Here is a 57,671-nt window from a genome sequence, read left to right on the forward strand (position 1 = left end):
GAGTGCGGCAAGCACGACCATGACCACTGCCAGGCGTGCGCCGCCGCGTGTCGCCGCTGCGAGAGCGCGTGCCGCGCCCTGGCGGCGTAGTCAGCGCCTAGATCAGCTGGATTTCCATGGCCCGCAGCACGGCGCGGGTGCGGTCGCGCACGCCCATCTTCGACAGGATGTTCGACACGTACCCCTTGATCGTGCCCTCGGTGGTCGTGATCAGTGCCGCGATCTCGCGGTTCGAGTAGCCGCCGGCCATCAGGCGCAGCACCTCGCGTTCCCGCTCGGTCAGGGCCACGTGGTCTTCGAGGCGGGGCGCGGCCGGCGCGTCGGGACCGCGTCCACGGCCGGTCGAGACGGGCTGGAGCCAGCGGCCCCCGGCGGCCACCGTGCGGATCGCACCAAGCAGCACCTCCAGCGACACGTCCTTGAGCAGGTACCCGCGCGCGCCGGCCTCCACGCCGTGGATGAGCAGGTCGTCGTCGTCGAAGGTCGTGAGGATCAGGGTGGGCGGCAGGGTGCCCTGGGCGGACAGCGCGCGCAGTACGCCCAGGCCGTCCAGGTGCGGCATGCGGTAGTCCAGCAGCAACACGTCCGGCCGCACCGCCGGCACCAGCGTCAGCGCCTGCACGCCGTCCTCGGCCTCCGCGACCACGTGCATGTCGGGCGACAGGCCCAGCATGGAGCGCAGGCCCTGGCGTACCAGCGTCTGGTCCTCCACCACGCACACCCGGATCGCGCCCGGCACGGCCGCGTCGCCGGCCGTCATGCCAGCCCCCCGGCGGGCAGGGCCACATGCAGCAGGACGCCCTGCCCGGTCGGCGTCTGCACGTCCAGGCTGCCGCCCAGGCCCTCCAGGCGCTCGCGCATGCCGTTCAGGCCGCAGCCGAAGCGCAGGGTGGACACGCCGGGTCCGTCGTCCTGCGCCCGCAGCCGGATCAGCGGTCCGTCGCGCCACACCTCCAGCCACAGCTGGGTGGCCCGCGCGTGCCGCGCCGCGTTCGTGACGATCTCCTGCGCGCAGCGCAGCAGCACCCGCGCCGTGACCGGGCAGTCCAGCCGGACGTCCGGCGGCAGCGTCACGTGCACCGTCAGGGCCGTGCCGCGCGTCAGGGCGCGCAGTTCGAGCGGGAAGTCGCACGACGACGCGTCGCGCATGCCGCGCACGGCCGTGCGCACGTCGTCCAGCAGCTCGTGCGCCACCCCCTGCGCCGTGTGCACGTGTTCGCGCGCCGGGCCGTCCGGCAGCAGGTGGTGCGCCACCTGCAGGTGCATGCCCAGGCCCGTCAGGTGGTGCCCCAGCAGGTCGTGCAGTTCCCGCGAGATCTGCAGCCGCTCGGCGGACCGGCTCGCCTCGGCCAGCAGGGCGCGCGTGGCGTGCAGTTCCTCGACCACCACCGCCAGCCGCCGCCGCGCGCGGATCTCGCGCATGGCGGTGCGGACGGTCATGATCGCCATGACCTGGAAGCACACGTAGCCGGTCGTGAAGGCCCACGCGTCCAGGTTGTGCCAGTGCGTGAGCAGCACCCACAGCAGCAGGCCGCTCTGTCCTGCCACCCACAGCAGGGCCTGCCGGAAGGGCAGCAGCAGGCCCACCTGCGACGCCACCGCGATCAGCAGGCCAGCCTGCACGCTGCTGCCGTTCAGCAGCGCGTTGGCGACCAGCGCCAGCACCGACTGCGCCAGCAGCAGGCCCAGCACCGCCCGCCTCGGCCGGCGGGCGATCACGTGCAGCGTGAGCAGTGTGGTGCCCAGGAACGCCAGGTTCGCCACGCCCCACCACTGCACCTGCCACAGCGCCAGGTGGTCGCGCACCGGTTCGACGAGCAGCGAGTGCAGCGACAGCGCCGCCCACGTGACCACGGTGGTGATCCGCACGCTGCCCCGGATCTCGGCGGCCGCGTCCGGGGCCGGCGGAGACAGCGCGGGCGCGGCGCGCGGCGACTCGGGGACCGGGGACAGGGTGGGGACGGGCAGGACAGTCATGGTCGATTCCTCGGGGAAAGCGAGCAGGCGTCTGGAGCGGGGGCTGTGGCGGCGGTCGGTGCGCCGTCAGTGTACGGGAAGGTCCGGGCGTGTCCGGACACGCCCGGGCCGCTTCACTTGCAGCCGCTGCGCCACCAGCGCACGTCGCCGGTGTCCAGGGCGAAGGTGCTCAGGCGGTCCCCGAAGGCCAGCGCCGCGTGGCCCATCTGGTCGTCGCCGTCCGCGACCGTGTACGACACGCTGCCGTTCACGCCCCTGACGTCGGCCCCGAAGGTCAGCGTGACGCTGCTGCCGCCGTCGCGCTCGTACCACAGGTACATCATCCAGCTGCCCAGCGTCGTGCTCGACCAGCGGATCAGGTCGCGGTTCGGGGTGTACCACCGGTTCTCGTCGTTCACATCCGGCAGCGAGCCCACGTACAGCCCGTCGCGCGAGTTCGAGCCCAGCTGCACGTAGATTTCCGGATCGCCGCGCACCCACGGTTCATGGTCGTCGCGTACGTACAGCGAGCTCAGGCGCTCCCAGCTGTCGCAGGCCTGCGCGCTCAGCCCCGGGCTCGACGGTACTGTGCCTGACGGTACTGGGCTCGGCGGCGCTGCACCGGCGTGGACGTCGATGGGGATCATCACGTGGCCCTGAGCGTCCACGCGCTCGTTCACGCCGACCACGACCACGGCCTCGCTGGGCGCCGTCCGGCCGTCCAGCACGTGGCGTCCACCCTGCGCGTCGTACGCGACGACCGGCGCGAACTCGTCCCCGCCCTGCGGCGCGACCGCCACCAGTGGCACGTGGGTGGCGGCGTCCCACGCCGGGCCGCGTACCGCCACCTGAAGATTCCGGACGCTTCCGGTCACGGTGCCCAGCGGGTGGAGGGTCTCGCCGGGACCGCTGGCGAGCAGGCTCTCCACGGTGCCGCCGCCGAGCGGCGCGCGGGCCAGGGCGGCGTACAGCGTCTCGCGGTCGCCGTCGAAGCGGGCGTCGGTCTGCTGGAGGATGGTGGCGCGCAATTCCGGGCTCTGGAGGTGGCGCGCGAGGTCCTGTGCGAAGGCGTCGAGCGCTGCATTGACCTGCGCGTCGGCGGCGCTGACGGCCGGGGTGCCGGCGGTGGCTGCAGTCTGCGGCGTCTGCCCGCAGGCGCTCAGGGCGAGGGTGACGGCCAGGAGGGCAGCGGGGACGGCGCGGGTGATGACGGTCATGGCGGGCCTCCGTGGGGGGAGCGGTGACGGCGCGGAGCGCGGGTCCGGTCAGGGCCAGCCGGGGTCAGTAGTACGAGGACTTGCCGCCGAAGTACACGGCGGTGTAGAAGGCCTGGGCCGCCACGTAGCAGAAGGGCTTGCGCCAGCCGAGGGTGTCGCACACCTGCTGCATGTGCTGCTTGAACTGGCCGTCCACCCAGTGGCGGTCGGTCTCGTTCATGCGCGAGGAGTAGAAGCGGGCGTTGCGGTACCCGAAGTCGTGCTGGACGCACGGCCACAGGAACTCGTCGCTCCAGCCGGTGTAGCCGGACGGACCGCTGCACCCGTCGTTGCTCCAGTTGAAGCGCGGGAAGGCGCTCCGCAGGGTCGAGTACCGGCTGCGGAAGGTGTCGGTGGACGCGATGATCGTGTAGGTGGTCACCGCGTAGGGGGCGGCCTGCGCGCCGAGCCGGGCACTGTCCGCTGCGGCGGTCAGCGGGCGGGGCTGGAGGCCCTCCTGCAGATCCGCCTGCAGGGTCCGCACGAGCTGGTCGAGGTCGAGCGCCTGCCCGTGGTCGTCCACCGGTGCGGGCACCCGGCCGGCCCGCACGTCGTCGCGCAGGCCCTGCATCTCCGCGATGCGGGCGCGCAGCGCGGCCAGCTGGGCGTCGTCGAGGTTGGTCGTGGCCGCCGGGGCGGACGCTGCGGGCGCGGTGGCCTGCGGCGTGGCCGCCTGCTGGCCGCAGGACGCGAGGGCGAGGGTGCCGAGCAGCAGGACGAGTCGGGGTGCGGTCATGGTGGAGCCTCCTGGGTCTCCTTCCAGTTGGAAGGGCGTGGGGCGGGATCGCCCGCCGGGGGGCGGGAATCGTCCGTGCTGGCGCGCGGTCTGTCGTGTTCTGTCTGACCGCAGCGTAGGGGGTGGGCGGCCGTTCGCCCACTGCCGGAAGTCAGTCCCGAGGATGAAGGCAGCTTCATTCGTGGCTCATGCGTGGATGGACCTGGATGGGCCGGCCCGGTCGGGCCTGCGAGGGCACCGCGCCGCGTCCGCCCGCTGCCGGGCCGTACACTCCGGGGCAGGTGAACGGGCGCCGGGGCTGGACGCTCGTTCCGTTATCGCCTATACTCCACCGAGGTTGTTATGCTGCTAGCAGAAATCATCAGCGTGGGCACGGAACTGCTGTTCGGCGAGATCGTCGACAGCAATGCCGCGTTCCTCGCGCGCGAACTGGGCGCCCGTGGCGTCACGCTGCACCGCAAGACGGTGCTCGGTGACAACCTGGAGCGTCTGACGGCCGCCATCCACACGGCGCTGGAGCGCGCGGATCTGGTCATCCTGGGCGGTGGCCTGGGACCCACCGACGACGACCTGACCCGCGAGGCCATCGCCGCCGCGCTGAACGAGACTCCGCACGAGGACCCGGCGCTGCTCGCGTGGCTGGAGGGCCTGTACACCGCGCGGGGGCGCACCATGCCGCAGATCAACCGCAAGCAGGCGTGGCTGATTCCCTCGGCGCAGGCGCTGCCCAACCCGGTCGGCACCGCGCCCGGGTGGTTCGTGACCACCGGCGGGAAGATGATCGTCGCGCTGCCCGGCCCGCCGCGCGAGATGCAGCGCATGTGGCAGGCCGAGGTGCTGCCGAGACTGCCGCTGCCCAGCCGCGCGCTGGTGCACACGACCGTCCACACCCAGGGCATCGGCGAGAGCAACATCGCCGAACTGCTCGGCGACCTGACCCGCACTGCCAACCCCAGCGTCGCCACCTACGCCCGCAAGACCGGCGTCGACGTGCGCGTGGCGGCCAGCGCCGACACCGACGCGCAGGCCCGCGCGCTGCTCGCGCCCGTGCTGGACGAGGTGCGCGCCCAGCTGAGAACGTGGACGTGGGGCGAGGACACCCAGACCCTCGCCGGGGCCGTCAGCGCCGCGCTGGGCGGGCGCACCCTGGGCGTCATCGAGGCGGGCAGCGCCGGCGCCCTGTGCACCCTGCTGGCCGACGAGCCGGGCTTTCTGGACGCCGCCGTCACGCAGGACCACCGCCGCCTGATCACGCTGGGCCTGACCCCGGTGACGTTGCACGACGCCGGGCTGGTCAGCGCGCAGGCCGCGCTGGACCTCGCCGCCGGCGCCCGCGAGCACCTCGGGGCCGAGGTCGGGCTGGCGGTCGTCGTGCAGGCGAGCGGTGAGGGTGCCGGACACGCGCACGCCGCGCTGTGCACCCCGGACCTCCAGCGCAGTGTCAGCGTGAACTGGCCCGGCGATCCCGCGCAGATCCGCGAACGCGCCGCCGTCGCCGCCCTGGCCCTCGCGTACCGCACCCTGCGCCCCGGCGGGTGGGACGCATGAAGGTCAAGGTGAAGAAGGCAGGGGGCCAGGAGAAGAGGGCCGCGGGCCACCCCGCCCCACCCGTGGACGCCGAGGCACAGGCGGTCCTGGCCCGGCTGGCCGAGCCGCCACTGCGCCCGGCGCCGCGCGATCCGGCCGCCCCGAAGCGCGCCGCGCCCGGGAAGCCCCAGCAGGTGCGGCGCGGCGAGCGCCGGAGCGGTCCGGTTGACGACGGGCACACGCCCGACACCTACCGGCTGTTCTACGCGCTGAAGGTGCCGCGCGACGTCGCCGGGACGCTCGCGCAGGCGCAGCGCCACCTCAAGGGCAACTGGCGGGCCGTGCGGCCGGACCAGCTGCACGTGACGCTGGCGTACCTGCCCGCCGTGCCGCCGCAGCGCGTGCCGGAGTTGCGCGCCCTGGGCCAGGCCCTCGCGCCGCAGTTCGGCACGCTGGACGTCCGGCTGCGCGGCACCGGGTACTTCCCGAACGAGGGCAGCCCGCGCGTGTGGTTCGTCAAGGCCGAGGCCGAGGGCCTGACGGAACTCGCCGAGGCCCTGCGCGCCGGCATCCGCGACCTCGGCCTGCCGGTCGAGGACCTGCCCTTCCGGGCGCACGTCACGCTGGCCCGCAAGAAGGGCCCCGCGCCGCGGGTGCCGCCCCTGATCTTCGGCGCGGCGTGGCACGCGGGCAGCTTCACCCTCCAGCGCAGCCTGCTCCAGAAGACCGGCCCCATCTACGAGCAGGCCGGCGCGTTCCATCTGCGCGACCATCCCGCCACGCCGCCCCCCGCCTCCGAACCCGCCCCCCACGAATCCCCCCGCGCCCCACAGGAGCCGACATGAGCAAGGACAACCCCAAGGACATCTCCTCCCCCAACGACAGCAAGGAGCGCGCCAAGGCCATCGAGACGGCCATGAGCCAGATCGAGAAGGCCTTCGGCAAGGGCAGCATCATGAAGCTCGGCGCCGAGAGCAAACTGGACGTGCAGGTCGTGTCCACCGGCAGCCTGAGTCTGGACCTGGCGCTGGGCGTCGGCGGCATTCCGCGCGGCCGCGTGACCGAGATCTACGGCCCGGAATCCGGCGGCAAGACCACCCTGGCCCTCGCCATCGTCGCGCAGGCCCAGAAAGCCGGCGGCACGTGCGCGTTCATCGACGCCGAGCACGCCCTCGACCCGGTGTACGCCCGCGCGCTGGGCGTGAACACCGACGAACTGCTGGTGTCGCAGCCCGACAACGGCGAGCAGGCGCTGGAGATCATGGAACTGCTGGTCCGCAGCGGCGCCATCGACGTGGTCGTGGTGGACTCGGTGGCCGCCCTGACGCCCCGCGCCGAGATCGAGGGCGAGATGGGCGACTCGCTGCCCGGCCTGCAGGCCCGCCTGATGAGCCAGGCGCTGCGCAAGCTCACTGCGATCCTCTCCAAGACCGGCACCGCCGCGATCTTCATCAACCAGGTGCGCGAGAAGATCGGCGTGATGTACGGCAATCCCGAGACCACCACCGGCGGCCGCGCGCTGAAGTTCTACGCGTCCGTGCGCCTGGATGTCCGCAAGATCGGGCAGCCCGTCAAGCTGGGCAACGACGCGGTCGGCAACACCGTGAAGGTCAAGACCGTGAAGAACAAGGTCGCGCCGCCCTTCAAGGAAGTCGAACTCACCCTGATGTACGGCAAGGGCTTTGACCAGCTCAGCGACCTCGTGACGCTCGCCAGCGACATGGACATCATCAAGAAGTCCGGCAGCTTCTACTCCTACGGAGACGAGCGCATCGGCCAGGGCAAGGAAAAGGCCATCGCATACATCGCCGAGCGCCCCCAGATGGAAGACGAGATCCGCGAGCGCGTCCTGACCGCCATCCGCAGCGGCGGCGCCCCGGAACTGCCCACCGTCCCCGCCGTCGCCGAATAATCCCGCCCCGTCCCGGCGCCCCGCGAGCCCCACGGCCGCGGGGCGTTCATCTTGGCCTCCACGCCGTGCAGGACGGATATCCCGGCCCCGCCACTCCCCTGAAAGGCCCCGTCAATTCGGGGGCAGGAACTGCGGGTCGGCGGCATGGCTGAGACCTCGAAGCCCGTGCTGGACACGAAAAACCCGATGGCGGGCTGGCCGCATTAATGCGCCGGCGGGTCGTCCATGTAAGTCGCCTGAAAGTCTCCCCCCCTACCCTCGGATAAAGACCACGCGACGCGCGTGACCATCCCCTTTCCCCGACCCGGAGACGCCGTGCCCGACCCCCGAACGCCCCTCAATTCCGTCACCGCCGGCTTCACGCTGGTGGAACTGCTGATCGTGCTGGCCGTGCTGGGCATCCTGTTCGCCCTGGGCATCAGCAGCTACCGTTCGACCCTCAACCCGGCGCGTGACGCGGCCAGAACGGTGCACGCTGCATTCTTCACGCTGCGCAGTCAGGCCATGTCCAACACCCAGGCACGGCGGCTGGTGCTCGTCGGCAGTAAGAATCTAGTGCTGCAGAGTGCCCTGCGCTGCAGCGAGACCACCCAGACGAACTGGACGCAGATCGGCACGGTCGATCTGGGCACGTCCAGCCTGCCGCTGACCCTCACGGCCCCCACGCCGGCCACCACCGATCCGACCGTCCCCACGGGCACGAAACTCGTGGCGTGCTTCACCTCCCGCGGTCAGGCCAGCACCGCCGGCTCACTGAGAATCTCGGACACCAAACACGCCTATCTCGTGCAGGTGGCGCTGGGCGGGGGGGTGTACACGAGTGCGCAGTGAGGCCACGCGCGGTATCACCATCGTCGAGGTGCTGATCGCCATGCTGGTGCTCGGCATCGCCATGGGCGCCATCATGGGCGGTCTGCTGTCGAATACCAGCGTGAACAGCCGCGTGGGCCAGAAGGCCGAGGCGATCCGCATCACCGAGGAAAAACTGGAGGGCTACCGGCAACTCGGCAGCTACGCCGCCCTGAACGGCGCGGCGCCGCTCACCCAGACCGTCACGCGCAGCGGCCTGCCCTACACGGTCGTGACGACCTTCTGCCCGACCGACAAGCCCAGCACCATGGCCTGCAGCAACACGGCGATCTACATCCGCGTGGAGGTGACAAATGGCAACACGACCCTCTACAAGGCCGACACGTACTACACCCAGTTTGGGCAGGAGTAAGGTCGGCCAGCTCGCCGGATTCACACTGGTCGAACTGCTGATCGCCATGGCCCTGCTGCTGGCCGTCCTGACCATCGCCTTCAACATCTTCTCGAGCAGCAACCGGCTTGTCGAGAGCGATACCGGCCGCGTCATGGCGCAGCAGAACGCCCAGACGGCGCTGGACCTGATGGCCGCAGACGTGCGCGAGGCCGGGGAGAACCTGGAACTCGACCTGGGCATCTCCGGTCTGGAATTCAACAACGCCACACAGAGCCTCACGGTACGGCGCAGCATTCCGCCGCTGTCCACCGGGGTCAAGCTGGCCCGCCTGCCGCTGTGCTACGTGTCCGGCAGCAGCGTACAGGTCGTGGGGGCCGTGCCCGGCAGCACCACGGCCACCTCGCGCTGCACCTACAGCGACGGCAACAGCGACGGCGAGGACGACAACGTGATGCCGTGGCGCACGTATCTCACGGCGCAGAGCGGCGTTCCCCAGGCCGCGCTGCTGTACCGCCCCGCGTCCGGCGGCACGCCCGCCCTCGTGCAGAGCACCACGGTCCAGAGCGTTCAGGCCCAGACCACCCAGGTGACCTCGGGTGTGACGGTCAAGCGTGTCAACGTCGTCCTCGGCGCGGCGGTGCCCTCTGCCTTCACGCCGGCCAACAACAGCCTGCTGATCCTCGTGGACGAGCGCCGTTACATGCTGGTGGGCAGCGAACTGCGCCTGGCCCTGGGGGGCCAGACCGATGCCCAGGCGCAGCCCATGGCCTTCGGCGTGACCGGCCTCACGCTGAGCGCCACCTTGACCGACCCCACGGAAACCGTGTCCAGCATGAGCCTGACCGGACCCTTCTCGCGCGTCAAGAACATCGTGATCGGCCTGAGCGCCCAGAACGCGGGCCAGGGCAAAAGCACCACCCGCACCTTCCAGTCGACCATCTTCCCGCGCAACATCGAGACGGCGCGCAGCACTCCGGGAGCCCCATGAAACAGTCCAATGGCGGGTTCGCCCTGATCGTCGCCCTGTCCCTGGTGGTGGTGCTGGCGATCGTCCTCGTCACGTACTCGACACTGACGGTCGGGAATGCCCGTACCTCGGCCAGCAGCGGCAACTCCACCGCCGGCTTCTACGCCGCAGAGGCCGCCCTGAACGCCCGCGCCGAACAGATCCGCCAGAAGTACAAGGGGTTCACCGTACCCAGCGGCACCTCGCCCAGCGACACCACGCCCTGCCAGGGCACCAACCTGGGCACCGGCGACTTCGCGTGCCAGAGCGCCACGGTGGGCGGCCGGGCCGTCACCAGCTACGCCAAGATGGGCGCCACCCAGAGCATCACCATTCCCCAGGGCGAGGACTTCGAGTTCCTGAACGCCCAGGAAACCCCCACGACCGTGTACGGCCAGGCGGTCGGCGCCACCGGCAACCCGGAGGCGATTGCCAGCCTGGTCTTCCGCAGCCGTCTGGTGCCCCTGTTCCAGTTCGCCGTGTTCTTCGACAAGGATCTGGAATTCACGAACACCGCCCCGCTCGATCTGAGCGGCCCGGTGCACACCAACGGCAACCTGTTCCTGGATGCGGGCAGCAGTTCCACCCTGAACATCCAGGGCCAGACGACGGCGTCCAACGGCATTTACCGCGGCTGGAAACATGACAATGGCTGCAGCGGCACCGTCAACATTGCGGACGACAGCGGCACCCTACGCTCGATCAACTGCGGCACTGGGCGCACCCAGCTCGCGGCGGCGGATCTGAGGGCCACCTTTGGCAACCAGGTCAAGACCCTGCCGGTGCTGGACGTGCCGACCATAGCCGACATGCAGCCGCGCAGCACCGCCCAGTACTGGCAGAAGGCCGATGTCCGAATCGTGTTGAAGCTCACCGCTGGCACGAGCAGCGTGGGCACGTGGACGCCATACTTCGTGCGCGCCGACGGAACCCAGATCACCGGAATCACCTGCACAGCCCTGACCGCGTCCCAGACTTTCCGCGACAACCGCGAGGCCCAGTACTGGGAGGACAGCACTAAGGGCAACAACGCGAACCGGGCCAAGCGGGTCACACTGGACGTGGACGTCCGCAAGCTCCTGGCGTGCATGCAGGCCAACCGTACCCTGCTGGGCCTGAATCCCAGCGGCATTGCCGAGACCACAGAGGGCGGTCTGGTCGTGTACATGACCTTCGACGACACCACTGGGAGCTCCATGTTGACCAGCGTTCTGGCGGGCGCGACAGCCAGCGGCTCGATCTCGCAGGGCAGCAGCACGCCCAACAACTATGCGGTGCGCCTGGAGAACGGGGCCACGTTGCGTTCGACCACCGGCAGCGATCCGATTCCGGCGGGGCTGACCGTGGTGACAGACGAGGCCATGATCGTACAGGGCGACTTCAATGCGGCTGATACCCGTGCCCAGGGCTGGATTCCTGCGTCGCTGCTCGCCGACTCGGTCAACGTGCTCTCGAACGGCTGGACCAACAGTCAGCCGTGCCAGTACAAGGTTGTGTTCAACAACACCTCCCGGACCTACTGGATGACCCAGACTCCGAAGGCCACGGGCACCCCCGCCACCTGGGTGTGGTATCAGCCGCCCAACTCGGGGGGTCAGTGGATGGATTACGCTCTCCTGAACAGTGCCCAGCGTCCCTACGCCACCTCATCGACGTACACCCTGACGGTCAACATGCCCTCGACCCTGTCCTCGACCCAGAAGTGGTACGCGTACCCGACCAGCAGCTATTCCAGCGGCGTCTACGCTGATTCTGCCGCCGACGACGCGAAGTCCACCCTTCCTCTGTGGTGCCGCAACGTGGTGGCCAGTACCAACGCCACCACAGGCGTCACGGCCGGAAGCATCGTCCACGCGGCTGTCCTGGCCGGCACGGCCACCACGGGCCTGGAGGGCGTGCTGTACCCGAATCCCACCGTTCCCGCCCAGAGCGGCGGCGTGCACAACATGATGCGCTTCAGCGAGGACTGGGGTAGCAACAACACCAATCCCAACGGCGTCATTGATTATGCCTACAGCGGCTCGCTGGTCAGCCTGAGTAAACCCCTGCACGCCATCGGCGACTTCCAGTTGGGTGATTCCCGCTTCTACAACCCGCCGCACCGTGTCTGGCGGTTCGAGACCCTCTTCAAGGACGCCGCCAACCTGCCGCCGCTGACGCCGCGCTTCGTGTACCTCAAGCAGGACAACTTCACCCGGCAGTTCGAGCAGCCCTGAGCCGATCGGCCTACGTCCCCTCCCACTTTCGGCGGATTCCGGAACCGGCGGTGTGCAGCATACTCAGGACAGCAAGGTGTGGGGCAACCACATGGGAGCATCGACAACCCACGCCAAGCGAGACCCCCACCCGAGTGAAGGTGGGGGTTCTGCGTGTTCGGGCGTAGGTCAGCGGCGCCGGGTGAGTTGCCACGCCCCGGGCAGCAGCAGTGCGGCCAGGCCCAGCTTGAGCGCGTCGCCGGGCAGGAAGGGGAGCAGGCCGGCGGTCAGCAGGGCGCGCCCGTGCAGGCCGGTGGTGACGCTCAGCCACGGCAGGCCGACGGCGTAGATGACGGCCGTGCCGAGCAGCATCGCCGCGGCGGTGCCCACGACACGCCGGTCGAGGGCGAGGCGTTCCATCAGCCAGCCGACCAGCGTGGCGGCGAGCAGGAAGCCGATCAGGTAGCCGCCGGTGGGCCCGGCCAGTTTGGCGAGGCCGGCCGCGCCGCCCGCGAAGACCGGCAGGCCGAGCGTGCCGGCCGCGATGTACGTGCCCAGCGTGGCCGCGCCGCGTCGCCAGCCCAGCGCCGCGCCGACGAGCAGCACGCCCAGGGTCTGGAGCGTGACGGGCACGGGCTTCAGGGGAATCTCGACCTGGGCGAGCAGGGCGATCAGCAGCGCGCCGCCGAGGACGAGCGCGACGTCGCGCGTGAGGGTGCGCTGTGGGGCGAGGGTCTGGGCGAGGGTGGGATGCGTGGCGTGGGTCATGGTCGGCTCCTCTGAACGGGGGTGGGGGGAAGGATCACGGCGGTGGAGCGCCGGCGAGGGCGCCGATCAGCTCGACATCCCCGGCGCTGACGGTGCGGGTCCCGGCGGGGGTATCCACGATCAGGCTGCCGCGCGCGTCGAGCGCCGTGGCGGTGCCCTCGACGTCGCCCTGGGGTGTGTGCACGCGCACGGGGCGGCCCAGCGTGACGCTCGCGGCCGTCCACGCGGCGCGCACGTCGGGGCCGGGTGCGGCCAGCCAGTGCGCCAGGGCGTCCAGCACGCGGCCGAGCAGATCGGCGCGGGTCACCTCGGGCCGCCACTCGCCCACGGCGGCGGCGCCGGGCGGGGCGTGGTGCACGTTCACGCCGATGCCGACGATCACACGCCGCGCTTCCTCGCCGCGCAGGTCGGCCTCGACGAGGATGCCCGCGAGCTTGCGGCCGTCCGGCGCGAGCACGTCGTTGGGCCACTTCAGGCCGCCCACGCCGCACGCCGCGTGCACGGCGACCCCGGCGGCCAGCGGCAGCAACCCGAGGTCCGCCAGTGCCAGGGGCACGCCGGACTCGGGGCGCAGCAGCACGCTGAACACAAGGCTGCCGCCGGTGGTGTCCCACACCCGGCCACGTCGCCCGCGTCCGGCGGTCTGCCGCTCGGCCACCACGACCGCGCCGTGCGGAGCGGGGGAGAGCGGGTCGTCGGCCCACGCGCGCATCTCGTCCTGGGTGCTGCCGACCGTGCCCGCGTAGCGCAGCACGCGGCCCAGAGTGCCGGTCACGTGCACCAGCGCGGGGGCGGGCGTGCCGGGCGCCACGGCGTACCCGGCGCGGGTGACGTGCACCGGCACCCCCTGATCCTGAAGCTGGTGCGCCAGGGTGCGGACGGTCACGCGGCCCACGCCCAGCCGCGCGCCCAGCGTGTCGCCGGACTGGGGGTCGGCGGTCAGCAGGGGCAGCAATCGGGCGGGCATCCGTTCAGTGTTCTACGCGACTTGCTGAACGAAGGCAAGGCAGGCCCCGGCGCGCGCGGCGCGGCGACGACGGTGGCGCATGTCAGGGAGGGGTCAGACTGCCTTTGCTAGACTGGGTGCATGGCGATGGTGCGGCACACGAGGCAGCGGGCGGCGGTGATCGAGGTTCTTCAGGCCTCGCGCGAGCATCCCGACGCGGCCGCCATCCATGCGGCGGTGCGCGAGCGGCTGCCCAGCGTGAGCCTCGGCACCGTGTACCGCACGCTGGACGCGCTGGTGCGCGACGGCGTGGTCGTGACCCTGGAGCGCGCCGGGCAGGCCACCCGCTACGACTGGCGGGCCGGCACCGCGCATCACCACGCGGTGTGCCGCTCGTGCGGCGCGATCTTCGATGTGGACGCCCTGACCCTCCCCGGGGTCCCGGCGGCCGGCCTGCCCGGTGGGTTCCGCGTGACCGACGTGCACCTCGAGTTCATGGGCGTGTGCGTGTCGTGCCAGGCGGCGTCAAGCGGCGCGGCCACGGAACCCGCCGGCGCGTAACGTCCCGTCTGGCCGGCGTCACGGCCGGGTGGCATCCACGAAGCGCTCCCGGCCGGTCAGATCCGCGTGCACCGTGACGGCCCACCCGGCGGTGTCCAGGTCGTGCGCCAGCGTGCGGACGTTGCGCGGATCGAGTTCCAGCAGCAGCCGCCCGCCGGGGACCAGCGCGGCCGTCGCCCCTGCGGCCAGCCGCCGGGCGATGTCCAGGCCGTCCGGGCCGCTGTAGAGGGCCAGGGTGGGGTCGTGCTCCACCTCGGGCGAGGCACCCGTGCGGTCGGCGTCCGGCAGGTACGGGGGGTTGGAGACGATCACGTCGAAGACGCCGGGCACGCCGTCCAGCAGGTCGGCATGCAGGATGGTCACGTCCAGACCGTTGCGGCGGGCGTTCTCCCGGGCCAGCGTCAGGGTGCCCTCGCTGACGTCGGTGGCGGTGACCCGCGCGTCCGGCCGGGCCGCCCGGATGCCTAGCGCCAGCGCGCCGGTGCCGGTGCCCACGTCCAGCACGCGCGGCGCAGTCACGCCGGCCAGCGCGCGGAGACTCAGGTGCAGCAGCCACTCGGTCTCCGGGCGGGGCACCAGGGCGCGCGGATCGGCAGCCAACAGCACACCGCCCCACTCCAGCGGGCCCAGCAGGTACTGGAGCGGCTCACGCGCGGCCCGGCGCGCCAGCAGCGCCGAGAGCGTGGCCTCCTCGGCGGGCGTGACGGGCAAGTCGCCGCCCGTGACGAGGGCGGTGGGGCTCACGTTCAGGGCGTGCAGCAGCAGCGCGCGGGCGTCCACCTCCGGGGAGGGCACGCCCGCGCGCGTGAGCTGCTCCGTCGCCGCGCGCAGCCGCTCACGCCGCGTGGGCACTCAGCCGTGCCGGGGCCGGATGATCAGCCGGCGGCTGGCGCCCTCGCCGACCGACTCGCTCATCACGTCCGGGTGCTCCTTCAGGGCGATGTGGATCACGCGACGCTCGGCGGCGGGCATGGGCTGCATCTCGTGCGCCTCGCCGCTCTTAGCGACCTGCACCGCGAGGCGCTCGGCGAGTTTGGTCAGGGTGTCGGCCTGCCGCTTGCGGAAGCCGCCGACGTCCACCCGCACGCGCAATTCGCCGCGCCCGTCCTGCTTGGCGAGCACGGTGTACGCGAGCACCTCGATGGCGCCCAGGGTGCGGCCGTCCCGCCCGGCCAGCCGCGCGGCGCTCTCGCCGGTGATGTCGGCCTCCAGGGCGTCGCCACTGTCGTGCACATTCACGCTCAGCGAGGGGTCGATGCGCGACACCAGGCCGCGCAGGAAGCGTTCCAGAACCACCACCGGCGCTTCGTGGGCCGCCTCCAGCGCGGGCGCCGCGCTCTGCGCCGTCTCCGGGGCGGGTGGGGGCAGTTCGCTCTCGTCGGCGTCACTGATCCCCAGCCCCGCGAGGTAATCGTCGAGGTTCGTCCGGTTGTCCATGCTCCGCAGTCTACAGTGCGCCTCTCACTTCTCTCCCACGCAGGGCGCGTCCAGGGCGCGGCCCCGCGCCGTCACTCCGGGGGCCGCGCCGCGTGCGCCGCGAAGGCCCGCGCGCTGCGTTCCAGCATGGCGTACACGTCCTCGAAGCCGTCTGGGCCGCCGTAGTACGGGTCCGGGACGTCCGCGCCGGGCGCCTCAGCGTCAAAGTCGCGTATCAGCACGACGCGGGCCCGCGCGCCCGGCGGACTCTGATGCCGGGCGTCGGCCGCGTTCTGGGCGTCCATGGCGAGGATCACGTCCTGGGTGTGGAAGTCTGCCGTGCTCAGCTGCCGGGCGCGGCCGTCCAGCGTCAGGCCGTGGCGCCGGGCCACCTCGCGGCTGCGCGGATCGGCGGGGCGGCCCACGTGCCACTCGCCGGTGCCGGCCGAGTCCACCACGGCGCCGACCCCGGCGGCGTCCAGTTCCCGCCGCAGTAGCGCCTCCGCCAGCGGACTGCGGCAGATGTTGCCCAGGCACAGCGCCAGCACGCGCAGCGGCGTCATCGGCGCTCCCGTGTGTGCAGGCCGTACACCAGGGCGCGCACCAGCCATTCCATCGGGCCGGAGCCAGTACGCGCGAGCCACCAGCGGCTGACGGGCAGTTGCAGCAGCGCGACGGCCAGGGCCAGCGCCAGCGCGCTCAGCGCGCCCCAGCGTCCCCACTGGGCGCCGGCATAGGGGTAGAACACGGTCGTCATGACCACGCTCTGCGCGAGGTAATTGCTCATCGCCAGCCGCCCGGACGCCGCGAAGTGCCGCCACCCGCCCAGGCGTCCCGACGCGGCCAGCAGGCCCAGCACGCCCACGTACCCCAGCGCGGACGCCAGCCCGCCGCCCATCCGCACCGGAATGGAGAGCAGGCCCAGGGCGTACTCGGGCCGGGTGTTCAGGTACGCAAGCAGCGCGCCCAGCGGCAGGCCCACGCTCAGGCCGCCCACCGCCAGGCGCCGCAGCAGCGGCCGGTGCTCGTGCGGGCGCGTCAGCACGCCCGAGCGCTGCGCCGCCGCGCCGAGGCAGAACAGCGCCAGCAGCCACGGACCGTTGTACAGCGCGCTGCCGACCAGCATGCCGCCGAACTCCCCGGCCCGCAGGTGCACGTTCGCCGGGTAGGTCGCCAGCAGCTCCGGCAGGTTGCTGAAGCGCCCGCCCGGCTCGCTCAGCGTGCTCAGACCCGCCTGCACGGTGAGGTTCAGCCACCACGCGCCCAGCGCGGCGGCCAGCACCAGCAGCGGCCGGGCCTCCATGCGCGCCGTGAGCAGCATGAACACGCCCACCAGCGCGTACAGGCTGATGATGTCTCCGTGCCACACCAGGATGTAGTGCGCGGCGCCAATCGCCAGCAGCACGGCGTGCCGCAGCAGGAACGTGCCCACGCCCTGGCGCGCGATCAGGCCCGCCGCGCCCCACCCGAACAGCATCGCGAAGATCGAGATGAACCGGCCGTTCGCCAGCACGTCCGTGAGCACCTGCGCCGCGCGGTCGAGGCCGGTCTGCGTCCACTCGTTGAAGCCCGCGAAGTCCTGCATGTTCACGATCAGGATGCCGGCGAGCGCCACGCCGCGCAGCACGTCCGGCAGGGGCGAGCGCTCGCGCACCGGGCCGCGTGGGGCCGGCGTGGGGACCACTCCCCCGCCGTCCGCCGGGTCGGGCAGGTCCGGGAGCGGTGGCGGGGCGGTCATGGCGTCAGGCTAGCGCCCCGCGTCCTCCGGTGGGCGGCGCAGGATCAGCCCGCCGGCCACGCCGCCCAGCACCCCCAGCAGCCCGGCGCTCAGCGCCACCGTGCGGAAGGCGTCGGCGAAGGCCGCCCGGACGGCGTCCTGGGCAGCCTGCGGGGCGCCGGGCGGAAGCCGCACGTCCGTCAGGCGCGGGGCCTGGGCGACCACCCCGGCCCGCCAGGACGCCTGGCCCACCGCCGAGCGCAGCCGGGTGTCCAGCGCCGCGCGGTAAGTGCCGACCAGCAGCAGCCCCAGGGCCGCCACCGCGATCAGGCCCGCCGCCCGCGCGACCGCGTTGTTCACGCCGCTGGCCACTCCGCTCTGCTCGCGGCCCAGGCTGCCCATCACGGTGCTCGACAGGGGCGCGACCGTCAGCGCCATGCCCAGGCCCAGCACCACCGCGCCGGGAAACACGGCCGTCCAGTAGCCGCCGGGCAGCGCGCCCAGCAACGCGAAGCCTGCGCCGGCCAGGGCGGGGCCGGCACTCAGGAACAGCCGGGGGCCGTGGCGGTCGGCCAGCGCGCCGAACGTGCCGGACAGCGTCGCCAGCAGCAGCGAGAGCGGCAGCAGCGCCGCGCCCGCCGCCGTGGCGCTGAACCCCCGCGCGCCGATGAGGTACAGCGGCAGGTACAGCCCCACCGCGCCCAGCGCGCCGTACAGCAGCAGCGTGAGCAGGTTGGTTCCCACGAAGGTCCGGTTGCGCCACAGCGCGGGCGGCAGCATGGGCGCGCGCGTGCGGGCCTCCCACCACCCGAAGACCCCGAAGGCCGCGAGCGCCAGCCCCAGCCCGCCCAGCGTGAGGGCGTCCCAGCCGGCCTCGCCGGCCCGCGTCAAGGCGCCCGCCAGCCCGCCCAGGCCCAGCGTCACCGCGGCGGCTCCCACCCAGTCGGGCCGCGCGCCCGGTGCCCGCGTCTCCGGCACGCGCGGCAGCAGCCACAGCACCGCCGCCGCCAGCGGCAGGTTGATGAAAAACACCCAGCGCCACGACCCCACGTCGACCAGCGCTCCGCCCGCGACCGGCCCCAGCAGCGTCATGACCGAACTCGCCGCGCTCCACAGCCCCACGCCCCGGCCCCGGCGCGCGTCGTCGAACACCGCGCCGATCATGGCCAGGCTGCCGGGCACCAGCAGCGCCGCCCCCACCCCCTGCACCGCGCGCGCCGCGATCAGCGCCCCCACGGACGGCGCGAGCCCGCACGCCAGCGACGCCAGCGCGAACAGCGCCACGCCCCAGCCGTAGACCCGGCGCCGTCCCAGCGCGTCACCCAGCGCGCCGCCCGCCAGGATCAGCGCCGCCAGCATCAGCGCGTAGGCGTTCACCACCCACGTCGCGCCGCCCGCCGTGGCGTTCAGGTCGCGCTGCACCGCGCTCAGCGCCACGTTCACGACCGTGCCGTCCAGGAACGCCATGCTGGACCCCAGCACCGTCACGGCCAGGGTCCAGCGTTCGTCGGGGGTCAGCGGCGTGGCCGGCGGTCGGGGCATGCCCCAGGGTAGAGGCTGGCCGCCCTGGTCAGCCACGGCAGGAGCGCGGCCGGGTGCACGGTCACGCGGGAACGCTCCCGCGGCTGAACGTCAGTCCCGGATGTACACGCGCAGCTGCTTGAGGCCCCTGGTGATGTCGTAGGCCGACCACTTCAGGGTCACGCTGCCGTGATCGACGTCGCCCTGCTCCAGGCCCACTTTCAGCGGCAGCTTGCGGCCGTCCGGGGTGGTCGCGCTCGCGGTCATGGTGTATACGCCCAGCGGCAGGTCGTTGATGTTCTCGCTCTGGTACTGCCACGTCTGGCCGAGCACCAGCCGCCCGCCGCCCTTGGCGCTGGGGTAGTCGGTGCGCAGCGGCGAGGCCTTGAAGGTCATGACGACCGGCTGGCCCGCCGTGCCGTCCACCAGCTTGCCCTGCGGCGTGAAGGTCAGCGTGACGGTGCTCCCGCCGGGCGCCGCCGCGCCCAGGTCGGTGTAGCGGCGGTCGCAGTACGCGCTGGCCGGCAGACCGCAGTAACTCAGGTCGATGCTCGCGCCGTAGAAATCGCTCCAGTCCTTGCCGCCGCCGGGCTTGCTGCCGGTCAGGCGCCAGCGGAAGTTCAGGGTGCCGCCCCCCGTGGAGTCCACCTCGGTCTTGTCCGAGCCGCTCTCCGGGTGCAGCTTCAGCTCGAATGTCGCGCCGGCGTAGTCCTTAGTCAGGGTGGCGTCGGCGCGGTAGCGGCCGTCCGGGACGCGCACGGTGTAGGTGCCGTCGGCCCCCGTCTGCACGTGGAAGTCCGTGCGCTGACCCTGCGCGAAGGTGGTGCCGTAGATGTACACCTCGACGCCGGCCAGCGGGCGGCCCTGCGTGTCCAGCACGATGCCGCTGACATACCCGCGCCGGGCAGCCGGGGCCTTGGCGATGGGCGCGGGCGCCGCGGGTTTGGCCGCCGGCGCGGGCGCGGCCGGTTTCGCGGCGGGCGCAGGTGCGGGGGCCTTGGTGGGCGCGGTGGGCGTCAGGGCGGCGGGGGCCTTGGCGGGCGCCGCGGCCTGACCCGGCTTCACGCTGCACCAGCCCAGCAGCGTGGTGCCGTCCACGTCGGCCCAGATGCCGGCCAGCGCGCCGCCGGCCCCGGTGGCCCTGAACGACACCACGTGCTGGCCCGGCTGGTCGCTGGTGTTCAGCGCGGCGTAGGTGTACCCCAGGCTGCCCAGTACCTTCTTGAAGCTGGCTTCCAGGCCGCCCACGGTCTCCCACGCGACGTATTCGCTCTTGGCGCAGGTGCCGCCGGCCGCCTTGGCGACCGCGGCGACGCTGCTCGGGAACTGGCCCAGGTCCGGCGATCCGGTCACGACCTGCGCGCCGTCGATGAAGGTGGCGTCCACCAGCGCAGACTTCGGGCCGGCGGCCAGAGCGGTGCCGGCGAGCAGCAGGGTCAGCAGGGGAAGGCTGCGGTGCATGGAGATCTCCTTGTGCAGAGGACGTCGTGCAGGGGCTCTGGGGTGGGGGTGCGGGTGGAGGGAACCGGGCGGCCGGCTCACGGCGCTGTGCCCGGCGGCGGGGCCGCGTCCGGCGCCGGGGGGCCCTCGCCGTAGGCCTGGCCGCAGCCCGCGCAGTAGCGCGCGTACGGCGAGGCGATGGGCCGCCGACACGCCGGGCATGCGCTGAGCAGCCGCGCGCCGTCGTTCACGCAGTAGTGCTCGCCCAGCCGGGCGGGAACGGCCCGCCAGCAGCGGGGACACAGGGCGTAGTCAGCGTCGTGGCGCAGGGCAAACCTCCGCGACCACTGTCGGGGACCGTCACTCACGCCGGACTCACGTGAACGGGGTGGCGGCGGGGGAGGTCCGCGGGCCGGCGCCTCAGCGGCCGGTCGGGGTGGCCCACTCCGGCAGGCGTTCGCCCACTTCCGCGTAGCGCTCGCGCAGTTCGGCCAGCAGCGCGCGGGCGGCGCGGGCCTGAGCGCTGGCGTGCAGGGCGTCCAGCGTCCAGCGCAGCACGTCCGGGTCCAGGGGCTGCTCGGCCAGCAGCAGCCGTCCGATGCGGGCGCGCTCGGGGACGTCGTCGGTCACGGCGGCCCGCGCGCGCAGCGCTGCGTACAGGCGGTCGGCCAGCGGCCCCAGGCGCACGGCGCTGTCGGTGTCCTCCAGCAGGGCGCCGCGCCACAGCGCCGTGTCTCCGCCGCGCAGGAACCGCTCCGCGTCGCTGTCCAGCGGGCCCAGGGCATAACCGTGGTCCGTCAGCACGACGAGGTCCGCGCCCAGCGCCTGCCGGGTGCGGTAGATCAGCTGGTGCAGCGCGGCGGCCGCCTGCTCGTCCGGCAGGTGCGGGTACAGCGCCCGCTGCGCGTCCAGCGGGCCCACGCCGGGGCGGCCGTCCAGCCGCGCTTCCAGCAGCAGTGCCAGCAGCGCGCGGCCCAGCGGCGAGCGGAACGCCACGCGCTGCCCGCCCCGCCACACCTGCACCGGCCCCAGCACCCGCAGGTGCGCCGCGGCCTCCGGCTCGGCGGGCGGCGCGGCCGGAGCGCCGTCCGGGTGGCCGCCGCCCAGATGCGGGAAGTACCGCTGCGTGACCTGGACCCAGTTCTGGAGGTGCTGTGCGCGGAAGCGGGCCAGCTTGCGCGCGGCGGCCGCGTCGTCCCCCGCCACGCGGTCGGCTTCCAGGCCCAGGCGGTCCGCCCACAGGCCGAGCTGGAGGTGGTCGAGCTGCGCGGCCGCCGCACGGAAGTGCGTCAGCGCGCCCGCCGTGTCCCCGCCGGCTTCCAGCGCGAAGCCCAGCGCCCACGTGCTCCACGCGGCGTCGTGCGTGGAGGCGGCTGCGGTCAGAGCGTGGGCCTCGCGCGCTAGGTCCAGGGCGCGGTCGGCGTGGCCGTGCTGCGCCTCGGCCCGCGCCGCCATGCCCAGCGCCTGCGCCACGATCAGCGGACTGCCGGCCTGACGGGCATTGTGCACGCCCGCGTGCGCGTATTGCAGGGCCAGCGCGCCCGCGTGGGGCGGCTGCTGCTCCAGGTACAGGTACGCGAGGTTCATCTCGGCCAGCGCCAGGAAGTGCGTGGGGCCTGCGCGCCGCAGCACGCGGCGGCCCTCGTGCAGCAGCGACTCGGCCCGCTCGGACTCGCCGTACTCCAGCAGCAGGCACGCCAGCCGGGTCTGCTGCTGGGCGTGGTCGCGCGCCACGCCCAGCGCGCTGAACACCGACAGCGACTCCTCGGCGTCGGCCAGGGCGCCCGCGTAGGCGCCCAGCGTGTCGCGGATGGTGGCGCGGCTGGACAGCGCGCGCGCCAGGTCAGGCCGCAGCTCGGCGGCGCGGGCCACGTCGATCATGGCGGTGGCGTCGGCCTCGGCGGCGCGCAGCTGCCCGGCGTTGTAGCGCGCGCGGCAGCGGGCCATGCGCAGGGCAGCGCCGTCCAGCGGGTCGAGCGGCCGGGCCAGCGCCGCGTCCAGCAGCGCCAGCGCCTCGGGCGAGCGCCCGGTGAAATCCAGCGCCCGGCCCACGGCGGCGGACACGGCCGGGGGCGCGTCGCCCTGCCACTCCGGGTGGGCGCTCCACAGCTCCAGCACCGCCGGATAGCGGTGCTGTTCGGCGTACAGGGTCACGTGCTGCGCGAACCACGCGGGGCCGCCGGCGTCCTCCAGCTGGCCCACCAGGGTTGCGGCGCGCTCCTCGTCGCCCTGCACGACCAGCGCGCCCGCCAGCAGGAAGGTCGCCTCCACGTGACCCGGCTCGCGGCGCAGCACCTCGCCGGCCAGCTCGCCGGCGCGCACCGGGTCGAGGGGCCGCCACAGCCGCGCGGCGTGCAGGGCCAGGGCGGTGCGCTCGTCGCCGGTCGCGGCGCTGAGTGCCCACGTCACGCACTCGGCGGCGCGGCGCGGCTGCCCGCCCTCCAGCGCGGCGGCGGCGGCGCGGCGCAGCACGTCCAGCGCGCGCGGCGCCGCCAGCGCGGCGTCCGGCACGAAGGGCGCGGCGAGCAGCGGGTCCCGCGCCTCCAGCGCCGTGACCGCGCGCGCCGCCAGCGTCCGCCGCACGTCCGGCGGGGCGTGGGCGGCGGCCACCTCGCGGTACAGCGGATGGGCGATCTCCTCGCCGCGCAGCAGCCCCGCCCGGTGAAGCTCGGCCACGGCCACTGGCCACTGCGGCCCCGGCACACCGGCCACCTGGGCGCCGAGGTCGGCCCACACGCCGGGGGGCGCGTCGGGCGGCCACAGCGTCAGCGCCTCCCACGCGCGGCGCGCCGCCTCCGACAGCGGCGCGGAGTGCAGCAGGTGCAGGATCAGCGCCTCCACGCTGGGCGGCAGGGGGGCGCCGGTGCCGGGCGCGTGCGGCGCGCGCCAGTGCCAGCGCTGGCCGTCGCTGTACAGGTGGCCCTGACGCACCAGGAACCGCAGGTACTCCAGCGTGAACAGAGCGTTGCCGTGCGTGTGGGCGTGGATCCAGCCGGCCGCGGCTGCGGGCAGCGCGGCGCCCAGGTCCCGCTCCAGCAGCGCGCGGGTCTGGTCCGGCGTCAGCGGAGCGGTGCGCAGGGCGCCCAGGCCCTCCGGCGGCGGGGTGCGCGAGGTCATGATCACGCCTGCGCCGTCGGTGCGGACGACGCGGGCGGCCACGGCCAGCCACGCCCGGGCGTTGCCCTCCGGGGCGTCGTGCAGGTCCTCGACGTGCAGCACGAAGGGCGCGAGCACCCCCAGCAGCGCCGCCAGGGCGTCGCCGGCCGCCGCGTCGTCGAGGTCGCCGTGCGCGGCGCGGCGCAGGGCGGTGTCCAGCCACGGAGGCAGGTGCGCGGGGCGGGGCAGCGCGGCCAGCGCCTGGGCGGGGCTGTGGCGGGCGCTGACCTCGGCGCTGCGCAGCGGCAGGGTGCGGCGGGCCTCGCGCACCGCCCACGTCTTGCCGCTGCCGGCCTCGCCCCACACGCCCAGCGCCGCGCCGCCGCGCCCACGGTTCAGGCGGGTCAGCCGGCGGGTCAGTTCGCGCACCAGATCGTTCATGTCGGGATGCGGCCAGGATAGGGCATGGACGCCCCCGGGCGCGCACCGTGGGCCAGCTCACACACCCACAGAGCTATCGGAGTACGATATAGGAAAGCGATAGTCAAATCCCGTTCTCGTCCGCTCTGGAGGCCCCATGGACCCGAACCTGCTCAAGGGTCATCTCGACCTGATCCTGCTCGCCATCGTCGACGGCGACCCCAAATACGGCCTGGAGATCAGCAAGGAGGCCCAGCTCCGCACCGACGGCTACTTCGACCTGAAAGTCGGGAGCCTGTACCCCGCCCTGCACCGCCTGGAACAGGCCGGCTGGCTCAGCGGCGAGTTCCGTCCGGCTCCGCGCGGCGGCGCGCCCGTCAAGTACTACCAGCTCACCGACGCGGGGCGCGGCGCCCTGCGCGACAAGCAGGAGCAGTTCAGCGTGTTCTCGCGCCAGATCGGCCGCCTCACCGCCGGCCGCTGAGCCCCCGCCGGCCCCGCCCGTTTTCGTCCGCCAGCGTCCGCGGCGACCGCCGCCCACCCCCACGAGGAGGATTCCATGAGCGAGCAACGCGACCTCCACACCTACCTCCAGCGCGCCACCCGTGGCCTGCGCGCCGCACAGCGGCTGGAGGTGCGCTCGGAACTGCTCGGGCACATCGAGGCCCGGGTGCAGGAGTTCCGGCTGGCCGGGTCCGGCGACGCCGAGGCGCTGCGCCGCACCCTGACGGAACTCGGCGCGCCCGCTTACGTCCGCAGCGGCATGCAGCGCGTGTACGTGTGGCCGCAGGCGGCGCGCGGCAGCGTGCTGGGCGCGCTGGCGTGCGCGGCGGTGGCCGCCATGCTGCACCTCTCCAGCGTGCTCGCCCAGGTCGAGGGCTACCACCCGACCTTCACGCCGCTGCCCGGTCCGTACACCTACGTCGACACCGGCAGCCTGTGGAGCGAACTCCGCCGGGCCGGCGTGACCGTCCAGGGCGCGCCCACCGCGCCGGTCCTGCGCCTGCCCGGCGTGGACACGCCCGTCGCGGTCCTCCCGCAGGACGACGCCGGCGGCACCTTCGTGAACCGCAGCGTGATCCGCGACTACGCCAGCGGCCGCACCTTCCTCGACCTGAACGCCGTGATCGCCGCCGTCAGCGCCGCCGGCATCCGCGTGAGCGTGGAGGGCTGGCAGAATCCCACCCTGCACCTGGGCAGCGTGAGCGTCACGCTCGGCACCCCGGAGCAGCCGCTCGACGCGTACACCCTGTACCGCGCGGTGCTGCTGCCGCTCACCCGGACGCTCGGCGTGGCGGGCCTGCGGTCCTCGCGCGAGGACGACATGAACGTGTTCAGCCACCACACCCTGAGGGTCGACGCGCCCCCCGGCACGCTGTACGCGCTCGCCAGCGTCCGCCGCCTGTCGCGCGGCCTGGCACGCGGGGACGCCGTGGTGCTCGCCTACGACCTCGCCCAGGTGGACGCCGACGGAACGCTGCACCTGCGCATGCCCTACGACCTCGCGCAGCTCACCCGCACCGCCGACGCCGCGGACCTGCGCGCCGACGCCGCGTGGCTGCGCGCCGCGCCCGATGCCGACGCGATCACCTACGCCACGTCCGCCCATCCGGCGCACGCGCTGCTGCTGCGGCTCGACGGCCGCCTGAGCGGCGACGCATACACGGTCGAGCCGCAGACCGGCCCCAGCGCGGGTGAGCAGTACTGAGTGCTCACCGTGGCCCGGGGGTCACGCCCGCCGCACGACCAGCGGGCCGCGGGGCCCCAGCGTGAGGCCCGGCAGCGGCGCCGGATCGCCCCGCACGGCCCGCAGCGGCGGCAGCGCGCCCAGCACGCCGTGAATGAGCATCTGCGCGAGGTGCATGCCCAGACACACGCGCTCGCCCCCGCCGAAGGGCAGGTACGCCCACGGTGGCGGCCTGTCCGCCCAGCGCTGGGGCCGGAAGTCCAGCGGGGCGTCCCACAGCGCCGGGTCGCGGCCCGACAGGTACGGCGAGTACAGCGCGAGCGCTCCGCGCGGCACGCGCACGCCGTTCCACGTGACGTCCCGCGCCAGGCGGCGGCTGCCCATCCACCCCGGCGGGTACAGGCGCAGCACCTCCCGCAGCACCGCCGGGTGGTGCTCCGGCACGTGCCACTGCGGCTCACGCGCCACGTGCCACAGGGCGTACGCGAGCGCGTGCGTGGTCGTGTCGTGCGCCGCGGCGAGGCTCACGCGCGCTTCGACCAGTCCGCCCGGCAGCGGGGCCAGGACCGCCAGCAGGTCGTCCCCGCCCGCCGTCAGGCGCGCGTGGCCCAGGCGGCGCAGCTCGGCGTCGACGCGCAGGAACAGCAGCGGCCGCGGCCACGCGGGCACCGGGAACGGGCGGCGCAGCGGCGCCAGGAACGCGTGCAGCAGCCCCGGATCGAACTCGCCGCCGAAGTACGCCGCGTTCAGCAGCCGCAGCACCGCGTGGTCCGCCCACGCCAGCGCGTCGAACTCGCCGTCCGGGACCGCCGGCAGCGCGGCCCGCGTGCGCGCCTCCAGGGCCGCCAGGTGTGCCCGTCCGAAGCCCGGGTTCATCAGCTGTCGCCGCGGCGCGTGCCCCGGCGCGTCCGTCAGGATCACGCCGCCCGCCAGGTACGGCACCACCCGCGAGAAGCTCCCGGCGCTCACGAAGGTGCCCGGGTCAGTCAGCAGCCGCCGGTTCCATGCCGGCGAGGCGCCCACGACGGCCGGCAGGCCCAGCCGCAGCCGGAATACGTCCCCGCCGGATCGCCGCGCCGCGAGCGCACCTGCCTCGATCAGCGCCAGGGGCGACAGCGCCCAGTCCTGCAGGTGCCCGTTGCCCGGACGGGTGGGCGGCTCCGGCAGGGCGTCCAGGCCCCTCAGAACGGCCACACCTCGCCCGCGTCCGGCACGTCCAGCCCGCCCAGATCGTCGAAGGGCAGGCCCAGCAACTGGCCCGCGCCGTTCCAGCCCGACAGCACGCTCAGGGGTACGCCGCCGCCCGGATGCACGGTGCCGCCCACCTGCACGAGGTTGCGCACCTGCGAAAACGTCCAGCCGGGGCGCAGGCTACCGCCCAGGCCGTGCGGCGCCCGGCCGTACAGCGCGCCGCTCCGCGCGGTGCGGGCGTAGTCGGCCGGCGACAGCGCCACCCAGTCCGTGACCTCCAGCGGGTGGCGCTCCTGCAGCCGGCGCAGCAGGAAGGCGCCGTACACCTCCGGCTCGTCCGTGACGCCGGGGTCCGGCGGGGCGTTCACGAGCAGGAAGGCCCGCTCGCCGTCCAGGTGCAGGTACAGCGTCGGGTCGCGCGGCAGCCGGCCGGTGCGCAGGTCGCGCCACTCGCGGGCATAGTCCTGCGGCCAGTAGATGTGGTGGGCGCGCCCGTGGTCGCCGCGCAGGTGCAGTTGCAGCGCGAACCCGCTCACGCCGCGCGGCGTGGCTTTCTCCTCCAGACCCAGCCAGCCGAGCGTGAGCGCGCGGTCTGCGGCGCTCACCCACGCGTCGGCGGCGAAGGAGCCGCGCGCGGTGTGCGCGCCCAGCACCCGGCCGCCGTGCGTGCTGAGCGACTCCACGTCTGTGCCGAACTCGAAGCGCACGCCCAGCAGCTCGGCCTCGGCGTGCAGGCGCCGGGCGAGGTCCAGCAGGCCGCCGTGCAGGTGCCACACTCCGTACCCGAGTTCCACCCACGCGATGTTGTGCAGCACGGCGGGCGCGCGGTACGGATCGGCGCCCAGGTACGTGGCGAAGCGCAGCCAGAACGGCGTCAGGAAGCGGCTGGACCGCACGTAGCGGCGCAGCGGCGTCAGGGGCGCGGCCCCGCGTCCGTGGCGCAGCGCGTACGCCGCCAGCCCCACGCGCGACGGGGGCGGCGCGAACAGGAAGGTGCGCGCCGCCCCCACGTACATGCGCCGCGAGGCGTCCAGCAGCTGCGTGTAGCGGCGGCCCTCCGCCTTCGAGAGTTGGGCGACGGTGGGCTCGATGCTGCCCGCCACGTGTAGCGCCTCGGGCGCGAAGGTGCGGCCGTCCACGGCGTGGTACGTGGTCGTGGGCCGCGCTCCCTCCAGCGTGGGCGGCGCCCATCCCAGCCGGGCATGCAGCGCGCGGAACACCTGCGGCATGGTCACCACGGTCGGCCCGCTGGAGAAGTCCGGGAAGCCCAGCGCCGCCTTGCCGCCGGGACCGTCCAGGTGGTCGAGCACCGTGACGCGCACGCCGGCGCGGGCCAGCCGCAGCGCCGCCGCGAGGCCCGCGAACCCCGCGCCGATCACGGCCACATGCCCCACGGTGCGCCGGTTTGCCACCCGCCGAGCATAGACCAGCCGCACCCCGGGGCCGTCGCGGGCGCCACAGTCGCCCGGGCCGGGTGTCAGCGCGGCGTGCTCAGCGTGTACGCCAGCAGCGGCCATGAGTTCAGGGCCGTGCCGCCCCGGGCCACGCTCAGGCGACCGCCCGGCGTGCCCCCGGCCTGCGGATTGCCCACGCTGAGGGTGTACGTGTAGCCGCGGCGAGACCACGTGTAGACCTCGCGGCCACTGACCCGGGTGTGCGCGCCGCCGGTCAGCGTGACGCCGGGGGTGCCGTCGCGGTTGCGGCTGGTGTAGGTCACGCGCCCGCCGGCCTCGAACACCACCACCGAGTGCTTCGCGGTGGCGGCCAGGACGGCGGCCTGCGGCACGTAGCGGCACGTGAAGGTGCCGTCCGGAACCCGGAACCCGTTCACGTGCGTCATGCGGTACGCGGGGTCCTGGACGTTCTCGATGTTGCTGGAATGCACGAAGTCCCCCGGATCGGCCGGTGAGGGGCGACCCGGGACGGTCAGCGGCGTGTAGACCTGCCCCGCGCCCGGATCGTCCCGGCCTACCGTCACGGGCGTGAGGGTTCGTGTCCCGCCCACCCACTGGGCCAGCGTGCCGGCCCCCGGAGCCGTGGCGGGCGCCGCCAGCGCCAGCACCCGCGCCGGCGTGTCGCACCAGAAGCGCACCGGCCGGGAGCCGCCGAGGTCCGCCACCGAGACCTCGCGGAAGCCCGCCGCCAGGCCGGCAGAGGACAGCAGCAGGCCGAGGAACGTCGCGCCGGTTCGGAGGGCAGTCATGCCAGAGCTTAGGGCCTGGGCCCTGATTCACGCCTGACGGTAGCGCCGACCCTTCCACACGACGGTGCGGCGCAGCGCCAGAACGTACACCGGCAGCGCCAGCAGCGGCGTGAGCGGTCCCAGCAGGCCCTCGAGCAGGTCGGCGCGGCGTGTCCGGCCGCTGATGACGTTCACGGCCACCCGCTCCAGCATCCCGGCCACGCGCAGGGCGCGCCAGCCTGGCACACGCGCGAGCCACGGCAGCGTGTACACCGCCAGATGGGCCGCCGCGCTCAGCACCAGCAGCGGCCGCGAGCCCACGTGCAGCGGCAGGGCGTTCTTGGCGAAACCCAGCACCGACTGCGGGTACGACCGGTACATCCGCACGGAGATCAGCGCGCCGCCCAGCGCGACCGCCAGTCGCCCGCCGCGCGCCTTGACGTGCCGCGCGAAGGCCGTGTCGTCCAGCACCTCGCGCCGCACCGCCACGAAGCCGCCCATGCCCTCCAGGGCCGCGCGGCGCAGGGCCATCACCTGCCCGTTCGCCATGCTCGCCGCCGGTTGCGGCAGCCGGATCAGCGGGTACGGGAAGTACGACAGCACCGCGCTGTCCACCAGCGGCGTCAGCAGCCGCTCGCCGGGCGTGCGGGGCGCCTGGCGCGGCTGCACGCTGAGCAGGTCGGCGCCGCTGTGTTCCAGCTCGTTCAGCACGGCGTCCAGCGCGCCGGGCTGCCACGTCACGTCCGCGTCCACGAAGACCAGCACGTCGCCGGACGCCGCGTGCAGCAGCTGCTGGCATGCCCACGGCTTGCCATACCAGCCGTCGGGGCGGGGCGCGCCCGGCACCACCCGCGCGCCCACGGACGCGGCCACCCCGGCCGTGCCGTCGTCGGAGCAGTCGTCGAGCACCAGCACCTCGTCCGCGCCCTGAGCGAGCAGGCCCGGCAGCGTGTGCGGCAGGGTATGGGCCTCGTTGCGCGCCGGAACGAGCAGCGACACCCGCGGCCGGGCGGCCGCCGGCGGAGTCTGGCGTAGCCGGGGGAAGGCCGCCGCGTTCAGCAGCAGCACCGCCGCCTTGGTCGCCAGCCACCCGAAGGCCAGCGCGCGGTACACGCGGCCGGGAAGGGAAGGAGGACGTGCCACCCCCGGACTATGCCGGGCAGCCGGCGCGGCACACCGTCTGCAAAGCTCCCTTCAGCGGTCGCCGGTGATCCGGGTCAGCAGCCGCGCGGGCCAGTCCACCCGCTCGTGCACGCTCGCGCGTCCGGCCGCGACCCGCAGGTACCCGGCGAGCGGCTCCTCCGGATCGCCCGCCCGCAGCTCGGCGTCCAGGGCGGCCACTTCGCGGTCGATGGACGGTGCCAGCCCGGCGGCGTCCGTGGGCATGCCCATCCGCACGTACGCGTCCGGACACTGCCCGCCGCGCATCACCACGCGCAGGGCCACCGGCACCAGCGCCGACCCGGCGTGCTGCGCGATCCACGCCGCGCCCGGCTGCGCGGCCCGCAGCGGCCCGGCGGGCTGAACGCCGCCCTCGGGGAAGACGACCACCCACGCGCCCGCGCGCGCCGCCCGCACGGCGTCCCGCACCTCGCGGGCGTCCAGGGCACCCATGCGGCGCAGGAAGGGAAAGCGCGAAAGCTGCCGCCCGGTCATCAGCACCCGGAAGTCCGCGCCCGCCCACCACGCGAGTTCGCGCAGCACGTACCCGTCCCACCACGAATGGTGGTTCGGCGCGAGCACCGCTCCGGCCGCCGGCAGCGGGCCGCGCAGCCACACGCCCTCCAGGCCGCCGCGCACGCTGCGGCGGATGCTGGCGCGCAGCAGCGCCGTCGCCCAGGGGTGGCGCTCACGCGTCACGGCGCGTCACCCGCCCCGCCAGCGCCAGACCCGCCAGCATCGCCGCAAGCGTCACGGCGGCCTCGGCGGGGCGGCCGACCAGCACCAGGCCGCCCGGCAGGAAGAAGGTCTCGACCGCGTACACCGCCCGGAAGTCCACGCGGCTCGCCGCCGGGCGCGGCAGCAGGCTCACGGTCGGTCCGCCGCCCAGCGGGAAGGCCCGCGCGAACCACGGCAGCGCCCACGCCCACTCCAGGGTCGGGCGCCCGAACAGCCGGGGCGACAGCCCCGTGAACAGCCACGCCAGCAGTGCGCCCACTCCCCACCAGCCCACGAAGTTCTCCAGCGGCGCGCCGGCCCACACGCCCAGCGGATCGTGCCACGACCAGTACCCCTGCGCGGTCATCAGGGGCTCCAGGCCCACGTCCCACAGCAGCATCAGCAGGCCCGCCAGCCACGGCCGCCCGCCGGACAGGCACGTGGCGGTCACGGTCAGGGCGAACCACCCGAGCGGCACGATCAGCGGCACGCCCAGCAGCGCCGGGCCGGGCGCCCCCGCGTACGAGTAGTCCCCGAAGGGAATCCCGGTGCGGCTGCCCGCGACCTCCACGCCCAGCCCCACCGCAAACGCCAGCGCCGCCATGATGCCGGCCTTCGCGGCGTTCTCGCGCTCCCACACGAACAGCAGGGCCGCCACGAACAGCGCCCCGGTGCTCGCCAGGCCCAGCACCGGAAACAGGGCCGGCCACAGCGGCACCGGGATCTTCAGCGCCGCGTACAGCGCCACGAACCACATCCACGGGGCGGTCTGCCCGGCCAGCGCGCGGCCCCGCTGCGCAAGCGTATACCCAAAATTCCGGCCCAGCGCGTCCCCCGCCAGTGCCGCGAGCGCCGAGAGCGGCAGGCCCAGCGCGATCAGCGCCCAGCCCGGCGCGTGCCCGGCGATCACCAGCAGGGCGCCCACGAACGCCACGCCCAGCGCCAGGATCGCCAGTCCGGCACGGAGCACGGTGGAGGAGACCGTCATGGTTCTAGCGCCACCGTCGGCGCGTCAGGTCGTTCACCAGGATCCGCGCGGCGTTGCGACCCGACGCGCCCATGATGCCGCCGCCGGGGTGTGTGCTCGCGCCGGTCAGGTACAGGCCCCTGACGCCGGGCCAGCGGTAGCCGCTGGCGTTCATCCACGGACGGAACGAGAACATCTGGTCGAAGCTCATCTCCAGGTGCATGACGTTGCCGCGGTGCAGACCGAGGTTCGTTTCCAGCCACTGCGGCGTCTGTACGAGTTCCCCGACGATGGTGTCGCGCGTGCCCGGCGCGTAGTGCTCGAAGGCGTTCAGGATGTTCTCGCGGGCCTCGGCGGTTCTGGTCTCCCAACTTCCGCTGCTCAGCTCGTAGGGGTAGTACTGCGCCCACAGCCACAGCGCCTCCCCGCCCGGCGGGGCCAGCGAGTCGTCCACGGCCGAGAAGCTCATGGCGATCAGCGGCGGATCGGCCGTGGGTTCGCCCGCGAGGTACTGCCCGTAGCCCTTCATGAGCTGCTGCTCGTTCCTGATCAGCAGGCCCAGGCCCACGCGGCTGTCGGGTTCGGTGTGGTGGCGGTACTTCACCCGCTCGCTCAGCGCGAGCCGCAGCACCATGCCGAAGCCGTTCCCGACCCGCACGTGCCGCGCGGCGGCCGGCACCACGTCGTCCGGCAGCGCGCCCGCCGTGGTCAGCACGTGCGCGCCGGACACGACTGCTCGCGCCGTGTACGTCTCGCCGTTCTCCAGCCGGATGCCCTGTGCCTGGCCGTCCCTGACCAGAATGTCCTTCACCGGGGCGTTCACGAACACCTGCCCGCCGTCGGCCTCCACGGCGCGTTTCAGGGCCTGCGTCAGGCCGCCGCTGCCGCCCTTGGGCCGCGCCACGCCGCCCTCGTGGTACAGCGGGTGCCACAGCAAGAAGGGTGCGCTGAGGGGATCGCTGGGCGGGGGACCGCTCTGGGCCGCCATCCACACCAGCGGGGCGCGCACGCGCTCCTCCGTGAAGTACTCGCGCGCCACGTCGCCGTACGGGCGCAGGATGCGTGGGAGCTGCGTCGTCCACTCGCGGCCCTTACCGCTGCTCAGGACCATCTTGCCCATGTCCAGCGGCCCCGGCGCGCTGTTGAACAGGTCGGCCACCGCCCGCGCGAACGGTGTCCAGTCGTCCAGAAAGCGCGTGTATGCCTCGCCCTGGCCGGGAAACAGGTCTTCGAGCTCCCGCGCCGTGCGCGCCGCGTCTCGGTGCACGAACCACGGCGTCTCGCCGTCCGACGCGTGGAACATCGGATCGACCTCCAGATAGTGCAGGCCGTGGCGGGTCAGTTCCAGTTCGCGCACCACCGGCGTCAGGCGGATCAGGATGTGCGCGCTGCCGCCGTAATCGAACCGGTAGCCGGGCACGAGTTCCTCCGTGCTCACCGCCCCGCCGACCACGTGCCGGCGCTCGAACACGCCGACCTTCAGGCCCGCCTTCGCGGCGTACGCGGCGGTCACCAGCGCGTTGTGGCCCGCGCCCATCACGATCACGTCGAAATCCGGCATCGGGGCTCAGTGTGGCACGCGGCCCCGGCGGCCGAAGGTCAGCAATGCGCCAGAACGCCGATGCGGGCAAGGCCCCGGGCGGCGCACCCTGGGGCATGACGCCCTTCACCGTCCGCCGCCTGCGCCCCGGCGACGAGGCCGCGCTCGCGGCCGTGGCCCGCGACGAGACCGACTTCACCGGCGAGGACCCCAGCCCGCCCCTGAATGTGGAGGACGCCCGCGCGTACCTGAGCGATCCGCACGTGTGGCACTGGCACGCCGACGACGCGTCCGGGCAGCCCGTGGGCTTCCTGATGGCGTACGTACACCGGCAGCGGCACGGGGAGGCGCGGCACGTGATGTTCGAGGAGATCGGCGTGCGTGAGGGCTGGCGGCGGCGGGGCGTGGGCCGCGCGCTGGTGGACGCCCTGCACGCCCAGATGCGCGCCGAGGGCGTGGCGCTGGTGTGGGTGCTGGCCGACAACGACGTGGCACAGGCCTTCTACGAGGACGCCGGCTACGCGGTCACGGACCTTCAGGGCGTGATGCTGGAGCGGGAGGTCTGACCAGACCGACAGATCGCGGCTCTGATTGACAAAACATAGTATTTATACAACAATGCGTCATATGGTCGCTAAGTCGGGCCGGCCCGCCGCCCCCACCCTCTACAACCGGCTGCCGGTGCTGCGCGCCGAACGCGGGCTGTCCCGGCAGGAACTCGCGGCGGCTGTGGACGTCAATTACCAGACCATCGGCTACCTGGAACGGGGCGAATACGCGCCCAGCCTGGACCTCGCTCTGCGCCTCAGCGAGTTCTTCGCCCTTCCGGTCGAGGCGATCTTTTCGCGCACGCCGTTCGCTCCCCTGAGCGCGCAGGTCTATGGAGGTCAGGTATGAACGCCACCCTGTCCGCACCCCGTCCGCTGCCCAGCCGTCAGTTCCGCCGCCGGATCGTCGTGTGGTACGGCGCGGGCCTCGTCACCATGTCCGCGATCAGCGTGCTGGGGCTGTTTGTCCCGCACCAGGGCGCCGCGTGGATCCTGATGCTGCTGACGTACATGGCGGCCATCATCCTGTCCATCGTCAGCGGCCTGAGGCTCAGTCGCCCCGCCCTGCTGGGGTTGCCCGATGACGACGCCGCTCAGGACGAACGCCAGCGTGCCCGGCTCGCCGAGGTCATGGCCGCCGCCTACCGCGTCCTCTCGGTGGTCCTGCTGGTGGGACTGGTGGCGCTGCTCCTCGTGGACGACGGTGTCCTGCTGCGGATGCGCCGCACGTCCGTCGGACCTGGGCTGGCCGTCGCCCTGATCTTCCTGCTCACCTTCCTTCCCTCGGCGGTGCTGGCCTGGACCGAGCCCGATCCGGACAGAGAAGCGTAAGACATGGGGGGGTACGCTGCCCCCATGTTCGGTCGCCGCGTTCCGCCCCACATCGTGTTCGCGTTCAGTGCGCTCCTGGCCGTGGTGTGCGCCGCGCTGGCCCTTCTCGCCGTGCGCTCGCACGCGTGGGTGTGGGTAGCGGTGGGCGCGGTCCTGGCCGTGTGGTTCGCCGTGGACGCCGTGCGCTCGTACGGCTGGGCGCAGAACAAGAAGGTACTCGACGCCGAGAAGGCCGCCAGAAACGCCCAGAACCACTCGAAGCGCTGACGCACACGGGGCAGGGACCGCCGGGCACATTGTTCCGGCGGCCCCTGCCCGTCCGTCAGTCCGCCCTGATCCAGTAGGTCATGGGTTTGGGCGTCTCGACGTGGTCGCCCACGTCCTGCCACGACAGGGTGGTCGTCAGGTCCGGGCGCTCGACGTAGCCGCGCGCCGCCCAGAAGGCGTGCAGCGTGCGGTAGGGGTGGGGCCGTGCGGGGTGATCCTCCGGGCGCTGCACCGCGCAGAAGGCGGTGGTGCCCAGACCCAGCCGCCGGGCGTGCGCCTCGCGGTGGTCGAAGAAGGCGTGTCCCAGGCCGCGCCCGCGGTACTCGGCCCTCAGGACGCTCTCGCCCAGGTACAGGATGTCCGCCGGGTCGAACTCCGGCGGGTGCAGCGGCGCGCGCAGGGCCTCGGTCTCCTGCGTCAGTGGCAGGGCGCTGCTCGCGCCCACGATCTCCTCGCCGTCGCGGGCCAGCACGATCAGCGCGTCTGGCGTGTCCAGCAGCGGGCGCAGGTACGTCTCCTCGTAGGCGGCGCTGCCGTCGTACAGGTACGGGTACTCGCGGAACACCTCGATGCGCAGCCGCGCCAGTGCGGGCAGAAACGGCGCGAGCTGGGGGCCGCTCACCGATTCGACGCTCAGGCTCAAGCGCCCGCCGTCCCCGCGCCCACCTGCCGCGACCAATCCGCGAGGTTGTAGTAGTTCGTCACCCGCGCGATCTTGCCGCCCCTGATCTCGAAGAACGCCCCGACCGGCAGGGCGTACGTCTGACCGGCCGCCGCGGGCAGGTCGCCGTCGGTCTTCAGGTACGTGCCGTGGATCGTGAACTCGGCGGCGGCGCGCGTGCCGTCCCCGCTGACCATCACGGTCACGTCCTCGGCGCGCTCGCGGTAATGCTCGTCCATGCGCGCCAGGAAGGCGCGGAAGGCGGCCTGCCCGGTCTCGGTGCCGCCCTCGTTGATGTCGTGGCGGACGTCGTCCGTCAGCAGGGCCAGCATGCCGGCGGCGTCGTCGGCGTTGAACGCGGCGTAGTACGCCCGGATGAGCTTCGCGGTATCGTCGGTCATGACGCGCAGGATACCCACTCCCGGTCGTCGCCTCCGGGCCGCGCCGGGCGCGCCGGCGACCTCAGTGGGCGTTCATGATCGGCGGCATGATGGAAGACAAGTTCCTGACAGAGTGGGGGTAAGGGTGCGTACCCCGGCGCTGTTGCCTTGACACACCCGGCAGTCTGCTACTTTAGGGACGAATTACATGCCCAACGCGGCTGGAGGGGATTCCGGCTCGCTGACAATGGAGGAACGCCCGCGTGAAATCAAAGCGCTACATGATCACCCGTCCCTGCCTGCAGGAAGGCAGCCTGAGCCTCCTGAAGTACCTGGACTCCACGTTCCCCACCAGCGGCCCGGCCGTGTTCGTGGACGACAGGGGTGATGAACACGCGGTGCAGATCGACCGCGAGCGCATGGAAGTCCGCGGCCTGGGTCCGCTGTACCACGCCCAGCACCTGAACGTGAACGACGTGCTGCTGATCACCAGCCTGTCGCCGTCGCGCTATCAGGTCGAGGCGATCGTGAAGCCCTACGCCCCGCCGCCGGTGCAGCGCCGCGAGCAGGCCGCGCCCACCGAGACCCGCCGGGTCGTGGTGTCGTCCACGCCGCACGTGCGCGAGATCCGCATGCAGGAGGTGCGCGTGCCGGTGCTGCGTCCCGCCGATGCGGCCGACGCGCCCACCGAGCCGCGCCCGGAACCCCACGCGGCCCGTCCTGAGCCCGTCCGTTCCGAGGCCCCGCGACCGGAGGTGGCCCGCCCCGAGGCGCCGCGCGCAGAGACCGCCCGTCCGGAGCCCGCCCGCGGCCCGGCCAGCCAGGGCCGCGCTGCCCCGGACGCGGGCACGCCGGCTCCGCGCCGGGTGGACGTGCGGTTTCCCGAGCCCGCGCCGCAGCCCCGCGCGCCGCGCGCTGCGGCGGCCCGGCCCGCCGGTCAGACGGTCAGCGTGGACGAACAGCTGAGCGAACTCGGCCGCCTGACCGGCTACCACGTCGAGACGCTGGGGAGCGGCGTCACGCGTCTGAAAGCGGACCTGGGCACGCACGCGTACGCGGTGCTGGTCGCCACCACGCCCGCGGCGCTCAGCGCGCCCACGTGGCGGGAGAGTGCCGATTACCACGTGCAGCTGTGCTCCGAGTCCGAGCGTCCCGACGGCCCGCCGCGCCTGACGCGCGAGGCGCTCTCGGCGCTGATCGAGCACGCCCGGCTGGCCCCGCTGTCGCCGGTCGATCTGCGCGGCTACTGGAAGGCGGGCGGCATGGACCTGGAGTCCGCCGCGAGCATCTCGGAACTCGTGAGTTCGTACATCGCGCAGCGCGGCACCTTCAGCTCGGTGCTGCTCAAGCTCTCGCAGCAGCCGGCGCACTCGGTGGTCAGCGTGCAGCGCTTGGCCGAGCGGCTGGGCAGCGGCGTGAACTTCGCGGAGCTGGGCAGCGTGCTCGACACCCTGACCCGCCCGCCCTTCCAGGCGCTCACGCCGCTGCCCGGCGGACAGTACCTGCTGCGCGTGGGCGTGGGCGACCTGCTGACGGACCTGGCCGACTACGCCGACGGCGTGCGCCGCCGCGTGCGCGTGCCCGCCCGCGCCGAACAGGTGGTCGTGTAGGCCGCAGGGCCGGCACCGGCAACCGCGTTCCCGCGCACCTTCCTCCCGTCACCGCGTCCCTACACTGGCGCGGTGACGCCGTTTACGCCCGCCACGCCGCCCGCCGACCTGCGCCGGGCGCTGCTCGCGTGGTTCGACGCGCGGGGCCGTGACCTGCCGTGGCGGCGCGGGCCGGAGGGCGCGCGTGATCCGTACCGCGTGTGGGTCGCGGAGATCCTGCTCCAGCAAACGCAGGTGGTGCGCGGGCTGCACTACTACGACCGCTTCCTGGCCGCCTTCCCGGACGTGCACGCCCTGGCCGCCGCGTCGGAGGACGCCGTGCTGAAGGCCTGGGAGGGCTGCGGGTACTACGCCCGTGCCCGCAACCTGCGCCGGGCCGCGCAGCACGTGGCCGCCGAGGGCTTCCCGAGCACCTACGACGGCTGGCTGGCGCTGCCGGGCGTGGGGCCGTACACGGCCGCCGCGATCAGCAGCCTGGCGTGCGGTGAGGCGCGCGCCGTGAACGACGGCAACGTGCGGCGGGTGCTGGCGCGCGTGCACGGCGAGGAGAGGCCCACGGAGGCGTGGGTGCAGGCCCGCGCGGACGCCCTGCTCGACCCGGCGCGGCCCGGCGCGTGGAACGAGGCGGTCATGGACCTGGGCGCGACCGTGTGCACGCCCCGGTCGCCCCACTGCGCCGAGTGTCCGCTCGCCGCCGCCTGCGCCGCGCGCGCCAGCGGCCACCCCGAGACCTACCCCGCCCCGAAGGTGCGCCCCGCCGTGCAGGACGTGCACGCGGTCGCCTTGCTGATCGGCGACGAGGAGCGGGCGGTGCTGGAGCGGCGCAGCGGCTCGCTGCTCGGCGGCCTGATGGGGCTGCCCACCGAGCCGCTGGCCGCCGGCGAGGCCGCGGCAGACGCGCTGGCCCGCGTGTGCGCGCGGCTGGGCGCGCGGCCGGGACCACTGCTCGGGCAGGTGACGCACACCATGACGCACCGCCGCGTGACCCTGCACGTCTACGCCGCCGACGCGGACGCCCCGCGCCAGAGCGTCGCGCAGGCCGCGCTGTCCCGCCTGGACGTCAAGGCGCTGGCCCTGCCGGCGGCCCGGCGGGGCTCGCTGTTCGCCGGATGAGCGTCCCGGCCGCGCTCCTTAAGGCCGATGCCCCGGCGCGCCGATGGGGGTAGACTGACCCCGCTTATGACCAGGACACCCGTGAAAGCTGCCGTCCGGACGCTGCAGAGGGCGCGGACCGCGGCGCGCGGCGCCCTGCTGTGGGGCTACGAGCAGCGGCTGGCGCGCGAGGTCGCGGCGCACGGCCGGCTGCCCCGGCACCTGGGCCTGATCCTCGACGGCAACCGCCGCTACGCCCGCGCGGCCGGCATCCAGCGGGAACTGGGGCACTCCTTCGGCGCCGACAAGGCTCACGAGGTGTTGCAGTGGTGCCTGGAACTCGGCATTCCGGCCGCGACCATCTGGGTGCTGTCCACCGACAACGCCAGCCGCGACAAGGACGAGATCGCGCACATCCTGATGCTGCTGGAGCAGGAGGCGCGCAACCTCGCGACCGATCCGCGCATCCACGCCAACGGCGTGCGGGTGCGGGCCATCGGGCAGCACGACCAGTTCCCGCCGACCGTGCTGGCCGCCCTGCGCGACCTGGAGGAGAAGACCGCGCACTACCAGGGCATGCGTCTGAACATCGCGGTCGGCTACGGCGGGCGCGAGGAGATCGTGGACGCCGTCAAGGCGCACCTGCTCAGCCAGGCGCGGGCCGGCGCGGGCCTGGACGAGGTGGCCCGTTCCCTGCGCCCCGACGACATCAGCGCGCACCTGTACACCGCCGACACGCCCGACCCGGACTTCATCATCCGGACCAGCGGCGAGATCCGGCTGTCGGGCTTCATGCTGTGGCAGAGCGTGTACTCGGAGTACTACTTCTGCGACGTGTACTGGCCGGGTTTCCGGCGCGTGGACTTCCTGCGCGCCCTGCGCGACTTCCAGGGCCGCGACCGCCGCTTCGGTAAGTGAGGTCCGGGGGCGCGGCCTGATTCCGGCCGGCCACACCCAGGGCCACAGCAGACCGGTGAAGGGGCCTTAAGAAACGTCGGCGCGGAGTGCTGGCGCCCTCACCCCACTTGGGGGGGACATTCCCACCGAGGCACGGCGTCAAACCGTGGATTTGCCCACGATGTAAAGGAGTTCACGTTGACCTCCGGCACCTGCCGCCGGTGCGGGCCGCCGGCGCGGCGCAGGGCGCGGCACGGGTGTAAGCCGGGCGTAAGACGGCGGTTTTTAGGCTCCAGGCGTGCAAGTTGCCCGCCCCGCCGCGCTCCGCCCCGTTTCCCGGAGGTCCGATTCCCGATGACCCGCCGCATCCTCGTTCTCGCCCTGCTCTCCGGCGGTGCCCTCGCCCAGGGCGCGGAGCCCCTGACCCTGAACCTCGTGATGTCGCTGGTCAGGAACGTCACCGTGGACGGCAAGGTCACCGAGCAGACCGTCGAGAACCCTGGCAGCGTGTTCCCCGGCGACGTGCTCCGTCAGGTCGTCACGGTGAGGAACAACACCGGCCGCGCCATCCAGAACGTGCCGGTCAGGCTGCCGGTGCCGCGCAGCACCACGTACCTCGCCGCCGAGCAGGGCGTGAACGTGGCCCGCACCGAGTACTCGGTCGACGGCGGCAAGACCTTCGCGCCGGCCCCGCTGATGAAGACCGTGACCGTCACCGAGAACGGCAAGAGCGTCCGCCGGCAGGTCGAGGTCAAGCCCAGCGAGTACACCGCCGTGCGCTGGGTGCTCAGCGCCCTGCCCGCCGGCCACAGCGTGAAGCTCGGCTACCGCGTCCAGGTCCGCTGACCCAGGCCCGGTCGGCGCCGCGCGCCGGCACCCTGCCCCCACACCACATCCCCGCTCCGCACGGAGCGACGCCAGGAGGACCATCCAGTGAAAGCCACTCCCACCCTACTCGCCGTGATGAGCGCGCTCGCCGTCGGCAGCGCCGGCGCGGCCACCACCAACACCACGGCCGGCCAGATCATCACCAACCAGGCGACCGCGACCTTCACGGACCCGACCTCCACCACCGGCGCGGCGGCCACCCCGATCACCTCGAACAAGGTCGAGACGGTCGTGCTGCCCAAGCCCGGCTTCGACATCCAGTACGCCGACGGCAGCGCCGACGACACCACCGCCACCGCGCCCGCCGCCACCTACGACAAGACCGGCGTGCTGCCCGGCGCGACCGTCACGACCGCGTACGTCGTGGTGAACACCGGCAACGTGAACGGCTACGTCGTGAACGTGGCTCCGGACAGCACCGGCGGTGTGGCGCCGCAGGCTGTCGCGTACTACCTGGACGCCGACAACGACGGCACCCCCGATTCCAGCACGCCCATCACCTCGGTCACGCTCAGCGCCGACAACCCGAATACCCCCGCCGACGAGGGCGTCGTGCGCATCCTGCAGGTCATCACGGTGTCCAGCTCCGCGCCGACCGGCGCTCAGTACTCGGCCAGCCCGGCCGGCAGCGCGCCCGCCGGCACCGTGTCCGTGACGGACGGCACCGGCGCCACCACCTCCTACCCCTACGGCAGCCTGACCGAGGCGCAGGCGAACGCCGGCAGCGTGAACGGCGACCTCCAGTACACCCGCGTGAAGGTCTTCACGCCGACCGTGTCGGCCGGGCCCTACGACGCCGATCCCGCCACGCCCGGCCAGCAGGCGCCCACCAGCACGGTGGTCGTGCCGCCCTCGGCCACCACCACCATCGATCCCAACAACCCCACCTCGGCGCCCGGCACGCCCAGCAGCCCCAGCGACCCCACGCAGCCCGGCTACACCGACCCGGCCGTGGCGAGTTCGACGGGCTCGACCGCGATCACGGTGTCCGGCAACGTGCAGGTCGCGTACCCGCCGGCCGACACCGACACCCTCGCCGACAGCGTGAAGTTCCGCAACAGCGTGACCACGCCCAGCGGCTCGCCCGCCGACACGGTGAACGTGTTCCCCCTGGACCCCAGCAAGAACGTGGGCGACGTGGGCTACGGCCTGCCCTACGGCACCAACAACGGCGACGGCTCGTTCACGCTGCCGGACGGCACCACCGTGAAATTCCTGAACGCCGACGGCAGCGCCGCCACGCTGGTCACGTCGCCGGTGGACGGCAAGAAGTACCCGGTGGTCAGCGTGCCCGCCGGCGGCGGCACGACCGGCTACATCACGCAGGTCACGTACCCGGACTCGAACAGCCTGAGTGACCCCACGCCCATCACGGTCGTGGTCGGCACGGACTCCGGCAACGACTACAACCTCGTTGCCGACGGCAGCACCACCGACCGCATCCTGCCGCCCGCGCTGCAGTTCGGGGACAGCAACGGCACGCAGACCCCGCCCACCGCGAACGCCGCCTCCGCACCCACCGAGACCGTCACGCCCGGCGCGGCCGTCAGCAGCGGCGCGCCCAGCGCCGGCACCACCACCGACTCCTCGGCGGTGTTCCCCATGGACATCGCCAATCCCGGCGAGTACGCCGACACCTACACCCTGTCCGGCAGCGTGAGCGTGCCGCTGTCCAGCGGCACCACCCAGACCGTGAGCGTGAAGTACGTGACGGCCACCGGCGCGGAACTCGCCAAGAACAGTGCCGGGGGGTACGTCACCCCGGTCGTGGACCCCAACACCGAGTACAAGGTGTACGCGGTCGTGGACATCCCAGCCGGCGCCAAGCTCACGCTGCCCGGCTCGCCGCTGCTCGTGTCGCAGACCGCGACCGGCAACTACAGCACCATCACCCTGAGCGACACCAACGACAAGATCCTGGTCGGCGTGATCGGCGGCATCACCGTGAACAAGTACCAGGCGGTGGGCGCCGCGCCCTCGCTGAACGCCGCTGCCCAGGCCACCAAGAGTGCCCTGCCCGGCGCGACCATCTACTACGCGATCGTGGCGAGCAACTCGTACAACGACTCGGTCAAGAACTTCGTGCTGAGCGACGCGGCGGGCAGCGGCACCAACGTGTACTCCTTCACCACCTTCAAGGCGGCCAGCGTGAGTGTCACCGGCTTCCCGGCCGGCGCCAAGGTCATGTACCGCGTGAACGGTGCGGGCAGCTTCAGCACCAGCGCGCCTGCCGCGGGCAGCGTGACCAGCGGCGTCGAGGTCGCCATCGACACCGACGGCGACGGCGTGCTGGAACCCACCACCGACGACGTGTTCCCGTCCGGCGCGAGCATCACCCTGAACATCCAGGCCACCGTCAAGTAAGCCCCGGTCCGGCGCGCCCCACCCACGTTCGGGGCGCGCTACTTTTTTCCGGCAGCTCAACAGCAGAGACCCATTTTTTCCGTTTCCCCATCAAGGAGTTCGCCCGTGAGTCCGCTTCGCCCCCACACGGTTCTGCGCGCGGTGCTCGCCGCCCTGGCCTTCCCGGCCCTGGCGGGGGCGGCCGGCACGCCCGCCGGCACCGCCATCCGCAACCAGGCGAGCACCACCTTCAGCCCGCCGGGCGCGTCGGATCAGGTGCAGGTGGACAGCAACGCCGTGGTCACGACCGTGCAGGCCGTGTGCGCCGTGAGCGTGTCGCCGGACGGCACCGCCGCGCGGCCTGCGCGGGTGCAGGCGGTGCGGGCCGGCGAGAGCGCCGTGTTCGCGTACACGGTCGTGAACGCCGGGAACGCCGCGCAGACCTTCGCGCTGTCCGGCACCGTCGGAGCTGACAGCACGGTCACGCCCCCCCTGCGGCTGGTGCTGGACGCCAACGGCAACGGCCATCCGGACGCGGGCGAGCCGGACGTGAGGGCGGTGACCCTGGACGCGGACGCCACGGCGGCCGTGCTGCTGGTCACCGGCGGGAGCGGCCCGGGCGACGCGTGGGTGAACGTGGGCGCCGCGTGCCCCGGCGGCCCCGAGGACACCGACAACGTCTCGCAGCTGCACGTGGGGCCACCCGCCGACCTGGCCCTCGGCAAGACCTTCACGCCCGCCGTGCTGAGCCCCGGGCAGGAGACGGCGGTGGCCCTGCGCGCCGTGAACGGCGGAGCGGGCGACAGCCGCGCGCTGGTGCTCGCGGACGACCTGAGCGCGCAGGCGGCGGCGGGTCTGGTGTTCGTGCCGGGCAGCGCCGCCGCCAGCCGCGGCAGCGTGGAGTACAGCCCGGACGGCGTGACGTGGAGCGCGCAGGAGATCACGCCGGTGCGCGCCGTGCGCGTGCGCGTGGACTCCCTGGCGCCCGGCGAGACCCTGCGCGTGGACTTCCGCATGCGCGCCCAGGCCGCCGCCGAGAACCATGTCATCGCCAACACCGTCACGCTGAGCGATGGCGACGCCCCGCTGAGCGCCACGGCCAGCGCGGACGTGCGCTACACGCCCGCCGTGGCCCTCGGCCCGGTCGGCAACGCGCAGGCCTCCGAACTCGGCCCGGACGACGGGCAGAGCCGGCCGCTGGCGGCGCTGGGCCAGACCGTGTGCTTCGACCACACCCTGCTGAACACCGGCGACGTCCGCGACGCGTACACCGTGACCGTGGACGTCGCCGGGGCGACGGTGACGCTGCTCAGCGCTGACGGTGCGCCGCTCGCGCAGCCCGTGGGGCTCGATCCCGGCCAGAGCGCGCCCGTGCGCGTGTGCTACGTGCCCACGCAGGCCGGAGCGCTCGCCGCGACCGTCACCGCGACCGGGGCGCGCGGTCCTTACAACGCCACCCGCGACGTCATCGCGCGGGTCGAGGCGCAGCTGCCGCAGCTCGAGAAGTCCGCCGTGGCGACCACCACCGCCCCCGACGGCAAGGCCGTCACGATTCCGGAGGGCGGCACCGTGACGGAGGGCGACACCATCACGTACACCCTGCGCGTGCACAACCCCTACGCGCGGGCGCTGAGCGGCGTGGCGCTGCGCGACGCCGTGCCCGCGCACGTGGACGTGACGGACGCTGGCGGCGGCAGCGTGAGCGGCGTGCCCGGGCAGCAGGTGGTGGAGTGGACGCTCGCCGCCCTGGACGCCGGGGAGACCCGCGCCGTGACCCTCGTAACCCGGGTGAGCGCGCGCGCCACCGACGGCGAGGCGCTGCTGAACACCTTCACCTTCCGCAGCGCCGAGCTGCCGGGCACGCTGGAGAGCAACCGCGTGAGCACCGCCGTGTGGTCGGCGCGGCTGGCAATCACCAAGACCGTCAGCGCCACGGAGGCGACGTACGGCGACGTGCTCACCTACACCCTCCAGATCACCAACGCCTCGGCCACCACCGACATCCGTGACGCCGTGATCACCGACTCGCCGGTGGCCGGGCTGGCGTACGTGCCCGGCACCAGCGCCCTGGACGGCGCCGCGCTGGCCGACCCGGACCCCGCGGGCAACACGCTGCGCTGGCACGTGCCGCTGCTGGCGGCGGGCAAGACCGTGGCCCTCACGTACCACATGCGCGTGACGCCGGCCGCCAGCGGTGACCTCGTGAACGTCGTGGAGGTCACGGGCACAGGGGGCGGCGGCACTGCCCGCGCGGTCGCGAGTAACCGCGCCACTGCCGTGACGAAGCTGAACGTGCTGCGCTTCGCGCCGCTGTCGGACATCGTGGGCACGGTCTATGTGGACCGCAACCGCAACGGCCGCTTCGACGCCGGGCTCGACACGCCGGTGCCGCGCGCCCGCATCCTGCTCGCCGGGGGCCGCCAGGCGATCACCGACGACCAGGGCCGTTACTCGTTCCTGAACGTGCCCAGCGGCACGCAGGCGCTGCGCCTCGACCCGGGCACCACGCCGTACCCGCCGCTGAACGTGGCGCGGGGCGGCGGCCTGAGCGGCACGCAGACCGTGACCGTGAGCGGCCTGACCGGGGTGGACTTCCCGCTCGCCCCTCTGGGCGGGGATATCAGCGCGCTGCGCCGTACGACGCTGCGTATGGGCGACGTGCGCGTCGAGAAGACCGTGTACGCCGTGGACGGCGGCTACGCGGTCACGCTGACGGTCCGCACGCCGCGCCCGCTGACCGGCGTGAGCCTCGTCGATCCCCTTCCGGCGGGGGCCGTGCTGAAAGACGGTGGACAGACCTACGCCGGTACGCTGCCCGCGGGTGACACCACCCTGACGTACACCTTCGCCTGGAGCGGAGATCCCCGCAACGCCACCACGGACCCCACCCTGACCTGGACGCCCTGATGCCCACCGACCCCGTTCGCCTCGCCACCGCCCTGACGGCCCTGCTGGCCGCCGGGGCGGGCGCCGGCGCGCAGGACACCGGGAGCGCCACCACGCTGCCGCTGACCAGCGTGGGCAAGCCGCTGATGTGGTCTGTCGGGGACCAGCAGCTGCGGCTGGACGTGCCGGTGGCCGGCCGGGTGCGGCTGGAACTGTACTCGCCGCGCCTCGACCCGGCCGACTACCGCGGCGACACGTACTACGGTGACGAGCGCTACGTGCCGGGCGAGAGTGTCACGACGACCTTCACGCTGCTCGACGAAGCGGACCAGCCGGTGCTGACGCGGACGTACACGCCGGGCGCGCAGGAGTGGGACACGCTGCTCGACCGCGAGCTGCCTGCCGGGCAGTACCGGCTGCAGGCGAGCACCCAGGGCCACGCGAAGAACACCTTCGCGGTGCGGCTGGGCGGCGTCAGCGCGGCCCTGAGCGCCGACACGCTGACCGTGAACATCCACTCGCGCGAGTGGGTGCCGGCCCTGAAGCTCACCCTGGACGGCCAGCCGCACGTGCTGCGCATGTACGACGGCGACGGCCCCGAGGAACTCGACGCGCGGCTGCGCGCCGACGACGGTACCGTCTACCCCCTGCCGGTCAGCGCGGACCTGGACGAGGTGGACCTGCCGCTGCCGCTGCGCGCCGGCGGGTACACGCTGGAACTGCGTCAGCCGCCCGCGGCGCGCCAGTTCAGCAACACCGTCGGCTTCCGCGTGACCCGCGCCGGCCAGCCCACACCGATCACGCTGGGCCGCGTGGACCGCACCGGCACGCTGAAGGTCAGCGCGCAGCTCGTGCTGCCCGGCGGCGCGCAGCCCACCGGTGCGGACGTGCTGATCGGCGCGGTGCCCACGCGCGTGGACGGCCAGCTCACGCAGACGGTGCCGGCCGGGCGCTACGCCGTGACGCCGGCCGCCGTGCCCGGCGCGCAGGTCGAGGCGGGTCCCGCCGTGGACGTGCCCGAGCACGGGCAGGCCGAGGCGACCGTGCGCGTGCGCCCGCAGGTGCAGCTGAGTGTCGCCGCCGACAAGACCGTGGTGTGCCCCGGCGACACCGTGACGGTCACCGCCCGCGCGGACACGGCCTACGCGGGCGAGCTGCCGCTCGACCTGAGCGTGGACGCGCCGGGCCTGACCCTGCACACGCCGGCCGCCGTGCAGGGCACCCTGACGGCGGGCACGCCCGGCGAACTCGTCGTGACCGGCACCGCCACGCAGGCCGGGCCGCTGACGGTCCGCGCGGTGCTGGCCGGGTGGAACCAGACCCGCGACGTGCACGTGGATGTCCGCCCCGACGCGACCAGCGTGACCCTCCAGCGCGCGCCGCTGGGCCCCGCGACCGTCGGCGACGTGATCCCGGTGCGCGTGACGGTCACGAACACCGCCGGCGTGCCCGTGCCGTTCCTGCTGCACGACCAGCCGGGCGCAGGCCTGGAAGCGATGGAGCGCGCGGAACTGGACGGCACGCTCCTCCCCGGCGAGAGCCGCACCCTGGCGTACTCCGCCCGCGTGACGCAGCCCGGCGAGTTGCGCGCCGAGGCGTCGCTGGTCAGCGAGGGCTGCGCCGCCACCCAGACCGTGCAGGGCACCGTGCTCGCCCACGCCGCGCCGCAGCCCGCGCCCGCCGCGCCCACGCCGGTCGTGGACGCTCCCGCGCCGGCCGAAGCCGTGACCGTGCCCCTCCCGTCCCCGGCGGCCGCGCCGGCCCTGCCCGCCGTGGAGCGCGTCAGCACCGTCACGCTGCCGTTCGACGCGCCGGGGCAGGCGCGGGAACTCGTGGTCGCGCAGGCGATCCCGGACGGCGCGGCGCTGGTGCCCGGCAGCAGCCGCGTGGACGGCGAGGTCGTCGCGGACCCGCTGCGCGGCCCGAGCGGCGTGGCGTACTGGACCCTGCCGCAGCGCAGCGCCGCGAAGGCCACCGTGCGCGGCGCCGTGACCTACGACCTGGCGCACACGGTGGCGCTGGCCGACCTGCCGGCCCCGGCCCTGCTCGCCCGTTACGCCGGCGACCGCAGCGAAGTGCTGATGGGGCAGCTCGACCAGGCCGACCTGAAGGCCGCCGCGCCGCAAGGCAGCGCCGAGAGCGCCACCGAGAACAGTGGGGCCATCAAGCAGCCGCTGGACGGTAGCCTGATCCGCGTGCGCGACCGCATTGCCGTGGTGGTCGAGCAGGCCGCCGGGCAGAGCGGCGCGCTGAGCGTGAACGGGCAGGTCGTGGGCGGTGACCGCATCGGCGAGATCACCGAGGACGGCGTGCGCGGCGTCACGCGGATCACCTACGTGGGCGTGCCGCTGCGGCCCGGCCCGAACACGTTGCAGCTCGGCACCGACACCGTCACCGTCCACCTCGCCGGGCCGACCGCGCAGCTCCGGGTGCAGCCCGAGCAGCTCGTCGCGGACGGCAGCACGCCCCTGCGCGTGCGGTTCCGGGCGCTGGACGCCTACGGCCACACCAGCGCCCAGACGACCGTGAGCCTGCGCAGCACCCTGGAGATCACCACCCCGGACGCCGCGCCCGGCGAGAGCGGCTTCCAGCTGCGGCTGGTGAACGGCGAGGGCGTGCTGGAGCTCCAGCCGCAGTCGTCGCCCACCACCCTGACGCTCGACGTGCTGGACGGCGGGGCGGTGCAGCCCTACACCTTCGAGGTGCGCCCCGACGGCCACCGCGTCGGCGTGGGCATGCTGAGCGCCACGCTGGGGCTGGACGGCCACCTGAGCGTGGCGGACGACCTGCGCGTGCAGGCCCGTGCGTCGCTGGAGACCCCGCTGGGCAGCGGCAAGCTGTACGTCGCGGCCGACACGGGCGGTCTGCCCACCGACCGCGATCCGCTGCAGCGCAACGCCGTGTCCGGCGACCGCAGCACCGAGAGCGCGCCCCTGCAGGGGCTGGACCCCGTGGCCCTGACCTACGACCATCCGGACTTCCGGGTGGACTACCGGCAGAGCAGCGTGCCCGTCGACGTGCTGCCGGTGGGCGAGCAGCTCACGGCGCTGACCGCGTCCAGCAAGGGCGCGGCGCGGGTATCGGGCTTCGTGGCGCTGGTGCCCGAGGACCGCGTGACGGGCCAGCGTATCGTGCCCGAGGGCACCCGCCTGCTGCGCCTGCCGACCGGCGGCATCGAGGACGGCAGCGAGACCCTGACGCTCCTCACGCGCGAGCACGGCACCGGCAAGGAACTGCGCCGCTTGACGCTGCGCCGCAACGTGGATTACCTGCTCGACGTCCGCACCGGCATCATCACCCTGGCGCGCGCCCTGGACCCCGTGGACGCCGACCTGAACGACGTGGTGGTGGTCGCCGACTACCGCCTGCAGAGCGCGCTGGGCCACCGGACGCTCGCAGCGGGTGCGCAGTTCCGGTACACGGCCCGCACGTACTCGGTCGGCGTGGCGGCCGTGCGGCTGGACGACGCTGTGACGGTGGGCGCGCGCGCCACCTACGACGACGGCACCGTGCGCGCCGACGGCCTGCTCGCGTACTCCGGCGGCCTGCAGGCCAGTGTGGACGCCGGCGTGAAACTCGGCGCCGACACCGCCGTCGCGGCGAAACTGCGCTACCAGGACGCGGGCTACGCGGGCCTGGCGCCCATCGCGCCGGGCCTGACGGTCGGGGTGGACGCCACCCGCCGGATCAGCCCGACCCTCACGGCGAGCGCGCAGGCCGAGTACCACGACACCGGCGCCGACGCGGCCCGCGTTCAGGGCGGCAGCGTGACCGCCCGCGCCGACTATCAGCTCGCGCCGTTCACCGTCGGGGCCGGCCTCAAGAGCGCGTTCGGCGATCAGCACGGTCTGGCCGCCGTGGTCGGCGTGGGCTACCACCGCTCTCCCGTGGACGTGGACATAACGCACAGCCAGCCGCTGGGGGGCGCCGGTGGCACGCTCGACTCCACGACCACCGTCACCACCCGCTACGCGCTGACGGACACGCTCACGCTGGGCCTGACCGACCAGCTCAACTGGCGCACCGGGAACACGGCCGCCGTGACGCTGGACTCCACGCTGGGCGCCACCAACTACGCCGCCACCTACGACCTGCCGGGCAGCGGCGGGCAGGGCAACCGTGCGCGCTTCGGCGTGACCACCGCCCTGCCGCTGGGCGAGCGGCTCTCGGCGGGCCTGCGCGGCTCGGCCACCTACGACCTGAACGCGGCGCGCGGCGAACTCGGCGCGGGCGCGGACCTGCACTACACGTCGGACGGCGTGGTCGCCACGACCGGCACCGACGTCACCGTGGGCGCGCGGGGCTTCGGGGTGGTGCTGCGCGGCGGCGTCAGCGGCCGCCTGACGGACCAGCTGACCGTGACGGCCGACGGCCTGGTGGAATTCGGGGCGGGCAAGGGGGGCGTGCGCGCCGCCGTGGGCTACGCGTACCGCAGCGCGGCCCTGAACTCGCTCGGCACCGTCCGCTACGTCACGGGCACCCTGGCGGGCGGCGCGCCGGAATTCAGCAGCACGCTCGCCGCCGAGTACCGCCAGGCGAACTGGGCGGTGCGCGGCGGCCTGGACACCCGCACCCTGCTGGACGACCCCGGCAGCTTCACCCTCCAGGGCAGCGTGGGCGCCACCGTCTACGTCACGGACTACTTCGGGCTGGGCGCGTGGGGCCGCGCGGTCACCCAGCCCGGCAGCCACACTGCCCAGTACGGCCTGGGCCTGGAGGCCAGCGTGCGCGCGCTGCCCGGCACGTGGATCACCGCCGGCTACAATCCGGTCGGCTTCGACGGCGTGGGCACCACCTACACCAAGAGGGGCGCGTACCTGCGCGTGGACCTCACCCTGGACGACTCGCTGCTGTCCGGCCAGAACGCCGACGCCGCCCAGCCCTGAGCGGCGGTCCGTGGCGTCCCGGGAGGTCTTGGGCCGCAGGTCATGTAAGCGCGGTGCAAGACCTCCCGGGGCACACTCCGCTCATGCTGCCCGCTCCCTGCTCCGCCCCGGACGTCCCGGCATGACGGCCGTGTGGCGCGCCCTGCGCGGCGTGCTGGTGGCCGCGCTGGGCGTGGGCGGCAGCGCGCTGGCCGACACGCCGCTGTCGAGCACGCCCACCTACAAGTTCCAGGGCCGCATCGACTACGTCACCACCGGCGCGACCTTCCGCACCAAGCGGAACTCGGCCACCGCATCGGACGCCTGCGCGGTGGGCACCACCGCCACGTCGCAGGCGGTGAGCGGCGTTCCGGCGGGCGCGAGCATCCGCAGGGCGCTGCTGTACTGGGCGGCCTCCGCCACCCGCACCGGCGACACCGACACCGTACCCGGCACGGTCGTGAACGACACCACAGTCACCTTCGATGGGCAGCCGGTGAGCGCCACGACCACCTACACCGACAGCGCGCCGGTGCCCACCGCAGCGGCCCCGACCGGCTACAACAGCTTTTTCAGCAACGTGGCCGACGTCACCGCGTACGTCGCCGGCCTGGGCAGCCCCAACAAGACCTACAGCATGACCGGCCTGACCATCCAGGCGGCCGATGTGGGCACCGCCAGCGCGACCCGGCCCGCCCGCTCGTCGGGGCACTGCGCGTACGCCACGGTGCTGGGCGGCTGGGGCCTGTACATCATCTACGACGACCCCAGCACCACCTACAAGAACCTGGTGATCTACGAGGGCTTCGAGCGCAGCCAGAACACCAACGTCAGCCGCACCATGACCGGCCTGCGCGTGCCCACCACGTTCTCCGCCCGCACGTCCATCCTGGCGTGGGAGGGCGACGAGACGCTGAACGTCAACACGTCCACGAACGTCGCCGAGGCGCTGAGCTTCGGGGCGGGGCAGACGCCCTCGGCCATCACCAACGTCTTCAACGTCGGCGGCGCCGGCAGCGGCGCGCGGCAGGGCATCTTCAACTCGACCATCAGCACCGGCCAGAGCGGCGGCACCACCGCCGCCGCCACCGGCCGCGACGACGCCTACGGCGTGGACTTCGACACCTTCGACGTGACGAACAAGGTCAGCACCGGGGCCACCAGCGCGACCATCAATATCGTCGGCAGCCAGGACCTGTTCTACCTGAGCAGCGTGCCCATCCTGGTCACCAGCGGCGTGGCCGACCTGTCGCTGACCAAGACCGTCAGTAACGCCACGCCGGTGCTGGGCAGCACCGTCACGTACCGCGTGACCCTCAGCAACGCCGGTCCGGACCCGGTGTCGAGCGCGGTGGTGCCGCCGGAGAACGTGGTGGTCACGGACGCGCTGCCCGCCGGCCTGACGTTCGTGTCGGCCAGCGCCAGCAGCGGCAGCTACAGCGCCGCGACCGGGCAGTGGTCGCTGCCGGAACCCGTGGCGAACACGTCCAGCACGCTGGACATCACGGCGACCGTCACGGGCACCGGCACCATCACCAACGTGGCCGAGGTGGCCAGCAGTCCGCAGCCCGACAGCGATTCCACGCCGGACAACGGCGCGGCCGGCGAGGACGACTACGCCAGCGCGCCCATCACGGTCGTGCGCCCGCTCACGGTCAGCAAGGCCTTCTCGCCCGCGAGCGTGACGGCGGGCGGTGTCAGCACCCTGAGCGTCACGGTCACGAACCCCAGTCCTTTCGCGGCGAGCGCCCTCGCGGTCACGGACGACCTCGCGGGCACCATGGGCCTGTCGCGGCCCCTGCCGCTGCGGCTCAGCGCGACCACCTGCGGGGGCACGGTCACGACCTCTGCCGGCAGCGTCACGCTCACGGCGGGCGGCGCGGCGACCGAGAGCAGCGACGGCGTGCTGAAACTGGCAGGCGGAACGCTGGCGGCCGGGGCGTCGTGCACCCTGAGCGTGCAGGTCACGGTGCCGGACGCCGGCGCGGCCACGCGCACCAACACCATTCCTGCCGCGAACGTCACTGCGACGGTCAGCGGCCAGGCGGTCACGGCCGCCGCGAGCGCCACCGCCGCCCTGACCACCACGGCGAGCAGCGCCGGCGCGGCCCTGACCTGCGACGCCCGCTTCTACCAGCTGCGGCAGGACGCCGCCACGCTGCTCACGACCCTGTACGTGCTCGACCGCCGCACCGTGGCGTCCGGCGGCGCGCCGGTGTGGAGCGCCGGCTTTGGCCCCGGCCTGAACGCCCTGGCGTTCAACAAGGCCGACGGCTACTTCTACGCGGTGAACAGCACACCCTTCGCCAGCGGCACCCCGTTCCGGCTGTACCGCCTGGGCGCGGGCGGCGCGGTCGAGGTGAGCGGCGCGGCCCTGGGCATCCCCGCCGGGTCGAGCGTGGCCGCCGCGACCATCGACGCGGGCGGCACGCTGTACATCAAGAAGGCCGCCAGCGACGCCGTGCTCTACAAGTACGCCATCGCGTCGGGCACGGCCGGCACCGTGACACTGAGCAGCGCCGTGGCCCTGAACGACCTGGCCGTGAACCCGGTGGACGGCGCGCTGTACGGGGTCTCCACCCCCGGCGGCGTGTACCGCATCACCGCCAGCAGCGGCGCCGTCACGCTGAGCGGCAGTCCGGCCGCGGCCGCCACCGACGGCTCGAACGCCCTGGGCAGCGCCTTTTTCGACGTCACCGGCACCCTGTACGCCGCGCAGCACGGCGGCACCTTCGGCACCGTGAACCTGGGCACCGGCGGCTTCACCGCCCAGGGCACGGCCGGCAGCGCTCCCCAGGCCGACGGCGCGTCGTGCGTGTTCCCGGACAACCGCATCGACGTCGTGAAGTCGGTGGGCAGCGTGAGCGCGCAGAGCGCCACCACCTTCGACGTCCCCTACACCGTGACCGTGAAGAACACCGGCCCGGTCAGCGACCCGAACGTGCAGCTCACCGAGAACCTCGCGCAGACCTTCAGTGCGGGCAGCCCGGCGCTGAGCATCGTCGCCGGCCCGGCCGTCACGTCCGGCAGCGCCACCGTGAACGCCGGCTTCACCGGCACCGGCGATACCCGCCTGCTGTCGGGCACGACCGCGCTGGCGGCCGGAGCGAGCGTGACCGTGACCTTCACCGTGCGCGTCACGTACTCCACGCAGGCCAGCGTGCCCGCCAGCACCACCACGCTGAACAACAGCGTGATCGCCACCAGCGCCAGCACCGCGCCGAACGACGGCTACGCCGGCGGCCTGCCGCCCGTGGACGTGCTCGCCACCGACACGTCCACGAACGCTGCCGCGCCGCCCGCCACCGCGAACGGCGACGCGGCCGGCCCCACGCCCGTGACCCTGCCCACCGTGGCCGACCTGACGCTGACCAAGACCGACGGCGTGGGCAGTGTGGCCGCGCTGGGCACCACCACCTACACCATCACCCTGACGAACAGCGGCCCCGGCAGCGCGAACGGGACGGTTCTGACGGACCCGGCCGCCGCCGGCCTGACCAAGACCGGCGTGAGCTGCGCGGCGACCGGGGGGGGCGCGTGCCCGGCCGTCACCGTCGCCGGGCTGGAGGGCGGCGTCACCATCGCCACCCTGCCTGCCGGCGCCTCGGTCACGCTGACGGTGCCCGCAGCCGTGAGCGCCACCACCGGCACCGTCAGCAACAGCGTGAGCGCCACCCTGCTCGCTGGCACCGTGGACCTGACCCCGGTGGGCACCGTGACCGACACCGACACGGTGACGCCGGTGACGGACGTGGCGGTGAGCAAGGCGGTCAGCCGCGCGTACGCCGGCCCCGGCCAGCCGCTCACGTACACCATCCGGGTCTGGAACAACGGCCCCAACGCCGCCAGCAGTGTGAGCCTCACCGACACCGTCCCCGCCGTCCTGAGCGGCGTGACATGGACGTGCGCGGCCACCGGCAGCGCCACGTGCTCGGCTGCGAGCGGCAGCGGCAATACCCTCAGCGTCGGCGCGACCCTGCCGGTGGACAGCGGGGCGGCCACCACCGCCGACACGCAGTACGTGACCGTGACCGTGACGGGCACCTTGAGCAGCGCCGCCAGCGGCACGGTGAACAACACCGCGAGCGTGAGCCACACCAGCGATGCGAACAGCGGGAACAACAGCGCGGCGGCGAGCACGGCCATCGTGGACGCGGTGAACGACAGCGCGGTCACGCTGAGTTACGGGACCGGCGGCACGGTGACGGTGCTGGGCAACGACACGGTGGGGGGGACCGCGGCGACGACGTCCATCAGCGCGGTGACGGTCAGTGCCAACGGGGGCCTGAATGGACTGAGCGTGAACGGGTCGGGACAACTGGTGGTGCCCAGCACCACCGCTGCCGGCACGTACACCGTCACCTACCAGCTGTGCTCGGTCACCGACGCCTCCGCCTGCGACACCGCCACGGTGGGCATCACGGTCGGCGCGGCGCAGGCGAACCTGGGGATCACGAAGACCGGACCCACCTACGCCCAGCCCGGGCAGGACCTCACCTACACCCTGACTGTCACGAACGCCGGACCGGACGCGGCGACCAGCGTGACCCTCACCGACACGCTGCCCGCCGCCCTCACGTACAAGGCCAGCACGCCCGCCGCGTCCGTCAGCGGCCAGACGCTGACGTGGACGGCCGCCAGCCTCGCCAACGGCGCGACCTGGACCGTCAGCGTGACCGCCACCGCGCCGGGCTCTGCCACGCTGGAGAGCACGCCCGCCGCGCGCACCGTCACGAACACCGCCAGCGTCACGGGCGCCACCGCCGACCCGGCCAGCAGCAACAACAGCGCCGCCGTGACCACCGCGATGGTCTACGGCACGCTCGGCAAGACCGTGCGCAACGTCACGACCGGCTCGGCCTTCACCACGTCGGGCGGCGGCCTGCCCGGTCAGGTGCTCGAATACTGCATCGCCTACGGCAATTTCGGCGGCGCCGCCCTGCCGAACTTCACCATCACCGATCACGTGCCGGGCACCACCACCGCGCTGCCCTTTGCCTACGACGCCGACGAGCCCAGCGCCGTCACCGGCTTCGGCGTGAAACTCGTGCGCGGCGGCGTGACCACCTACCTCAGCAGCGCGGCCGACACCGACGCCGGCGCACTGAGCAGCGCGGGCGGGACCTACGCCCGCGGCACCATGAGCGCCGCGCTGGGCACCCTGAACCCCGGCGAGAGCGGCAGCGCGTGCTTCCAGGTCACCATCCGCTGACCGCCCCCCGCGCCGCGCCCCACTACAATCCGGACCGTGACCGCGCCCACCCCCCCCACGGACCACCTGCGCGGCGTGCTGCTGCTGATCCTCGTGACGGCGATCTGGGGCAGCACCTTCGCGGTCGTCAAGACCCTCGGCGAGACCATGAGCGCCCCCGCCGTGATCGCGTGGCGCTTCGTGATCGCCACCGTGGCCCTCACGCCGCTCGTGTGGGCGACCGCGCGCCGCCGCCCGCCCACCCCGGCGCCGCCCGGCCGGAACCTGTGGCACGGCGGCGTGCTGCTCGGCGCGTGGCTGATCGCCAGCTACGGCACGCAGACCATCGCCCTGCAGACCACCAGCGCCAACCGCGCGGCGTTCTTCACCGCCCTGAGCGTGGTCATGGTCCCGGTATGGCTCGCCGTCGGCCAGCGTCGCCGCATGCCCCTGACCCTGTGGCTGGCCCTGCCGCTCGCCGTCGGCGGCCTCGCCCTGCTGTCGTGGGAGGGCGGCCGCCTCGTGATCGGGGACGTGTGGGCGCTGGGCTGCGCGTTCACGTACGCCGGCTACATCGTGATCCTGGAACGCCTCGCGCACCGGCACGCCGCGCTGCCGTTCACGCTGGTGCAGCTGGTCGTCGTCAGTGTCCTCGCCGCGGTCTGGCTGCTCCTCAGCGGCGAGCCCCTGCTGCCCCCGCCGGGCAGCTGGTGGCCTCTGGCGTACCTGGGCGTGGCCGCCACCGCCGTCACCACCCTCCTCCAGACGGTCGGGCAGCGCCGCGTCAGCGCGGCCGAGGCCAGCTTGATCTACGCGCTGGAACCCGTCACCGCCACGATCTTCAGCTTTCTGCTGCTGGGCGAACGCGTCGGCCTGCGGGGCGCCCTGGGCGGCGCTCTGGTCGTGGTCGCCACCGTGCTCAGCCAGCGCGGCACCGTGGACGCGCCGCCCCACGCCGAGACGCCCGCTCCCCAGAGCGAGTAGGGGACGTCACCGCGGTCCTGCGTTCCGGGCTCAGGCGATGTGGCGATCGGCGGTCAGAAGCCGCGCACCTGATCCGGGATCAGCAGGGTCTTCACGGCCACGCCCGATCCCCACACGCCCCGCAGCGCGTTCTTCACGGCCGAATTCCGCACCGCGTCGTAGATGGCCGGCGGCAGGCTCGGCGACGGGTACGTGCCCTGCGGCCCCCGCGTCGTGACCTGAACATCCAGCGGAAAGCTCAGGGCGGCCGTGCACACCAGCAGCCCGCCCAGCAGGAACCCGCCCAGCGCGCCCGGCGCCATGTGCCACGGCTGCTCCAGCGGTGCGGGAATCAGGCGGCTGATCGCCACCGCCATCCCCGCACTCAGCATCAGCGCGATCAGGGCCGCCGCCAGCGGACTGCCGGACAGCGAATTTGCCAGGAAACACAGCGCGATGCCCGACAGGCCCCACGCCAGGCCCGACAGGCCCCGCCGCGCGCCCAGGGCTGTCAACAGCGCCCAGAGCGTGATGAGCAGCGCGTCAAACCAGGTGATCACGCCGCGCAGTGTAGTCCAGCCCGACTTACAGTTTCCTGCTGCGTCCAGCACTCCCGACTGCGCCACATGACGTGTTCTCCGGCTGTCCGGGTGACGGACGCGCGGCGCCCGGCCACGCGCAACACTGCGGTCATGGACGACCACGCCCTTTCCCGGCACCTCTCCTTCCTCCTGCGCCACGCCCCGCACGACGCGGGCGTCACCCTCGGCCCCGGCGGCTGGGTGCCCCTCGCGCCCCTGCTCGCCCACCTCAACGTCACCCGCGCCGACATCGAACGCGTCGTGGCCGGCAACGACAAGCGGCGCTTCGCCCTGCTGGGCGACACCATCCGCGCCAACCAGGGGCACAGCGTCCCCGTCGATCTGGACCTCCAGCCTGCCACCCCGCCCGACCTGCTCTACCACGGCACCCACGCCGCCGCCCTGCCCGCCATCTGGCAGGGCGGCCTGCGCCCCATGACCCGTCACCACGTCCACCTGTCGCCCGATCCGGACACCGCCCGGCGGGTCGGCGCGCGGCGCGGAAGTCCCGTGATCCTCACGGTGCGGGCCGGAGACCTGCATGCG

At 73.4% G+C, this 57,671-nt stretch carries 49 protein-coding genes (2 of these 49 cut by a window edge); 25 read left to right on the top strand and 24 right to left on the bottom strand.

The window, feature by feature from the left end; genetic code table 11:
- A protein-coding gene (locus HNQ07_RS07570) for a four-helix bundle copper-binding protein (protein ID WP_184110351.1) crosses the window boundary here: on the top strand, positions 1-90 show its final stretch. It extends 240 nt beyond the left edge of the window; 90 of the gene's 330 nt are visible here — the last part of the coding sequence; the start codon falls outside the window, past its left edge; it ends in the stop codon at positions 88-90.
- A 7-nt stretch (positions 91-97) separates the two neighbouring features.
- On the opposite strand, the gene HNQ07_RS07575 is transcribed toward HNQ07_RS07570, so the two are convergent.
- The 4 genes from HNQ07_RS07575 to HNQ07_RS07590 form a co-directional block, all read right to left on the bottom strand.
- On the bottom strand, positions 98-760 hold the full coding sequence (locus HNQ07_RS07575; RefSeq protein WP_184110352.1) for a response regulator: 663 nt from the start codon (positions 758-760) through the stop codon (positions 98-100).
- Entirely contained in the window at positions 757-1,977 is a 1,221-nt protein-coding gene (locus HNQ07_RS07580) for a sensor histidine kinase (RefSeq protein ID WP_184110353.1), read from the bottom strand. The genes HNQ07_RS07575 and HNQ07_RS07580 overlap by 4 nt, the downstream gene beginning before the upstream one ends.
- Positions 1,978-2,090: 113 nt before the next feature.
- The gene (locus HNQ07_RS07585) at positions 2,091-3,173 is read right to left on the bottom strand and encodes a DUF3103 family protein (RefSeq protein ID WP_184110354.1); all 1,083 of its coding nucleotides are present in this window, start codon (positions 3,171-3,173) and stop codon (positions 2,091-2,093) included.
- A 64-nt stretch (positions 3,174-3,237) separates the two neighbouring features.
- The gene (locus HNQ07_RS07590; protein WP_184110355.1) at positions 3,238-3,948 is read right to left on the bottom strand and encodes a phospholipase A2; all 711 of its coding nucleotides are present in this window, start codon (positions 3,946-3,948) and stop codon (positions 3,238-3,240) included.
- A gap of 342 nt (positions 3,949-4,290) precedes the next feature.
- On the opposite strand from HNQ07_RS07590, the gene HNQ07_RS07595 reads away from it, so the two are divergent.
- From HNQ07_RS07595 to HNQ07_RS07625, 7 genes are all read left to right on the top strand, one after another.
- Positions 4,291-5,496 carry a CinA family nicotinamide mononucleotide deamidase-related protein gene (locus HNQ07_RS07595; RefSeq protein WP_184110356.1) on the top strand — a complete coding sequence of 402 codons (1,206 nt, stop codon included), beginning with the start codon at positions 4,291-4,293 and terminating at the stop codon, positions 5,494-5,496.
- Positions 5,493-6,320 (top strand): RNA 2',3'-cyclic phosphodiesterase, encoded by an 828-nt coding sequence (thpR, locus tag HNQ07_RS07600; protein ID WP_184110357.1) that lies wholly within the window; start codon positions 5,493-5,495, stop codon positions 6,318-6,320. The genes HNQ07_RS07595 and thpR overlap by 4 nt, the downstream gene beginning before the upstream one ends.
- Entirely contained in the window at positions 6,317-7,387 is a 1,071-nt protein-coding gene (gene recA / locus HNQ07_RS07605; RefSeq protein WP_184110358.1) for a recombinase RecA, read from the top strand. Before thpR ends, recA begins: the two co-directional genes overlap by 4 nt.
- A gap of 315 nt (positions 7,388-7,702) precedes the next feature.
- Entirely contained in the window at positions 7,703-8,218 is a 516-nt protein-coding gene (locus tag HNQ07_RS07610; RefSeq protein WP_184110359.1) for a pilus assembly FimT family protein, read from the top strand.
- Complete coding sequence (locus HNQ07_RS07615; RefSeq protein WP_184110360.1) at positions 8,208-8,609, top strand: type IV pilus modification PilV family protein; 402 nt, start codon at positions 8,208-8,210, stop codon at positions 8,607-8,609. Before HNQ07_RS07610 ends, HNQ07_RS07615 begins: the two co-directional genes overlap by 11 nt.
- Positions 8,596-9,579, top strand: a complete 984-nt coding sequence (locus tag HNQ07_RS07620; RefSeq protein WP_184110361.1) for a PilW family protein — start codon at positions 8,596-8,598, stop codon at positions 9,577-9,579. Before HNQ07_RS07615 ends, HNQ07_RS07620 begins: the two co-directional genes overlap by 14 nt.
- On the top strand, positions 9,576-11,813 hold the full coding sequence (locus HNQ07_RS07625; protein WP_184110362.1) for a hypothetical protein: 2,238 nt from the start codon (positions 9,576-9,578) through the stop codon (positions 11,811-11,813). Before HNQ07_RS07620 ends, HNQ07_RS07625 begins: the two co-directional genes overlap by 4 nt.
- 168 nt (positions 11,814-11,981) lie before the next feature.
- On the opposite strand, the gene HNQ07_RS07630 is transcribed toward HNQ07_RS07625, so the two are convergent.
- Together HNQ07_RS07630 and HNQ07_RS07635 are read right to left on the bottom strand one after the other, a co-directional pair.
- Positions 11,982-12,560: a biotin transporter BioY gene (locus HNQ07_RS07630; protein ID WP_184110363.1), complete on the bottom strand. Its 579-nt coding sequence runs from the start codon at positions 12,558-12,560 to the stop codon at positions 11,982-11,984.
- Positions 12,561-12,594: 34 nt separating this feature from the next.
- Positions 12,595-13,527 (bottom strand): biotin--[acetyl-CoA-carboxylase] ligase, encoded by a 933-nt coding sequence (locus tag HNQ07_RS07635; RefSeq protein ID WP_184110364.1) that lies wholly within the window; start codon positions 13,525-13,527, stop codon positions 12,595-12,597.
- A 120-nt stretch (positions 13,528-13,647) separates the two neighbouring features.
- Here HNQ07_RS07635 and HNQ07_RS07640 point away from each other — a divergent pair, with 120 nt between their 5' ends.
- Entirely contained in the window at positions 13,648-14,067 is a 420-nt protein-coding gene (locus HNQ07_RS07640; RefSeq protein ID WP_184110365.1) for a Fur family transcriptional regulator, read from the top strand.
- Between the two features lie 18 nt (positions 14,068-14,085).
- Here the strand turns inward: HNQ07_RS07640 and prmC are convergent, their stop codons facing one another.
- The 8 genes from prmC to HNQ07_RS07680 all read right to left on the bottom strand — a co-directional run bounded on the left by prmC (position 14,086) and on the right by HNQ07_RS07680 (position 23,698).
- Positions 14,086-14,919 (bottom strand): peptide chain release factor N(5)-glutamine methyltransferase, encoded by an 834-nt coding sequence (gene prmC / locus HNQ07_RS07645; protein WP_184110366.1) that lies wholly within the window; start codon positions 14,917-14,919, stop codon positions 14,086-14,088.
- The gene (locus tag HNQ07_RS07650) at positions 14,920-15,504 is read right to left on the bottom strand and encodes a Jag family protein (RefSeq protein ID WP_184110367.1); all 585 of its coding nucleotides are present in this window, start codon (positions 15,502-15,504) and stop codon (positions 14,920-14,922) included.
- A gap of 71 nt (positions 15,505-15,575) precedes the next feature.
- Complete coding sequence (locus HNQ07_RS07655) at positions 15,576-16,046, bottom strand: low molecular weight protein-tyrosine-phosphatase (protein WP_184110368.1); 471 nt, start codon at positions 16,044-16,046, stop codon at positions 15,576-15,578.
- Positions 16,043-17,221 carry a DUF418 domain-containing protein gene (locus HNQ07_RS07660; RefSeq protein ID WP_184110369.1) on the bottom strand — a complete coding sequence of 393 codons (1,179 nt, stop codon included), beginning with the start codon at positions 17,219-17,221 and terminating at the stop codon, positions 16,043-16,045. Before HNQ07_RS07660 ends, HNQ07_RS07655 begins: the two co-directional genes overlap by 4 nt.
- Positions 17,222-17,230: 9 nt before the next feature.
- Positions 17,231-18,742: an MFS transporter gene (locus tag HNQ07_RS07665; protein ID WP_184110370.1), complete on the bottom strand. Its 1,512-nt coding sequence runs from the start codon at positions 18,740-18,742 to the stop codon at positions 17,231-17,233.
- Between the two features lie 90 nt (positions 18,743-18,832).
- Complete coding sequence (locus HNQ07_RS07670; RefSeq protein ID WP_184110371.1) at positions 18,833-20,182, bottom strand: carboxypeptidase-like regulatory domain-containing protein; 1,350 nt, start codon at positions 20,180-20,182, stop codon at positions 18,833-18,835.
- A 77-nt stretch (positions 20,183-20,259) separates the two neighbouring features.
- A complete protein-coding gene (locus tag HNQ07_RS07675) occupies positions 20,260-20,529 on the bottom strand; it encodes a zinc ribbon domain-containing protein (RefSeq protein ID WP_184110372.1) in 270 nt (89 codons plus the stop codon).
- Positions 20,530-20,581: 52 nt separating this feature from the next.
- Complete coding sequence (locus HNQ07_RS07680) at positions 20,582-23,698, bottom strand: hypothetical protein (protein WP_229831899.1); 3,117 nt, start codon at positions 23,696-23,698, stop codon at positions 20,582-20,584.
- 136 nt (positions 23,699-23,834) lie between these two features.
- Here HNQ07_RS07680 and HNQ07_RS07685 point away from each other — a divergent pair, with 136 nt between their 5' ends.
- Positions 23,835-24,161, top strand: a complete 327-nt coding sequence (locus HNQ07_RS07685) for a PadR family transcriptional regulator (protein WP_184110373.1) — start codon at positions 23,835-23,837, stop codon at positions 24,159-24,161.
- A 75-nt stretch (positions 24,162-24,236) separates the two neighbouring features.
- Complete coding sequence (locus tag HNQ07_RS07690) at positions 24,237-25,385, top strand: hypothetical protein (RefSeq protein WP_184110374.1); 1,149 nt, start codon at positions 24,237-24,239, stop codon at positions 25,383-25,385.
- 21 nt (positions 25,386-25,406) lie between these two features.
- On the opposite strand, the gene HNQ07_RS07695 is transcribed toward HNQ07_RS07690, so the two are convergent.
- From HNQ07_RS07695 to crtO, 7 genes are all read right to left on the bottom strand, one after another.
- The gene (locus HNQ07_RS07695) at positions 25,407-26,549 is read right to left on the bottom strand and encodes a cytochrome P450 (protein WP_184110899.1); all 1,143 of its coding nucleotides are present in this window, start codon (positions 26,547-26,549) and stop codon (positions 25,407-25,409) included.
- The gene (gene crtD / locus HNQ07_RS07700; RefSeq protein ID WP_373297977.1) at positions 26,546-27,949 is read right to left on the bottom strand and encodes a carotenoid 3',4'-desaturase CrtD; all 1,404 of its coding nucleotides are present in this window, start codon (positions 27,947-27,949) and stop codon (positions 26,546-26,548) included. The genes HNQ07_RS07695 and crtD overlap by 4 nt, the downstream gene beginning before the upstream one ends.
- An 83-nt stretch (positions 27,950-28,032) precedes the next feature.
- Positions 28,033-28,758 (bottom strand): hypothetical protein, encoded by a 726-nt coding sequence (locus HNQ07_RS07705; RefSeq protein ID WP_184110376.1) that lies wholly within the window; start codon positions 28,756-28,758, stop codon positions 28,033-28,035.
- Between the two features lie 27 nt (positions 28,759-28,785).
- Positions 28,786-29,880 (bottom strand): glycosyltransferase family 2 protein, encoded by a 1,095-nt coding sequence (locus HNQ07_RS07710; protein WP_229831897.1) that lies wholly within the window; start codon positions 29,878-29,880, stop codon positions 28,786-28,788.
- Positions 29,881-29,931: 51 nt separating this feature from the next.
- Positions 29,932-30,597 carry a lysophospholipid acyltransferase family protein gene (locus tag HNQ07_RS07715; RefSeq protein ID WP_229831896.1) on the bottom strand — a complete coding sequence of 222 codons (666 nt, stop codon included), beginning with the start codon at positions 30,595-30,597 and terminating at the stop codon, positions 29,932-29,934.
- Positions 30,587-31,603 carry a carotenoid biosynthesis protein gene (locus HNQ07_RS07720; RefSeq protein WP_184110377.1) on the bottom strand — a complete coding sequence of 339 codons (1,017 nt, stop codon included), beginning with the start codon at positions 31,601-31,603 and terminating at the stop codon, positions 30,587-30,589. The genes HNQ07_RS07715 and HNQ07_RS07720 overlap by 11 nt, the downstream gene beginning before the upstream one ends.
- Positions 31,604-31,607: 4 nt before the next feature.
- Positions 31,608-33,143, bottom strand: coding sequence for a beta-carotene ketolase CrtO (gene crtO, locus HNQ07_RS07725; RefSeq protein ID WP_184110378.1), 1,536 nt, complete (start codon positions 33,141-33,143; stop codon positions 31,608-31,610).
- Positions 33,144-33,238: 95 nt separating this feature from the next.
- Between crtO and HNQ07_RS07730 the strand changes: the two genes are divergently transcribed.
- The 4 genes from HNQ07_RS07730 (at position 33,239) to HNQ07_RS07745 (ending at position 34,768) form a co-directional block, all read left to right on the top strand.
- A complete protein-coding gene (locus HNQ07_RS07730; RefSeq protein WP_184110379.1) occupies positions 33,239-33,688 on the top strand; it encodes a GNAT family N-acetyltransferase in 450 nt (149 codons plus the stop codon).
- A 61-nt stretch (positions 33,689-33,749) separates the two neighbouring features.
- A complete protein-coding gene (locus HNQ07_RS07735) occupies positions 33,750-34,019 on the top strand; it encodes a helix-turn-helix transcriptional regulator (protein WP_184110380.1) in 270 nt (89 codons plus the stop codon).
- On the top strand, positions 34,016-34,501 hold the full coding sequence (locus HNQ07_RS07740) for a hypothetical protein (protein WP_184110381.1): 486 nt from the start codon (positions 34,016-34,018) through the stop codon (positions 34,499-34,501). The genes HNQ07_RS07735 and HNQ07_RS07740 overlap by 4 nt, the downstream gene beginning before the upstream one ends.
- A gap of 24 nt (positions 34,502-34,525) precedes the next feature.
- On the top strand, positions 34,526-34,768 hold the full coding sequence (locus tag HNQ07_RS07745) for a hypothetical protein (protein WP_184110382.1): 243 nt from the start codon (positions 34,526-34,528) through the stop codon (positions 34,766-34,768).
- 55 nt (positions 34,769-34,823) lie between these two features.
- Here the strand turns inward: HNQ07_RS07745 and HNQ07_RS07750 are convergent, their stop codons facing one another.
- Both HNQ07_RS07750 and HNQ07_RS07755 read right to left on the bottom strand, forming a co-directional pair.
- Positions 34,824-35,411 (bottom strand): GNAT family N-acetyltransferase, encoded by a 588-nt coding sequence (locus HNQ07_RS07750; protein WP_184110383.1) that lies wholly within the window; start codon positions 35,409-35,411, stop codon positions 34,824-34,826.
- Positions 35,408-35,830: a ketosteroid isomerase-related protein gene (locus HNQ07_RS07755; RefSeq protein ID WP_184110384.1), complete on the bottom strand. Its 423-nt coding sequence runs from the start codon at positions 35,828-35,830 to the stop codon at positions 35,408-35,410. The genes HNQ07_RS07750 and HNQ07_RS07755 overlap by 4 nt, the downstream gene beginning before the upstream one ends.
- 242 nt (positions 35,831-36,072) lie before the next feature.
- Here HNQ07_RS07755 and HNQ07_RS07760 point away from each other — a divergent pair, with 242 nt between their 5' ends.
- From HNQ07_RS07760 to HNQ07_RS07800, 9 genes are all read left to right on the top strand, one after another.
- Entirely contained in the window at positions 36,073-37,419 is a 1,347-nt protein-coding gene (locus HNQ07_RS07760) for a hypothetical protein (RefSeq protein WP_229831895.1), read from the top strand.
- Positions 37,420-37,491: 72 nt separating this feature from the next.
- Positions 37,492-38,532, top strand: a complete 1,041-nt coding sequence (mutY, locus tag HNQ07_RS07765; RefSeq protein WP_184110385.1) for an A/G-specific adenine glycosylase — start codon at positions 37,492-37,494, stop codon at positions 38,530-38,532.
- Between the two features lie 66 nt (positions 38,533-38,598).
- On the top strand, positions 38,599-39,429 hold the full coding sequence (locus tag HNQ07_RS07770) for an isoprenyl transferase (protein WP_184110386.1): 831 nt from the start codon (positions 38,599-38,601) through the stop codon (positions 39,427-39,429).
- 333 nt (positions 39,430-39,762) lie between these two features.
- Positions 39,763-40,254 (top strand): hypothetical protein, encoded by a 492-nt coding sequence (locus HNQ07_RS07775; RefSeq protein ID WP_184110387.1) that lies wholly within the window; start codon positions 39,763-39,765, stop codon positions 40,252-40,254.
- A gap of 87 nt (positions 40,255-40,341) precedes the next feature.
- The gene (locus tag HNQ07_RS07780) at positions 40,342-42,660 is read left to right on the top strand and encodes a beta strand repeat-containing protein (protein WP_184110389.1); all 2,319 of its coding nucleotides are present in this window, start codon (positions 40,342-40,344) and stop codon (positions 42,658-42,660) included.
- Positions 42,661-42,765: 105 nt separating this feature from the next.
- Positions 42,766-45,546: a DUF11 domain-containing protein gene (locus HNQ07_RS07785; protein ID WP_184110391.1), complete on the top strand. Its 2,781-nt coding sequence runs from the start codon at positions 42,766-42,768 to the stop codon at positions 45,544-45,546.
- Positions 45,546-50,411: a DUF11 domain-containing protein gene (locus tag HNQ07_RS07790; protein WP_184110393.1), complete on the top strand. Its 4,866-nt coding sequence runs from the start codon at positions 45,546-45,548 to the stop codon at positions 50,409-50,411. Before HNQ07_RS07785 ends, HNQ07_RS07790 begins: the two co-directional genes overlap by 1 nt.
- A 121-nt stretch (positions 50,412-50,532) precedes the next feature.
- A complete protein-coding gene (locus HNQ07_RS07795) occupies positions 50,533-55,602 on the top strand; it encodes a beta strand repeat-containing protein (RefSeq protein ID WP_184110395.1) in 5,070 nt (1,689 codons plus the stop codon).
- A 36-nt stretch (positions 55,603-55,638) separates the two neighbouring features.
- Positions 55,639-56,565 (top strand): DMT family transporter, encoded by a 927-nt coding sequence (locus HNQ07_RS07800; protein WP_229831894.1) that lies wholly within the window; start codon positions 55,639-55,641, stop codon positions 56,563-56,565.
- A 53-nt stretch (positions 56,566-56,618) separates the two neighbouring features.
- Here HNQ07_RS07800 and HNQ07_RS07805 read toward each other — a convergent pair whose 3' ends face one another.
- Positions 56,619-57,104: a hypothetical protein gene (locus HNQ07_RS07805; protein WP_308430871.1), complete on the bottom strand. Its 486-nt coding sequence runs from the start codon at positions 57,102-57,104 to the stop codon at positions 56,619-56,621.
- 132 nt (positions 57,105-57,236) lie between these two features.
- On the opposite strand from HNQ07_RS07805, the gene HNQ07_RS07810 reads away from it, so the two are divergent.
- Positions 57,237-57,671 carry the 5' portion of an RNA 2'-phosphotransferase gene (locus HNQ07_RS07810; RefSeq protein ID WP_184110397.1) on the top strand. The gene runs 78 nt beyond the window's last position, so 435 of the gene's 513 nt are visible here — the first part of the coding sequence; it begins with the start codon at positions 57,237-57,239; its stop codon lies off the right edge, out of view.

Source organism: Deinococcus metalli, assembly GCF_014201805.1.
In the GTDB taxonomy this organism is placed as follows: Bacteria; Deinococcota; Deinococci; order Deinococcales; family Deinococcaceae; genus Deinococcus; species Deinococcus metalli.

Excerpts from the sequence above, each read along its gene's own strand:
- HNQ07_RS07575 (WP_184110352.1), bottom strand. The coding sequence starts at position 760 with ATGACGGCCGGCGACGCGGCCGTGCCGGGCGCGATCCGGGTGTGCGTG.
- HNQ07_RS07580 (WP_184110353.1), bottom strand. The coding sequence starts at position 1,977 with ATGACTGTCCTGCCCGTCCCCACCCTGTCCCCGGTCCCCGAGTCGCCG.
- HNQ07_RS07585 (WP_184110354.1), bottom strand. The coding sequence starts at position 3,173 with ATGACCGTCATCACCCGCGCCGTCCCCGCTGCCCTCCTGGCCGTCACC.
- HNQ07_RS07590 (WP_184110355.1), bottom strand. The coding sequence starts at position 3,948 with ATGACCGCACCCCGACTCGTCCTGCTGCTCGGCACCCTCGCCCTCGCG.
- HNQ07_RS07595 (WP_184110356.1), top strand. The coding sequence starts at position 4,291 with ATGCTGCTAGCAGAAATCATCAGCGTGGGCACGGAACTGCTGTTCGGC.
- thpR (WP_184110357.1), top strand. The coding sequence starts at position 5,493 with ATGAAGGTCAAGGTGAAGAAGGCAGGGGGCCAGGAGAAGAGGGCCGCG.
- recA (WP_184110358.1), top strand. The coding sequence starts at position 6,317 with ATGAGCAAGGACAACCCCAAGGACATCTCCTCCCCCAACGACAGCAAG.
- HNQ07_RS07625 (WP_184110362.1), top strand. The coding sequence starts at position 9,576 with ATGAAACAGTCCAATGGCGGGTTCGCCCTGATCGTCGCCCTGTCCCTG.
- HNQ07_RS07630 (WP_184110363.1), bottom strand. The coding sequence starts at position 12,560 with ATGACCCACGCCACGCATCCCACCCTCGCCCAGACCCTCGCCCCACAG.
- HNQ07_RS07635 (WP_184110364.1), bottom strand. The coding sequence starts at position 13,527 with ATGCCCGCCCGATTGCTGCCCCTGCTGACCGCCGACCCCCAGTCCGGC.
- HNQ07_RS07640 (WP_184110365.1), top strand. The coding sequence starts at position 13,648 with ATGGCGATGGTGCGGCACACGAGGCAGCGGGCGGCGGTGATCGAGGTT.
- HNQ07_RS07650 (WP_184110367.1), bottom strand. The coding sequence starts at position 15,504 with ATGGACAACCGGACGAACCTCGACGATTACCTCGCGGGGCTGGGGATC.
- HNQ07_RS07655 (WP_184110368.1), bottom strand. The coding sequence starts at position 16,046 with ATGACGCCGCTGCGCGTGCTGGCGCTGTGCCTGGGCAACATCTGCCGC.
- HNQ07_RS07660 (WP_184110369.1), bottom strand. The coding sequence starts at position 17,221 with ATGACCGCCCCGCCACCGCTCCCGGACCTGCCCGACCCGGCGGACGGC.
- HNQ07_RS07665 (WP_184110370.1), bottom strand. The coding sequence starts at position 18,742 with ATGCCCCGACCGCCGGCCACGCCGCTGACCCCCGACGAACGCTGGACC.
- HNQ07_RS07670 (WP_184110371.1), bottom strand. The coding sequence starts at position 20,182 with ATGCACCGCAGCCTTCCCCTGCTGACCCTGCTGCTCGCCGGCACCGCT.
- HNQ07_RS07680 (WP_229831899.1), bottom strand. The coding sequence starts at position 23,698 with ATGAACGATCTGGTGCGCGAACTGACCCGCCGGCTGACCCGCCTGAAC.
- HNQ07_RS07685 (WP_184110373.1), top strand. The coding sequence starts at position 23,835 with ATGGACCCGAACCTGCTCAAGGGTCATCTCGACCTGATCCTGCTCGCC.
- HNQ07_RS07690 (WP_184110374.1), top strand. The coding sequence starts at position 24,237 with ATGAGCGAGCAACGCGACCTCCACACCTACCTCCAGCGCGCCACCCGT.
- HNQ07_RS07705 (WP_184110376.1), bottom strand. The coding sequence starts at position 28,758 with ATGACTGCCCTCCGAACCGGCGCGACGTTCCTCGGCCTGCTGCTGTCC.
- HNQ07_RS07720 (WP_184110377.1), bottom strand. The coding sequence starts at position 31,603 with ATGACGGTCTCCTCCACCGTGCTCCGTGCCGGACTGGCGATCCTGGCG.
- crtO (WP_184110378.1), bottom strand. The coding sequence starts at position 33,143 with ATGCCGGATTTCGACGTGATCGTGATGGGCGCGGGCCACAACGCGCTG.
- HNQ07_RS07730 (WP_184110379.1), top strand. The coding sequence starts at position 33,239 with ATGACGCCCTTCACCGTCCGCCGCCTGCGCCCCGGCGACGAGGCCGCG.
- HNQ07_RS07735 (WP_184110380.1), top strand. The coding sequence starts at position 33,750 with ATGGTCGCTAAGTCGGGCCGGCCCGCCGCCCCCACCCTCTACAACCGG.
- HNQ07_RS07740 (WP_184110381.1), top strand. The coding sequence starts at position 34,016 with ATGAACGCCACCCTGTCCGCACCCCGTCCGCTGCCCAGCCGTCAGTTC.
- HNQ07_RS07745 (WP_184110382.1), top strand. The coding sequence starts at position 34,526 with ATGTTCGGTCGCCGCGTTCCGCCCCACATCGTGTTCGCGTTCAGTGCG.
- HNQ07_RS07755 (WP_184110384.1), bottom strand. The coding sequence starts at position 35,830 with ATGACCGACGATACCGCGAAGCTCATCCGGGCGTACTACGCCGCGTTC.
- HNQ07_RS07770 (WP_184110386.1), top strand. The coding sequence starts at position 38,599 with ATGACCAGGACACCCGTGAAAGCTGCCGTCCGGACGCTGCAGAGGGCG.
- HNQ07_RS07775 (WP_184110387.1), top strand. The coding sequence starts at position 39,763 with ATGACCCGCCGCATCCTCGTTCTCGCCCTGCTCTCCGGCGGTGCCCTC.
- HNQ07_RS07790 (WP_184110393.1), top strand. The coding sequence starts at position 45,546 with ATGCCCACCGACCCCGTTCGCCTCGCCACCGCCCTGACGGCCCTGCTG.
- HNQ07_RS07795 (WP_184110395.1), top strand. The coding sequence starts at position 50,533 with ATGACGGCCGTGTGGCGCGCCCTGCGCGGCGTGCTGGTGGCCGCGCTG.